The organism is Achromobacter arsenitoxydans SY8 (assembly GCF_000236785.1).
Classification (GTDB): domain Bacteria; phylum Pseudomonadota; class Gammaproteobacteria; order Burkholderiales; family Burkholderiaceae_B; genus Achromobacter; species Achromobacter arsenitoxydans.
This window is the reverse complement of sequence record NZ_AGUF01000039.1, coordinates 55,816-101,112: the sequence shown is the minus strand read 5'-3', so window position 1 is coordinate 101,112 and position 45,297 is coordinate 55,816. Positions and strand designations below refer to the sequence as shown.

Below are 45,297 nucleotides of genomic sequence, written 5' to 3'. Positions count from 1 at the left end.
GCCCACCGGTATGCCGAACAGGTGGTTCAGGCCGCTGTTGATCTGCGCGACGCCCAGTCCGAGCGACGTGGCCACGCCCAGCACCGTGCCGATGATGGCGAAGATATCGACGGCATGCCCGATCGGTCCGTGGATGCGGTTGCCGATCAAGGGGTACAGGGCTGACCGCAGCGTCAGGGGCAGCCCGTGCCGATAGCTGAAAAACGCCAGGATGAGCGCGACCACGGCGTAGATGGCCCACGCATGCAGTCCCCAGTGGAAAAACGTGATTTTCATGGCCTCGCGGGCGGCTATCGCGGTCCCGCCCTCGCCGACAGGCGGCGACATGAAGTGCATCACGGGTTCGGCTACGCCGAAGAACATCAGCCCGATGCCCATGCCCGCGGAAAACAGCATGGCGAACCAGGTGAAGTTGCGGTAGTCGGGCTCGCTGTGGTCAGGCCCCAGCTTGATGTCGCCATAACGGCTGACGGCCAGGAACACCACGGCCAGCAGAATGATGGCCACGACCAGGATGTAGAACCAGCTGGCGTTGCCGAGTATCCAGTCCTGCACGGATTGGAAAGCGCCCTGCGCGGCCTTGGGCGCGAGAATGGCGAAGCCCACGAGCAACAGCGTGAAAATGGCCGCCGGGAAGAACACGGGCCGGTTGATGCTGGGTGTCCGGGTTTCTGAAGTCATGCGGCTGCTCCTTACGCCCGAGGGATGGAAACTACGACGCGACGAGCCCCCTCAGTCCGGCTGCGCCCCGGGTATTACTATCACGGCAAAAGCCTGCCTGACAACCGGGGCCCGCATCGGGCGCCCTCTGGAGACGCCCATGATTGATCATCTGGACCATCTGGTCCTGACCTGCACCGACCCCGACGCCACCGTGGATTTCTACACCCGCATCCTGGGCATGCGCCTGGAAACGTTCGGCGAGGGCCGGCAGGCGCTGCGCTTTGGCAACCAGAAGATCAACCTGCACGTGCGCGGCCACGAGTTCGAACCCAAGGCCCATCTGCCCGTGCCGGGCGCGCTTGACCTGTGCTTCATCGCAGACCGGCCACTGGACGAGGTGATCGCCCGCCTGGAGCAGGCGGGCGCGGACATCATCGAAGGCCCGGTTGCGCGCACGGGCGCCACGGGCAGGATCCGCTCGGTCTATCTGCGCGACCCGGACCTGAACCTGATCGAGATATCGGAACTGCTGGCGTAACGGCCCCGGCGCCCTATTCCGGCCTGGGCTCGCCGAAAACCACGCGGCGGAAAAATCCCGCCAGCACGGCTTCGGTCATCTCGGGGGTCACGGCCTGGGGGTCGAAGGCATAGCTGAACTGCATGCCGTCCGACAGGGCCAGCAGGCCCAGCGCCAACTGTTCGGCCGGCAGCGGCAGCGGCGTGCCGACGTGGGCCGAGAACTGGCGGATGTATTCCGTGGTGGCTTCGCGCAGTTCGCGCAGGCAGGCCGTGAAGCCCACCCGGAAATCCGGATCGCGGGCGGCCTGCAGCTTGGCTTCCATCCAGAGCAGGAAGCAGTCGTTTTCGCGGTAATGGGTGCTGTAGTACTGAAGCACGCGGGCTTCCATCTGCGAACGGCTCTCGCCGTCTTCGAAGATGGCGCGCATGTCGGCCATGACGCTTTCGTGGTCGCGCTTGAGCAGTTGCAGGAACAGTTCGGACTTGCTGCCGAAATTCGAATAGAAAGCCCCGCGCGTATAGCCCGCCTGTTCGGCGATGTCTTCGACGCTGGCGGCCACAAAGCCCTTGGAAAGAAAAATTGATTGCGCGGCGTCGAGCAGGCGCTGGCGCGTCTGGTCGCGGCTCTGCTCTCGGGTTAGGCGGACTTTTGACATGGCGCGAGTTTAGCACTGGACGGTATTTGGGATTCAATATTGAATCCAGATACATCACTGTATTAGAATCCAGTTCGTACCAGTCCGACCCGAATTTTTTGCGCCCATTCCGCGCCCCGAGGTGCTTCGTGAACTTTCCTGGCCCCTGCGTGCGCCTGTTCGCCCGCAATGCCGCTGCCGATGCAGCGCCGCCCGTCCCTGGCTCCCCGGCCCGACGCTGGACGCGCCGGCTGGCCCTACCCGCCGCCGTGGCGCTGGCCGCCTCCCTGGCCGCTTGCGGCCGCAAAGAAGCCCCGCCGCCGGCGCCCCGGCCGGTGGTTGCGATGCCGGCGCAGGCCGACGCAAGCCTGCCCGCCTGGACGCTGCCGGGCGAAGTGCAGGCGCGCTACAGCACGCCGCTGTCGTTCCGGGTGGGCGGCAAAATCATCGAACGCCAGGTCCGCCTGGGCGATACCGTGGCGCCCGGCCAGATCGTGGCCCGGCTGGATCCGGCGGACGCCGCGAAGAACGCGGCAGCTGCCCGCGCGGCCCTGTCTGCCGCGCAGCATCAGTTTGATTACGCCCGCCAGCAGCTGGACCGGGACCGCGCCCAGGCGCGCGAAAACCTCATCGCCGCGACGCAACTGGAACAGACCCGCAACGCCTACGCCTCGGCGCTGGCGCAGCGCGACCAGGCCGCCCAGCAGGCCGCGCTGGCCGCGGACCAGCTCAAATACACCACACTGCAGGCCGACCACGCCGGGGTCATCACCGCGGAAGAGGCGGACACCGGCCAGAACGTGTCGGCGGGCACGCCCGTCTATCAGCTGGCGTGGTCGGGCGACGTCGACGCGCTGTGCGACGTGCCGGAGAGCGTCCTGGCGGGCCTTGCCATCGGCCAGCGCGCCAGCGTCACGCTGGGCCCCCTGCCCGGCCAGACCTTCGGCGCGGTGCTGCGCGAGATTGCGCCCGCCGCGGATCCGCAAAGCCGCACCTACCGCGCCAAGCTCACGCTGGAATCGCCCTCGCCCGAGGTCCGCCTGGGCATGACCGCCAACATCAGTTTCGACAACCGATCGGCCAACGGCCGCGCCACCTATACCGTGCCAGCCACCGCGCTATTCCATGAGGGACGCGAGCCGGCGGTCTGGATCGTCAAGCCCGAGGAAGACACGCTGGAGCTGCGCCGCGTGCAGGTGCTGCGCTACGACGCGCGCACCGTGACCCTGTCGCAGGGCGTCGCGGCGGGCGAACGCGTGGTGTGGCAAGGCGTGCATACCGTGTCCGCCGGCGAAAAGGTCCGCCCGGTGCCCCCGCTGCACCCCGAGGATTTCGCGTCATGAGCACGCCCGGCATGCAAGCCGGCCCCGACGCGCACCGCCACGAGGAAGGCCGGTTCAACCTGTCCGCCTGGGCCCTGCGGCACCAGCCGCTGGTGATTTTCATCATCACGCTGGTCACGCTGTTCGGCGTGCTGTCGTATTCGCGGCTGGCGCAGTCCGAGGACCCCCCGTTCACCTTCCGAGTCATGGTCATCCAGACCCTCTGGCCCGGCGCCACCGCGCAGCAGGTGCAGGAACAGGTCACCGACCGCATCGCCAGGAAGCTCCAGGAAACCGCCAACACCGATTTCCTGCGCAGCTATTCGCGGCCTGGCGAATCGCTGATCTTCTACACGATGAAGGATTCCGCGCCCGCCAGCACGGTGGCCGAGCAGTGGTACCAGGTCCGCAAGAAGGTCGGCGACATCCGGGCGACCTTGCCGCAGGGCGTGCAGGGCCCCTTCTTCAACGACGAATTCGGCGACGTCTACACCAATATCTACACCCTGCAGGGCGACGGCTTTTCACCGGCGCAGCTGCACGACTATGCGGACAAGCTGCGCACGGTGCTGCTGCGCGTGCCCGGCGTGGCCAAGGTGGACTACTTCGGGGACCAGATCGAGCACATCTACATCGAGATCACGAATACCCAGCTGACCCGCCTGGGCGTATCGCCGCAGCAGATCGCCCAGGCGATCAACACCCAGAACGCGGTGCAGGGCTCGGGCACGCTCACCACCGCCGACGACCGCATCTTCGTGCGGCCCACCGGCCAGTTCCCCAATAGCCGCGCGCTGGCCGACACACTGATCCGCGTCAACGGCAAATCCGTCCGGCTGGGCGACATTGCCACGATCCACCGCGGCTACGAGGATCCGCCTTCGCAGCAGATGCGCCAGGGCGGCGCAGGAGTGCTGGGCATCGGCATCACCATGCAGCCGGGTCAGGACGTCGTGCGCCTGGGCAAGTCGCTGGGCGTCAAGTTCGAGGAACTGCAGGCCCAGTTGCCGGCCGGCCTGACGCTGACCGAAGTCTCCAGCATGCCGAAGGCCGTCTCGCATTCGGTCGACGATTTCCTGCGCTCGGTGGGCGAGGCGGTGGCCATCGTGCTGGCCGTGAGCCTGGTGTCGCTGGGGCTGCGCACCGGCATGGTGGTGGTGATCTCGATCCCGGTGGTGCTGGCCGTCACGGCGCTGTTCATGGACATGTTCGGCATCGGCCTGCACAAGGTGTCGCTGGGCACGCTGGTGCTGGCGCTGGGCCTGCTGGTGGACGACGCGATCATCGCCGTCGAAATGATGTCCGTGAAACTGGAACAGGGCTGGAGCCGCGCGCGCGCCGCCGCCTTCGCCTACACCAGCACCGCCTTTCCCATGCTGACCGGCACGCTGGTCACGGTGGCGGGTTTCCTGCCCATCGCGCTGGCCAAGTCCAGCACGGGCGAATACACGCGGTCGATCTTCCAGGTGTCCGCCATCGCGCTGATCGTCTCGTGGTTCGCGGCCGTGGTGCTGATTCCGCTGCTGGGCTACCGGCTTCTGCCGGAGCGCAAGCGCGAGGCCCATCTGCCCGACGACCACGAGCACGACATCTACAACTCGCGCTTCTACCAAAAGCTGCGCGGCTGGGTGGCGTGGTGCGTGGACCGCCGCTACCTGGTCCTGGCCGGCACCGTGGCAGTGTTCGTCGTGTCGATGGCCGGGTTCAAGTTCGTGCCGCAGCAGTTCTTTCCCAGCTCCGACCGCAGCGAACTGCTGGTGGACGTGCGCCTGCAGGAAGGCGCGTCGTTCGCGGCGACGCTGCGCCAGGTCGAGCGCCTGGAAAAAGCACTGGAAGGCCGGCCCGAAATCGACCATTCCGTCAGTTTCGTCGGCACCGGAGCGCCGCGCTTCTACCTGCCGCTGGACCAGCAACTGGCCACGCCCAACTTCGCCCAGCTGGTGATCACCACCAAATCGGTGGAAGACCGCGAGAAGCTGGCGCAGTGGCTGGAGCCGATGCTGCGCAGCGACTTCCCTGCCATCCGCAGCCGCCTGTCGCGGCTGGAGAACGGGCCGCCCGTCGGCTACCAGGTGCAGTTCCGCGTCAGCGGCGACAAGATCCCCGACGTGCGCGCGGTGGCCGAGAAAGTGGCGGCCGAGGTCCGGGCCGACAAGCGCTCGGCCAACGTGCAGTTCGACTGGGACGAACCGTCCGAACGCTCCGTGCGCTTCGAAATCGACCAGCAGAAGGCGCGCGAACTGGGCATCAGCTCCAGCGACATCTCGGAATTCCTGGCGATGACGCTGTCGGGCTACACGGTGACGCAGTACCGCGAACGCGACAAGCTGATCAACGTAAGCCTGCGCGCCCCGCGCGAAGAGCGGGTCGATCCCGCCCGGCTGGCCACCCTGGCCATGCCCACGCCCAACGGCCCGGTGCCGCTGGGCAGCCTGGGCCAGGTGCGCTACGACCTGGAATACGGCGTGATCTGGGAGCGCGACCGCCAGCCCACGATCACCGTCCAGGCCGACGTGACGGGCGGCGCGGAAGGCATCGACGTCACGCGCGCCATCGACAAGAAGCTCGACGCGCTGCGCGCCGGCCTGCCGGTGGGCTTCCGGATCGAAGTGGGCGGACCCGTCGAGGAAAGCGCCAAGGGGCAATCGTCCATCAACGCCCAGATGCCCCTGATGGCGGTGGCCGTGCTGACGTTGTTGATGGTGCAGCTGCAAAGCTTCGCCCGCGTGCTCATGGTGGTGCTGACGGCGCCGCTGGGGCTGATCGGGGTGGTGGCCGCCCTGCTGCTGTTCGGCAAGCCCTTCGGCTTCGTCGCCATGCTGGGGGTGATCGCGATGTTCGGCATCATCATGCGCAACTCGGTCATCCTGGTGGACCAGATCGAGCAGGACATCAACGCCGGCCACAAGCGGGTGGACGCGATTGTCGGCGCCACGGTGCGGCGCTTCCGCCCCATTACATTGACGGCCGCCGCGGCGGTGCTGGCGCTGATTCCGCTGTTGCGCAGCAACTTCTTCGGCCCGATGGCGACGGCCCTGATGGGCGGCATCACCAGCGCCACGGTGCTGACGCTGTTTTTCCTGCCCGCCCTGTACGCCGCCTGGTTCCGGGTGCGCCATGAAGAGCGCGACGAACCCGAAGGCGTGCCGCCCGGCGCCAACGCGGGCGACACGGTGGAACGAGGAACCTGACATGAGCATCCATTTTCCCCGCCGCGCCGGCCCCCTGGCCGCCCTGCCGCTGCTGCTGGCGCTGGGCGCCTGCGCCTTTGCGCCGGACAGCCGGCCGCCTGCCGTGACGCAACCCGCGCAGTACGGCGTCGAACCCGCGCCGCCTGCCGGCGCTGCCGCCCAAGGCGTGGCGCAGCGCTTCGAGCCGGGCGCGCAGCCCGTTCCGCAGTGGTGGAAGCGCTACCGTTCCGCGGCCCTGGACGCGATGGTCGAAGAAGGCCTGGCAAACAGCCCGGACCTGGCCGCCGCCGAGCGCAACCTGGCCGGCGCGCGCGAACAATTGCGCGGGCAGGTGAATTCCTCGCTGCTGCCGTCGGTGGATGCCGGCGCCAGCGCCACGCGCAATCGCGCGCTGACCATGCCCAACCTGGCGCAGCCCACGGCGCTCTACAACGTGTTCACGGGCCAGATCCAGGCCACGTACGACCTGGACCTGTTCGGCGCGGCGCGCTACGCCAATGCGTCGCTGGCGGCGCAGGTCGATCAGCAGGCGTTCCAGCTGGAATCCGCGCGGCGTTCGCTGGCGGGCAACATCGTCACCGGCGCCATCACCTCCGCCTGGCTGGCCGAACGCGTGGCCCTGACGGAAAAGCAGGTGGTGCTGCTGCGCCAGGTGGCGCGCGACACGCAGCGCCGCTATGAATTGGGATCCGCGTCGCAGAACGACGCGCTGGATGCGGACCAGGACGCCGCCACGCTGGAGGCGTCGCTGCCTGGACTGCGCGCGCAATGGCACGCCACGCGCCATGCGCTGGCGGTGCTGATGGGACGCAACCCCGACCAGGCGCCGCCCGACCTCGCCTTCGGCGCGCTGGCCGTGCCCGAGCAGGTGCCTGTGGTCGTGCCGTCGACGCTGCTGGCTTCGCGTCCCGACATCCAGGTGGCCGAAGCCGTGGTCCAGGCGGCCGCCGCCGACGTGGGCCTGGCCACCGCGCAGCTTTTCCCCAGCCTGTCGCTGTCGGCGTCCATGGGCAAAGGCGGCTTTGCATGGGGTGACGCACTATCGGGAGCCGGATCCATCTGGGCCATCGGCGCGTCGCTGACGCAGCCCATCTTCCACGGCGGCGCGCTGCGGGCCGAACGCAACGCGGCAAAGGAACGGTACGAGGCCTCGATCCTGCAATACAAGCAGACCGTGCTGACCGCGTTCAAGGATGTGGCCGACACCCTGTCGCGCCTGGAGGCTGACGGACAGGCGCTGGCGTCGGCGGAAGCTTCGCGCCAGGCGGCGGAGCAGTCCTACCGCAATACCGCCAGCCGTGTGCGGCTGGGCGCGTTGGCGCCCTATACGGAATTCGCTTCCGAGCAGCATTATGTGGCGGCGCGCCTGCGCGAGCTGGAATACGCGAATGCGCGGCTGACCGAAACGGCCGCGCTGTTCCAGGCCATGGGATCGCCCGCAAGCGCTCCCGAAGTGGCGGCGCGGCAACCTTGACCGCGCTGGGGTTCACGCTTTCTTGAACAGCCGCTTGGCCACGCCGACCAGGCCCAGCACCACGGCGCCAGCCACGATGCCGAACAAGGCGTTGAGCAGCGTCGAGACGACAGCCTGCACGACGCCGCCCCCGCCCACTGCGGCGGCGGCGTGTTCAATGGCGGTATGCACGGGCGGAATCCCGTGGGTCAGGATGGCGCCGCCGACCATGAACATGGCCGCGGTGCCCACGACCGACAGAGTCTTCATCAGATAGGGAGCCGCCCCCACGATGCGCTTGCCCAGCCACGCCAGCGCCTGCGAGGACTTCTGGCTGAGGTAAAGGCCCAGGTCGTCCAGCTTGACGATGCCCGCCACCAGTCCGTAGACGCCGACCGTCATGCCGATGGCGATGATGGAAAGCACCGCGACCTGGCGGGTGAAGTCCGCGCCCGCCACCGCGCCCAGGCTGATAACGATGATTTCAGCCGACAGGATGAAGTCGGTGCGCACCGCGCCCTTGATCTTGGTCTTTTCGAACGCCACCATGTCGACGGTCTGGTCCTGCAGGGCCTCGGCGCGCGCCGCGTGGTGGCCTTCGGGGGATGCGCCGTGCGACAGGTACTTGTGCGCCAGCTTTTCGACACCCTCGTAGCAGAGGAACGCGCCGCCCAGCATCAGCAAGGGCGTGATCGCCCAGGGCGCGAAGGCGCTGATCAACAGCGCCGCCGGCACCAGGATCAGCTTATTGACGAAGGATCCCTTGGCCACCGCCCACACCACGGGCAGTTCGCGGTTGACCGGCACCCCGGTGACCTGCTGGGCGTTCAGCGCCAGGTCGTCGCCCAGCACGCCGGCCGTCTTCTTGGCCGCCACCTTGGTCATGACGGAGACGTCATCCAGGATGGTGGCGATATCGTCGAACAACGCAAAGAAACTGCTTCCGGCCATCAGGTATCCCCACTCGCCTAATCAGGTGCTCCGAGTGTACAGGCGGCCGGGCCGAACGGCGTTACATCGCTTCGATGCGGGGGTAGAGATCGCGGTTTTCGCGCTGCATCCGTTCGTGGACCCGGCGCAGCACCGTATTGGCGTCGTCCCGGAAGCCGCGTTCGTCCAGCTCCAGGCTGCGGGCATTGTTCCAGCGCCTGGCAAAGGCCTCGTAGGCGGCGGCGATCGCGTCCATCTCTGCCTGGAACTCCCTGCCCTGGCGCGCCAGGTCGGCGTCGGCGCTACGGGCGACGGCCGGATACAGCGCCCGGTCCTCGACCGCCAGGTGCAGCTTGATGGTTGCGCTCATGGCGACGATGCCCCGCGCGATCTCGGCCGCGTTGCGCGCCACGCCGGCCAGGGCCAGCTTGCGCAGCGACGCGATGCCTTCCAGGATATCCACGTGCTGCTGCTTGAATTTGTCGATGTTCATACTGACTTTCCTGCTGATGCGGCGGGGCCGGCCGGCCCCGCCTTGCTGCCTGCCGTGCGCCCTTCAGGCTTCGACGCGCGCTCCCGCGTTCTCGAACAGAATGTTGTTTTCCAGGTGAATGTGCGCCATCAGGTCTTCCTTGAACTGGCGGATGCCCAGGTACAGCGCCCGCCACGTATTGCAGGCGGCGCGCGGCAGCGTCACGTTGTTGGTCAGCGCCATCAGGCGTTCCAGCGCCACGCCGTGGTCATCGTGTTCCATGCGCATCACCATGATCGGCATCGCGGCCATGCCGCCGTGGCCGCGCGCCAGCATCGGGAACAGCACCTGTTCCTCCTTCTGCATGTGGCTTTCCAGTTCCTGCTGCATGGTGCGCAGGTGGTCGGCCAGGCCGGCCGGGCAATCCGGGCTGTCCGCATGCACCTGTTCAACCTTCAGCGCCAGGCGGATAAGCTCGGGCAGTTGCTGGCGGTGCACCTCGTGGTAGCGCTCCAGAATGTGGTCCACCAGTTCTGCGGGGGAGGCCTGGCCCCAGTCCCTTTCCTGCGACGGATTCTGCGCCAGCGCAATCAGCCGCGCCTCGATCTGGGCCGGATCCAGGGAACGCTGTGCCGCGGCCTCGGCCAGGCTCTTCTTGCCTCCACAGCAAAAATCCAGCTCGAACTCGTGAAAAACCTGCGTGGCGCCGGGAATGCTGCGGGCCAGCTGGCCCAGGGATTGTTCAACCATGCTCATCGCGTCTCTCCATTGATCATGACGGTGCCTGCATAGACGCGAAAACCGTGCCAGGAAAAACTTGCGATTTATCAAGCACCTGCAAATTAAAGGGTAGATATCACCATTTGGCGTCAGGGTTTAATTCACCCCGCAACGGTAGAATCCACCCATGCGAAATCTCCTGCTTGCCGACCTGGTCGCCGACCTCCCCCCCGCCATCCGCCTGCAGCGGCTGGTGTCCAGCCTGCGCACCCACTTCCGCTGCGGCGCCGTGGCGCTGCTGCAGCTCGAAGAAGAGCACCTGCGCCCCATCGCGGTCGACGGACTGACGCAGGACGCGCTGGGCCGGCGATTCGCCGTGCAGCAGCACCCGCGGCTGGCCGCCATCCTGGGCCGGCGCGGCGTCACCTGTTTCCATCACGACAGCACGCTTCCCGATCCCTACGACGGCCTGATCAACGGCATGGCCGGCGAACCGCTGCCGGTCCACGACTGCATGGGGACCAGCCTGCACATCGAAGGCAAGACGTGGGGCGTGCTGACCCTGGATGCGCTGGAGGTCGGCACGTTCGACATGGAAGCGCAAGCCGACCTGCGCGACTACATCGTGCTGCTGGAGGCCGCGCTGCGGACCACGCGCCTGGAGGCCGAGATCCGCGCGCTGCGGGTGGCGCGCGGCCAGGCGCCCGCGGACAACGCCGCGCCCGCCGGCAGCGACATCCTGGGACAAAGCGAATCCATCGGCCGCCTGCTGCACGAAATCGACGTCGTCGCCGATTCCGAACTGCCCATCCTGCTGCTGGGCGAAACCGGCGTGGGCAAAGAACTGTTCGCGCACCGCGTACACGGCCTGTCGCGCCGCCGCGACAAGCCGCTGGTGCATGTCAACTGCGCGGCGCTGCCGGAATCGCTGGCCGAAAGCGAGCTGTTCGGCCACGCCAAGGGCGCGTTTTCCGGCGCCGTGGCCGACCGTCCGGGCCGCTTCGAAGCCGCCAACGGCGGCACGCTGTTCCTGGATGAAGTCGGCGAACTGCCGCTGCTGGTGCAGGCCAAGCTGCTGCGCACCCTGCAGAACGGCGAGATCCAGCGGTTGGGCGACGACCGCCCGCGCACCGTGGACGTGCGCATCGTAGCGGCCACCAACCGCAGCCTGCGCGACCTGGTGCGAGCAGGCGACTTCCGCGCCGACCTGTATCACCGCCTGTCGGTCTACCCGATCCCCATCCCTCCCCTGCGCGAACGCGGCAACGACGTGCTGCTGCTGGCGGGCCGCTACCTGGAGCTGAACCGGGCCCGGCTGGGACTGCGCAGCCTGAGGCTGTCGCCCGACGCCGAGGAAATGCTGCGCCGTTACCGCTGGCCCGGCAACGTGCGCGAACTGGAACATGTCATCAGCCGCGCCGCCATCAAGGCCGTCAGCCACGGCGCCAGCCGCAACGAGATCGTGACGCTGGGCGTCAAGCTGCTGGACCTGTCCGACGGCGACATGCCCGAGTCGCTGCAGGACGATGCGGCCGATGCGCCCGCATCCGGCGCGCCCGCCCAATCGCTGCGCGACACCGTGGACGCCTGCCAGCGCCAGGCGATCCGCCGCGCGCTGGACGCGAACCAGGGCAATTGGGCCGTGGCCGCGCGCGCCCTGGACGTGGATCCCAGCAACCTGCACAAACTGGCGCGGCGGCTGGGTTTGAAGGCTTGAGCGGCGGAGCAAGGCCGTCAACGGGAAGTTGTGAACGCGGCCCTCCCCGCATTAGTGCTTCGTAGCGACTTCCTCTCGTGTGGGCAACGAGGAACGATGCGCACAAATATTTCGACTGAATCAGACGGTACTGATAGCAAGTCGGTTTGGCATTCGTGATGATGTCCGTTTGCCGAACCAAAAGGTGGTGGACATGGGTGACTGGTCGATGAGGATCGGCATCGCTGCTGCGTTTGCGACACTCGTGGCATTGGCTGGCTGTGTAAAAGGCGAAGAGGAACAGGCACTGGATTCCAGCCCGAGACACAGTGTGTTTCTGTCCATCGACACAGGAAAGGAAGAGGATGCGTCACGGCTGTTTTCCGCCATACAAAATCTGCGCCATGAGAGACTCGATTTTTCGAAAACGGCTTTCGGGTATGACCCGCCTACTGGATTCTTCTTCAAAGCGCAGGGGCGATGCGCAGCACTGCCGCAGATAGCCGTTCGAGTTCAAGCCTTGATTACCGAAATCCTCGGTAAGCCTCCCGATTGCGAGGACGTCCCGTCCCCGTCCCTCTCGCCCCACGGTACTGAAACATCACAGAACAAGGCCCTATCGCTTCACATTGAAAGTGCTAAATCATCATTCGATGATCACAGCGGGCTTCCTTCGATGAGGATTGTCTTGACGGCAGACAGTGCAAAAGACTTGGCATCATTCACGGCGGATCATGTTGGCAAGGCTGCACGACTTTCCGTTGACAACAAAACGCTAATAGACCCTGTAATTTTGAGTCCTGTTTCAGGGCCGTATTTCGATCTTTCCGGGGGGATGACTCATAAGGAAGCCGACAATCTGTCGGAATACCTCACCAAAGATCGAAGCGTATTGAAAATAGAGATTCTGGTTTCTCGTGAAAAGTAGCCGGCCCTGCTTGACGCACAAGCAGTCGTGATCGCCCGATTGCGGCGACGCGGAAACGCGCTCGAGGCCGCCAAAGGCGGTAGCCGACGCGGGCCGACATGGTCATGTAGCCGCCCTGGCGCATCGACGAGGTGTACACGTCGCTTTGGGCCTGCACCCCAGCGCCCACCCGCCAGCCGAGCAGCGCGCCGCCGAAATCTTTGTGTGGGCAAACCACTGCCGCCGCGCAAGACGTTTCACGCCTTGATGTACACCCAGGCGTGAGCGCCGGACTTCAGCAGCACGGACACGCGCTTGTAGTCGGCGACCTCATAGTCGTCCGCCGCCTGCAGTTCCTTCTGCGTGATCTCGAAGACGGTTCCCGGCACTTCGTCTTTGGGGTCGTAGCTGGCGTGGACGATCGGATGCTGCGCCTTGCCGCTGGTCTTGAGCACCGCAGGGTCTGTGATGTCCACCCAGTTCAGGACATAGCCCGTCATGGCATCCGGCCGGCCGTTAAGCTCGCGGCCGAAATTGGCCATTTGCACGGCCTTGTCCTGCAGGGTGCCGTAGGAGAAAAGCAGGATCGCGGGCTCGAGACGTTCAGGCACCAGAGTGTCCTTCAGGAAAATTTGGGTACTTCTCCGGAAATTTACACCATGCCGGAATCGCCGCCCCCCTCGCCAGGACGCCCGCGGACGCGGGCGCCCCGGGTCACGAGGTTCAGCGGCCGAACACCGATTCCAGCACCACCCCGGTGGCCACGCCGATCAGGAAGTAGTCCGCGCCCACGCCGATCCACTGATAGCCGCGCGGCGGCTGCTTCAGGTGATAGCCGCGCCAATCGTCGATCACGTATTGCGGGCCGCGGTAGGGCTGGGGCACGCGGTCGCCCTTGCCCCAACGCGCCGGCGCGGGATCGGGCCTGCCCGAGGGCATGCCGCGGCCATGATCGGGACCGCGCTGCTGGCTGTGACCGGGACCGGCATGCGGCGATTTGTCGGGCGAGCCGTTGTGTCCATTGCCCGGTCCCTTCCCCGGTCCCTTCCCCGGGCTATTGCCCGGTCCGCCCGCCTGGCCGGACGGGCCGGGGCCGCCGGGACCGCCGGGGCCCCTGTCGGGCTGAGCCTGAGCCAGGGAGCTGCTCGCCGCAAGCACGGCAACCAAGAGCGTAGAGATGAACTGTTTTTTCACAACGTACCTTTTCTATCTGCGGCATATGCCGACGCCTTGAATTCTAGGCAGCGGGTTTATCCTGGCGACGACGATCCGTTACAGCATGTCAGCCCGAGCCGTTTTCGAAATCCGCTGTGACAGCTATCGGCGCCCGCGGCTGCCGCGCGCGCCCATCGGATATGCTTGCGGCTGAAAAAATCCTGGTCCCCCGATGACGAACGCCGCCGATATCCTGGACGCCTACGCGCGCCTGGGCTGGAAGAACAACGACCCCATGGCCCAGACGCTGCAGTTGCGGCGGGAAGCGCCCGAAGCGCTGGCGGACCTGGTGCTACAGGCCCTGGACAGGCCGCTGAAGAACGCCACTTTCATCGACGCCGCGCTGGACCTGATGGACGACCACGCCTACGGCACGACGGTGGCCGCGGTCTGGCGGGGAGGCTCGGATTCCGAACTTGCGAGCGCCATCCTGGATTCGGCCGCCCTGCAGCATCCCGAGGCGTTCGCCCCCGAATGGGAGCGCCTGCTGTCGGCCGTGCACGAGGGCCGCGGCGGCCCCGAGTATCTTGCCGACCACGCGTGGCGCGCTGTCGACGACGCCACGCTGAACGACTGGCTGAACCGGCTTGAGCCGGACCTTTCCGCAGGCAGCCTGGGACGCGCGCGCGCAATCGCGCTGCTGCGGTCGCGCCGGCCCGGGATGGTGCACGAGGCCTGGCGCCGCATGTTCCCCGATGCCGCCGACCCCGAGGCCGCGTCGTGGCTGATGCTTGCCGGCTATGCGCCGCATGGCGTCGGCCTGCGCGCGCTGCATGGCGAGCGGCCACTACATATCGGTTTCAGCGCGGCGCAACGCCGGCATATGCTGGCGCAACAGCCGGCATGGCGGCGCGAACTGCAGAAGGCGCATCCGACCTGGGACGCGGGCGCGGCCCCCGTTGCGCATGCGCGCATGGGCGGCGCGCTTGCGAGCGTCTGCGGCCTGTGCCACGCGCCCCTGCACCGGCTGCTGACGCTGCCCGATCCCTTTGCTGCCGGCATCGCCAGCGACACCGGCATTGAATTTGCCACCTGCCTGTCCTGCCAGGGATGGGAGGCCGACAGCGCCCTGTTCTATCGGCACGGCCCGGACGGATCGCCCCAAGCGCATCCCGGCCAGCGGCGCGACGCGCCATTGACGCCGGAGCAGATCGCGAGCCCTTTGCTGGAAGCCGACGTAGCACTGTTCGAGGCGCCAGCGCGCTGGCGCTGGCAGGATTGGGGCGAATCCAATGGCCGCCAGAATCTCAGCCGCGTGGGAGGCGCCCCAAGCTGGGTGCAATCGGCGGACTACCCGGCGTGCCCCGATTGCGGCCAGGACATGGGCCTGGCGATGCAGCTCGATTCCGGCCTGCCGCAAGAGGACGGCGGCGAATGGCTATGGGGCAGCGGCGGATGCAATTACACCTTCTGGTGCGCAACGTGCCGGGTGAGCGGGCAGCGCTGGCAGTGCACTTGAATCGTTTGAGCGGCCCGTCAGCCCTTGGGCAACTCGCGTTTCAGGCACGCATTGACCACGTCCATGACGCCCTTACTCAGCCTGTCCCGGTCGGGGGTTGAGGTCTGGGTCGCCAGCTGCTGATCTAGTTCCTTGAAGTCCTTGTACGGCACCGACTCCTGCAGTCCGTCCACCACGCAATTGCAGTACTTGGCGGCTTTCGCCTCGGCCTCCGGCATAGCCTTGACCTTGGACTTGAAGCCCGCGACGCAAGAGCTGTAGGTCTCGCGCTGGACTTCGGGCGGATACGGATCTTTCTTGCCGCAGGCCGCCAGCACCGCCAGCGAGATCACGCCCGCGACCGCCGCAACATGCAATGACGTCCTTGCCATGGACCACGCTCCTGATGAAATGAAACCGGCACATTGTGGCACAGCCCGGATGGCGCGCGCCGGACAGGCTGACTCAGGCCATGGCGGCCGCGCAGTCCAGGATGGCGCGCCGGAATTCGTTCATGAGCGGCGACCAGGTGGTGCCCTGGCGCGAGATCAGCGCAATGGAGCGCGGCAGGGGCCGGCCCAGCGCCACGGGCAGCGCGACGACATCCCCGCTGCTCCCCAGCGCGCTTTGCGGCAGCAGTGCAAGCAAATCGGAATGCGCCAGCAATTCCAGCGTGCCCTTGGAAAAGTGCTCTACTTCCAGCGCGGCGGCCGGCAGCGGGAGCTTACTGTCCGCATACCGCGAATCCAGGGCGTTGCGCGCGATCGACGAAGGCTTGGGCAGGATCCAGCGCAGGCCCGTCAGATCGCGCAGGGCAAGCTTGCGGCGTGCGGCCAGGGGATGGCGGCGACTGGCCGCGACGCACAGCTTGTCGTCCACGATCAGTTCCTGGTGCAGCGTCAGGGGCACGTCGGCATAGATGGGCGTCACCGCCAGGTCCAGCTTGCCGCTGGCGACCTGCTCATTCAGGTCATCCGACAAACCCTGCGTCAATTGCACCCGCAATGCCGGGCGCCGCGGCAACAGGCGGCGCATCGCCGGCATCGCCACGCTGTCGACCGTCGCGCCCGTCACGCCCACGCGCAGCAGTCCCGCCTGGCCCACGCGCAATTCCGTCGCATGCCGCACTGCGTCCAGGTATTCCGCCCAGAGCTTTCTTGCATGTTCCAGGAACACCAGTCCGGCAGAAGTCAGACGCAGCCCGCGGCCGCTGCGGTCCAGCAGGCCCAAGCCCGTGTCGCCCTCCAGCCGCCGCAGCGACTTGGACAGCGCCGGCTGGCTGACGCCGCACGACGCCGCGGCGCGGTCCAGGTTGCCGTGCTCGACAGCGGCGAGGAAGTATTCGATATCGCGCAGCGACAGATTCATAACTGAAATTCATCCAATTGCTCACTTTCAGGAATATTACGATCGCCCCGCCCTCCTAGAATCCTGGGATCAACCCGAGCATTCGTAGAGGCGCAGCACAATGGGAAAGAAGCCAAACATCGTCCTGATCGTGGCCGACAATCTGGGATGGGGAGAACTGGGCTGCTACGGCGGCGGCGCCCTTCGCGGCGCGCCCACCCCGCATATCGACCGGCTTGCCGGAGAAGGCCTGCTGCTGCAGAACTTCAACGTGGAAAGCGACTGCGTGCCCACGCGCTCGGCGCTGATGAGCGGCCGCCATCCGATCCGGACCGGCTGCCTGCAATCCGTGCCGCCGGGACTGCCGCAGGGCCTTACGCGCGACGAAATCACGCTGGCGCAACAGCTTTCCGGCCAGGGCTACGCCACCGCGCACTACGGCAAATGGCACTTGGGCGACGTCCCGGGCCGCTACCCTTCCGACCGCGGCTTCGACGAGTGGTACGGCATTCCGCGCACCACCGATGAAAGCCAGTTCACGTCGTCGATCGGCTTCGACCCCTCGGTGGCGGACATCCCCCACATCATGCAGGGCCAGGCGGGCTCGCCTTCGGAAAACGTCAAGGTCTATGACCTGGACACCCGGCGCGGCATCGACGCCGAACTGGTGGACAGGTCCATCGGCTTCATGCGCACGCACGCCCAGGCCGACCGCCCCTTCTTCCTGTACCTGCCCCTGGTGCATCTGCACTTCCCGACCCTGCCCCACCCCGATTTCGCCGGCCGCACCGGCGCGGGCGATTTCGCCGATTCCATGGTTGAAATGGACCACCGGGTCGGCCAGATCGTGCAGGCCGTGGACGACCTGAACCTGCGCGATGACACCGTGTTCATCTTCTGCAGCGACAACGGCCCCGAATACCGCAAGCCCTACCGGGGCACCGCCGGGCCCTGGAGCGGCACGTACCACACCGCCATGGAGGGCAGCCTGCGCGTGCCCTTCATCATCCGCTGGCCTGGCCGCGTGCAGCCGGGCCAGGTGTCCAACGAGATGGTCCACGTCACCGACCTGTACACCACGCTGTCGCGCATCGGCGGCGCGGACATTCCGCAGGACCGCCCCATCGACGGCATCGACCAGACTGATTTCTTCACGGGCGTCAGCGGCAAGTCCCTGCGCGAGGGCTTCCTGTTCTACATCAAGAACGATCTGCGGGCGGTCAAATGGCGCGACTGGAAGCTGCATTTCTACTGGGAGCCCGAGGTCAACGAAGGCAAGGGCAAGCTGGAATCGCCCTACCTGTTCAACCTGAAGCAGGATCCCAAGGAAGAAAGCGACATCCTCATCTTCAACACCTGGGTGCTGGGGCCCATTCTGAAAATGGTGCAGGCGTTCAACCAGTCGTGCGCCGCACATCCGAACACCCCGCCCGGCAAGCTGGATCCCAGTTGACGCCGACGCGGTTCATCCGATAGCAGAAATCAAGGGGAAAACATGAAATTCGCTATCCAATGCAGCGCGATGCTGTTGAGCGTCGCGCTGCCCGCCGCGGCAGCCAGCGCGGCCGACAACAAAACGGACTGGCCTGCCCGGCAGATCACCTGGGTGGTCGGCTTCGTGCCGGGCGGCACCGCCGACGTGCTGACGCGCATCGCCGCCCAGGATCTGGCGCGCAGGACCGGGCTGAACGTCATCGTGGAAAACCGTCCCGGCGCCTCCGGCGCGATCGCCCTGCAGATGGTGGCGCGCAGCAAGGCCGCCGACGGCTATCTGCTTACCGTGCCGGGCCCGCTGATCTATCCAACGCCGCAGCCGGAAATCGGCCGCGAACTGGCGCCCGTGATGCTGATGGCGCAGGGACCCATGGTGATCGTCGGCCCGACCCGCGATGCCAAAGACAGCCTGCAGGACGTGCTGGCCGACGCCAAGCGCCGCCCCGAAGCCTGGAGCTACGGCAGCTCCGGCAACGGCACGTCGCAGAATCTGGCGGGCGAACTGCTTAACCAGTACGCCGGCACCCGCATCGTGCATGTGCCGTACAAGGGCGGCGGGCAAGCGGTGGCGGACGTGGCCGGCGGGCAGATCCCGCTGGCCATCCTGGGGTCCGCACCAGTCATGCCGCAGATCAAGGCCGGCGCCCTGAAGGCCTACGCGGTGACGACGCCCTATCGCCTGGACAGCCTGCCCGGCGTGCCCACCGTGGAAGAGTCGGGCTTCAAGGGCTACTCCGCGACCCAGTGGTTTTCCGTCGCGGCCAGCAACGCGATATCGGGCGAACAGCTGGAACCCATCAATGCCGCGCTGCGCGCCGCCGTCGCGACGCCGGAGTTCAAGGCGGCGGTCGACAACGCCGGCATGTTGGCCGGCGGCGGATCGCGGGAAGACCTGCTGAAGTTCATTCAGGCCGACAACGCCAAATGGAAGGAGCTGATCGACAGTGGCGCGGTAAAGCTGGCGAACTAGCGGCCTGGCGCGATGGGCGGCGCAAATGGGCTAAGGTGTCGCCCTGCCCAATTTCGCCGCGGCCCGCTCCCGCCAACACGTCAACTCATGTACACGCCGCCGTTGATGGCGTAATTGGCGCCCGTCACAAACGCCGCCTCGTCAGACGCCAGCCAGGCGCACAGGCCGGCCAGGTCCCGGGCCGTTCCCAGCCTGCCCACCGGCACGCTTTCGATGATGCGGTCCAGCAATGCGGGGGGAAACGCCTTGACGGTGTCGTCGGCGATAAAGCCCGGCGAAACCAGGTTCACCGTCACGCCGCGCGCGGCCACTTCCTGCGCCAGCGACCGGGTGAAGCCGATGACCGCGCCCTTGGCGGTCGCGTAGTTGATCTGGCCGATCTGGCCTTTTTCGGCGGCGACCGATCCGATGTTGATGATGCGCCCCCAGCCCCGGTCCGCCATGCTGTCGACTACCTGCTTGGTGCTGTTGAACAGCGTGTCCAGATTGCTGCGCAGCACCGCAGACCAGTCCGCGTGGCTCATCTGGCGAAAGCGCATGTCCAGCATGGAACCGGCGTTATTAACCAGCACGTCGATCTCGCCGACCTCGCGCCGCACCTTGGCGAAAGCGGCCTCGGTGGACGCCCAGTCGGTGGCGTCGCCTTCCGAGGCGATGAAATCGTACCCCAGGGATTTCTGTTCCTTCAGCCAGTGGTCCTTGCGGGACGAGCGCGGGCCGCAGCCCGCGACGACGCGGTGCCCGGCATGATGCAGCGCCTGGCAGATCGCGGTGCCCGTGTGGCCCATTCCGCTGGTGACGTAGGCAATGCGCAAAGCCATGGATGATCCTTTGTGAGTGGTGCGGCGGGCGCCGCGGTTCAGGCGGCGGAGCCGACCAGCGGGAACAGGCCGAAAACCAGGGCGGCGGCCAGCATCACCATGCAGACCATCGTGGCCCACTTCAACGAATAGCGCTGGTGGTCGCCGAACTCCACGCCGGCCAGGCCGACCAGCAGATAGGTGGAAGGCACCAGCGGACTCAGCAGATGCACCGGCTGACCGATCAGCGAGGCGCGCGCCATTTCGACCGGCGAAATCCCGTAGCCCTGCGCCGCTTCGCTCAGGATGGGCAGCACGCCGAAATAGAAGGCGTCGTTGGACATGAAGAAGGTGAACGGCAGGCTGACCAGCGCCGTGATGCCCGCCAGATAAGGCCCCAGCGCGTCGGGAATCACGGCGAGCAGGCTGCGCGACATGGCTTCGACCATGCCGGTGCCCGACAGGATGCCGGTGAAGATGCCCGCGGCGAAGATCAGCGACACCACCGACAGCACATTGCCCGCATGCTGCGCCACGCGGCGGCGCTGCTCGGCCAGGTTCGGATAGTTGATGATCAGCGCGACCGCGAACGCGATCATGAACAGCACCGGCAGGGGCAGCACGCCCATCACCAGACTCACCATCAGCGCCAGCGTCAGGCCGGCGTTTACCCACAGCAGTTTGGGCCGGCGCAGGTCGTGGTCCACCTCGATCTCGGGCAGGTTCTTGGGGCCGTCCTCGTCGTAGCCGGCATGCAGCGACGCGCCTTCGGGCAGGGACAGGACGCCAAGGCGACGGCGCTCGCGCAGGCCCAGGAAGACCGCCAGCACCAGGATCGCCACGATGGACACGCCCATCACCGGCACCAGCGGCACGAAGATGTCGCCGGCGTCCACGTGCAAGGCGCTGGCGGCGCGCGCCGTGGGCCCTCCCCAAGGCGTCAGGTTCATGACGCCGCTGGCCAGCATCGCCAGGCAGGTCATCGACAGCGCGTTCATCTTCAGGCGCCGGTACAGGGGCAGCATCGACGCGACCACGATCATGTAGGTGGTCGAACCGTCCCCGTCCAGGGAGATGACCAGCGCCAGCACCGTGGTGCCGACGACGATCTTGAGCGGATCGCCCTTCACCGCGCGCAGGATGCGTCCCACGATGGGATCGAACAGGCCGGCGTCGATCATCACCCCGAAGTACAGAATGGCGAACATCAGCATCACGCCCGTCGGCGCAATCTTGCGGATGCCGTCCAGCATCATCTTGTCGATGCCGGCGCCAAAGCCGCCCAGGACGGCAAAAATAATGGGGACAAGGATGAGCGCAACCAAGGGCGACAGGCGCTTGGTCATGATCAGCGTCATGAACGTGATCACCATGCCGAAGCCAAGCAGGGTCAGAAGCATGAGGGTTATCTCCGGCTAGTCGTTGTTATGTGTGGCTGCCTCCGGCGGGGGAAGCAGGACCGCAAGACTAGAAATAAAAGCTGTCTGGAACCTGTCGTTTTTTCGGCTCGCGCGCGGCCTGGGGGGCAAGCGCACCATGCGCCGCATGAGTGCCATCCAGCCATGCGACAATCGCCGCATGCGCATCCTGGTGATCGAAGACGACGAGGACCTGTCCGACGCACTCGTGCGCCGGCTGCGCCGTCTCGGCCATGCGGTGGACAGCCAAAGCGACGGCCTCAGCGCCGACGGCGTGCTGCAGTACGAGACCTTCGATCTCGTCATCCTGGACATCGGCCTGCCCCGCATGTCGGGCTTCGACATCCTGCACCGGTTGCGCGACCGCGGCAGCAAGACGCCCGTGCTTGCACTGACCGCGCGCATCGACATCGAAGACCGCGTGCACGCCCTGGACACCGGCGCCGACGACTACCTGGCCAAGCCTTTCGATTTCCGCGAACTGGAAGCCCGCTGCCGCGCCCTGCTGCGCCGTCCCAGCGCCCAGGCGGCCGGCGTCCTGCGTTTCGGCGAGCTGGTCATCGACAGCGCCGCCCGCCAGGTCACCCTGGCGGGCCAGCGCATCGAACTGCCCAAACGCGAATACAGCCTGCTGGAAATCCTGCTGGCCGGCATGAACCGCGCCGTCAGCAAGACCGAAATCGCCAACAAGCTTTTTGCCTTCGACGACGAGGCCGCGCCCAACGCCATCGAGGTCTACATCGCCCGCCTGCGCCGCAAGCTGGAGGGATCGCCGCTGCGCATCGAGACGCAGCGCGGCACCGGCTATCTGCTGACTGCGACGGGCGATGCGGACCACGCGCCGCCCGCAGAGCCGCGCGGCTAGGAGTTGCGCCGCGTGAACCGACCGCTTCCGGCGCAGCCGCGCCGAATCTCCGTCCGCCGCCGGCTGCTCGCCATGCTGCTGGCGCTGTTCGTGGCCGGCCTGGGCGCGATCTACCTGCTGGTGCGCGGCTACGCCCACCAGACCGCCGACACCACGTACGACCAGCTGCTGCGCGCATCGGTCCTGTCCATGGCCGACAGCCTGCAGCTGGTGCAGGGCGAATGGCAGATGGACATGCCCTACGCGTCGCTGGCGCTGCTGGAGCAGGCCCCGCGCGACCGCGTCTTCTACCGCGTGGCCGCCGCCCCGGGCGCGCTCATTTCCGGCTATGGCGACCTGCCTGCCCCGCCCGCGCGCGGCAACGCCGACGCGGCCGACTCGCCGTGGCTCTACGAAGCCGTCTACCAGGGCCAGCCCGTGCGCATCGCCTGGATGGAACGCAAGGTTGCCGGCCCTCGCGAAACCCAGACCGCGATCATCCAGGTCGCGCAGACGCGCGAAGCGCGCAACGCGCTGGCCGAGGGCATTCTGTGGCAAGGCACGCTGGCGCTGATCGGCTTCACCGCCGCCGCGCTGGCGCTGGCCTACTGGGGGCTGCACCGCTCGCTGTCCCCCATCCAGCGCGTCGAACGCGAACTGGCCGGACGCAGCGCGTCGGACCTGCATCCCATCGCCGCTCCGGTGCCCGAAGAGCTGGACATGCTGGTGCACTCGCTGGACGGATTCATGGCTCGCCTGTCGGAAAACCTGGACACGCTGCGCCTCTTCATCGCCGAAGCGGCGCACCAGCTGCGCACACCCCTGGCCGCGCTGCACGCGCAGATGGAGGTGGCGCTGGACGAGGACGATCCCGCCGAGCAGCGCCGCAGCCTGCTGGCCGTGCTGCGCAATGCCGAAAAGCTGTCGCGGCTGGTCAACCAGCTGCTCAGCGACGCCAGCGTCATCCATCGCAGCAACGTCAGGCAGTTCCAGCCCGTAGACCTGGCCGAGCTGCTGAGCCAGGCCGTTTACGACACGGTCCCGCAGGCCGATCCGCAGCCCGACGTCCGCCTGCGCCTGCCGGATTCCGCCGATCATCCGCCGCGCGTCCTGGGAGACAGCCTGATGCTGCGCGAGGCCTTCAAGAACCTGATCGACAACGCGCTTCGCCACGGCGCCTCGGAAGACGGCCACATCGACGTCCGGCTGGAACGGAAAGACGCCGACTGGCTCGTCACGGTGTCGGACCAGGGTCCGGGCATTCCGCCCGCGCTGGCCAACACCGCCTTCGAGCGCTTCGCGCGCGGCCCCAATCCCCGCGCGCCCGGCGCCGGCCTGGGTCTGTCCATCATCAAGCGGGTCGCCGACATCCACCAGGGCAGGCTCAGCCTGAGCAACCGGGTGGGCGGCGGCCTGGATGCCGTTATCGCGCTGCCGGCGCTTCCCGATCATGCCTAGCTTCCTGTCCATCTTGCGCCGACTGGCCTGCGCGGCCGTGCTGACGCTGGGCGCGGCGGGTCATGCCGCCGAGGTCAGCGGCAGCGGCCTGGCGCTGGGTCCAGCCGATAGCAACAACGTCCTGGTCGTACACGCGTCCAACAGCGTGCAGGTGTTTCGCGGCGTGCTGGAAGACTTCAGCCAGCTCAATCCCGGCGTGCGCCTGGAATACACGGAACTGTCCACGCAGGATCTCTATGCCGAAACCGTGGCCCGCGCCGCCAGGGAACCGGCCTCCCGGTCGGGCCCGGATCTGGTCATCAGCAGCGCCATGGACCTGCAAACCAAGCTGGTCAACGACGGCTATGCCCAGGTGCACGTGTCGCCGGAAACGCGCGCCCTGCCCGGCTGGGCCAATTGGCGCGACGAGGTCTTCAGCATCGGCACCGATCCCATCGTGATGGTCTACAACACGCGCAAGCTGGACCCCGCACGCGTGCCCCACACGCGCCGCGAACTGCTGTCGCTGCTGCAGGCGCCGGACCAGCCGCTGGCCGGCCAGATCTCGACCTACGACGTGCAGGGCAGCGGCATCGGCTACCTGGCCGCCACGCAGGACACCCGCCTGGACAGCATGGCGGGCGCGCTCCTGGCCGCCTTGGGCCGCAACGACGTCGCCATCCACGAATCCACGGAACATGCGCTGGACAGGCTGGAGCGCGGCGAAATCACGCTGGCCTACAACCTGCTGGAGTCCTACACCCGGCACCGCATCGCGCAGGGCGCGCCGCTGGCGATCATCTACCCGCAGGACTACACGCTGATGCTGTCGCGCTCCGCCATCATTCCCCGGCAAGCGCCGCGCGGCGACCTGGGCGGGATGTTCCTGGACTACCTGCTGTCGCCCCGCGGCCAGGAGATGCTGGCGCAGCAGTCCGGCATGCGGCCCGTCAGTGCGTCGGTCATCCCTGCCGCGGGCGTGCGGCCCATGGCGCTGGGCGTCGGGCTGCTGGTATACCTGGACCCGCTGAAGAAGCGCCACTTCCTGGACCTGTGGCGGGCGGCGATCTTTCCACCGGGTTAGGACCTGTGCGCTTCGTGTAGCATGCGGCCCAGTTTCCGCAACGAGCCCGCATCATGACCTCTGAAGTTTCCGGCGCCATCGGTCTGCACCACAAAACAGCGCAGCAGATCCAGGACGAGACGCTCGCCGCCATCCATGGCTGGTTCGACCAGCTGGAAGGCCGCCAGGACATCGACGCCATCGTGGCTCGAACGCCGCTGCAGGCCGGCATCCACGACGAGATCCTGCTGGAGTACGAGCCGTCGCGCATCGTGCTCGATGTCATGCCCGGCTGGGAACCCGACGATGAAGACGGCCTTCGTTCGCAGGGCCGCAATGGTCCGCTCAGCCCCGCGCAGGTTCGGGACGAGCTTGCTCCCGCGCTGGGCGAGGCGGTGCGCGCGCGCATCGCGCGCCTGGCCGGCAAGCCCCATCTCAATCACCACTTCCGGTTCCGTGCGCAGTTTCCCACCACAGAAGGCCGGCTGCGCGTGACGCTGGCCGACCATACCGACACCGCCAAACAGCAATGGCTGCGCGAACGGGTCACGCAGTTCGTGGACGAAACCCTGCTGAACGGCAACCACCCCACCAAGCGCCTGCACATCAGCCTGCTGTGCAGCCATCTGCTGGACACGCGCCTGTTCCCCAAGCCGGACGCCGCCTGGCTGATCCAGATTTTCACGCGCGTGCTGCAGCTGAACGCGGGCCAGCAATCCCTGGCCGAGCAGCGCGGCTCCATCATCCACGCAGTGCGCCGCTGGTCCGAGGAGCAGTACCTGCCCCGCTACTTCGATATCGCGCAGAACGCCTTCCGGCAAAACATCTACACGCCTAAGCCGGGCGCGGCGCTGGATCCGTCGGATACGGACGTCGACCTGCTGCTCTTTGCCGCCACGCTCATCCTGCGGCACGAACCCGGCTTTTCGCGCCCCACGGGCCTGGGCTTTCTTGAACTGGCGCGCGACCTGGGCAGCGCGCGTGCGGCCGGCATGCTGACCGAGGGCAGCGGCGCGCACCCGCCCGAGCACGCGCGCCTGGCGAACGCAGATGTGGACGGCATGGCCAACGACGTGCTGGCCACCGTCGCCATCCGCATCCGCAATGAAACGCCCGCGGCATATATCCAGGCGCTGGATTTCATCGCCCGCCTGCTGCGGGAAGGCTTTCCGGCCGGCTACCGCATCACGCTCAAGAGCTCGGCGCGCCACTACCTGCCGATCAAGGGCCTGGCCAGGTCCGATACCCACCGCTTCTTTGCGAACGCCGCGCAGCACCCGGAGACGCACGAGGCGCTGACCGCATACGCCCTCGCGGCAATCCAGCCCTACGAGTGGTACGCCGACGCCGAAGCCGAGAAAGCCTGCCTGTCGGGCACTTACGCGGCCTTCGCGCTGGGCCTGGCCGATGCTCGCCACTTTCCGCTGCTGCGGCACTACATGGAACGGGTGGACGACGAACACCAGTCCGCGCAGGACCGCTATACGGCAGTGTTCATCGAACATTACGGCCTGACGCCTGGCACCGTGTCCACCATCGTCGCCTGCCTGCGCTGCTGCACCGACAATTTCAAGCTGACCGCCAAGCCCCCGCTGGAAGACGCGCGGACGCTGGAACTGCTGGCCGAGGCGCTGGCCGACCTGCCCGATTATCTGAGGGCTCCTGTACGCGAACGGCTCTGCGGCCCGGACAAGAAACTGGCGGCGCTTGCGCGCAAGGCGGAAGAGCCGCGCAAAGCGCTGCTGCTGCGGCTGCTGGAACCTGAGAAAGTCTGATCCGCTACGCGCCGCTGGCACCCTTCTGGTGCGCTGATTGAATTATCCCGGTATCGCCGTATTAGGGCGCTACTGAAGGCGATTGCCGCATCCGGAAAGCGCAGGGATTTTCTCCTTTGCGCGCGGATTTCCGACGATAATTTCCGCTTGGACTTGCCGCCGGCGCCACCCCCAGCGCGGCGCGTCCTACCGCTTTGATCCGCAGCAGCGGTGCGCCGCCAGGCCTTGCTATCCGGCGCCACCTACAACCATCTGTGACACGTAGCAGCGTTTACGTTTGACCCAGAGTTGGAGGCTCGCCATGCCCGATCATCGAATCGCCTTGCGTCGCGCCATCGAGGCCGTCGATCACATTACGGACCCCGAGCCGCCGTGGCAGGACATCCTCTGCACGGCTCGCGACCTGGTCGGCGCCGAAAGCGGCACACTGATCGTCTTCGACGCCAGGAACAAGCTGCTGACGCTGTCGGCGATCGGTTTTTCAGACGCGTGCTTTTCGGAATACCAGGAGCACTACTACAGCTGCGACATCCTGGAACAGGACGGCCGCAATGCGCCTGCGGGCACCTGGCTGGACACCGCGCGAATGTACGACGCCGCGCACCTGCAGCGCACCGAGTTCTATGCGGACTACATGGCCAAGCACCGCATGGCGCAGCTGCTGTCGCTGATCATCGAATCCAACACCGTGCTGCACGCGGCCATCGGCTTTCAGCGCGCCTCCATCGACCCCAAGGCCAGCGACCGGCTTCAGTCCGGCGACTTCGCCCGCTACTTCCTGGCGCTGCGCAGCCAGCTGTCGCAGCGCGAGCGCAACCAGGCCATCGGGTGGCGGTCGCTGGAAAGCGCCTTCTCCGAGGTCCAGGAAGCCTTGCTGCTCATCAGCAGGGACTCCATGGTCGACAAGCTGTCTTCGCTGGCGGTCGGCTATCTGGACGACGCCGGCGGCTGGACCCTGCACGGCCGCAGGCTCCGCCACGCAGACCCCAAGGTGCAGCGGCTGTTCGATGCCCATTGCGCCGCCGTCGCGCGCGATGGCCAGATGCGGTCCATGGCCACGGCATCGGGCTGGGGCGAACTGTTCTGGGTCGATATCAGCATCGCGCCGCAAGCGCTGAGCCTCATCGGCGGGCGCATGCTGCTGGTGCGCATGCGCAAGAAAAGCGCGTTCGCCATGCCGGACATCGCCAAGCTGCAGACCGTGTTCTCCATCACCCACGCCGAGGCCGCCGTGCTGGCCGGGCTGGCCGCCGGCCACAGCGTCGAGGAAGTGGCTACCCTGCGGCACGCGTCGGTGCTCACCGTGCGCAAGCAGGTGGCCTCATTGCTCAACAAGATGGAATGCAGCCGCCAATCCGAGCTGGTCAGGCTGGCCTCGCTGCTCTAGGCGTCAACAGGGAAGAGGCATCTGCTTACAACTCGGGCGTACCTAATTTTGAGTATGTGGCCTGCACCCATCCGGCCCTTACGATGACCTCGAAGGCATGAGACCGCAGCGACGGCTCGACCGTCCGGACGACACCCCGGCCCGCGCCTGCCGCGCCACGAGGCTGCTTCCCGAGCTTGGTTTGCTCAACCAGCACATGAACACGCCATTCCGGTCACGCAGCTGCCCTCGGCCCAGGCCGCGCCGCGGCGCGCTCCGAGGACACCGGCCCCAACGCTGCGCCCTTATCCGTCCTCAAGGAGCCATTCATGAATCCTGTCCTACCCTTCCGCGCCCTCATCCCGGTCGCGCTGGCGGCTTTCGCCCTGCTGTCCGGCCCTGCCGTCGCGCAAACCGCCGCCACCGTGCCCGCCACCGCCGCCCCGCCAACCAATGTCACGCTGACCCGCGCAGACGTCGAACGTGATCTGGCCGCCTGGAAGGAGGCCGGGGTCGAAAACCAGTGGAGCGGCGATGACGTGCCGGATCCCGGCAATTCGCAGTATGCCGCCAACTACAACAAGTACGTGAGCACCCGGCCGGCCAGCATGGCGCAGCCATGGAATCAGATGCCCGCGGGGTATCAATCGCAGCCCGCCTCAGGGTCGCAAGGCAAGTGGTGACGCTGCCCCTCAGCCCACGGGGCGCATACGCGAGGTCCGCCTCGCGCATGCGCCCCGATTTCTTTCTGTAAATATTGATCCACAATATTCTTGTTTTGAAACAAGAGGGAAGCGTTCCCCATTTATGCTCCAGCCCTTATTCACCTGGAGCACGCCATGACGAACACCCCGCAGGACGTGGAGCGATACCTGGCCAAGTCCCATCCGAGCGAACTCTACGTTCACGCGCTGACCTTGTTCGAGCAAGGGCACAAGGATGAAGCGGTCAAATGGTTCTACGCCGGCCAGCTGCGGTTTCGCTATCTGCTGGCCGCCAACCCGGGCCTGCCCCAGGATGACGAGCCGGCCGCCATGGACGCGTTGAACGCCACCGTGGGGTCCAGCATCAACGAATGGGCCGGCGGATCTCCGCAGGACTGGGCCGACGCGATGCAGTCCGCCCTGGACTGGGATGCGGCGACGCCCAATCCCACCACCCCGAAGGACCAGCACGCCGACGCGCTGCGCGAAACGCGCGCCGGCCTGGAATCGCTGATTGGCCAGATCCGCGACAACGTAGACCTGATCCGAGAACAGCGCACGCAGGCCGGCCTGGAAAATCGCTAATTCCGGCATGACGGATGCGCGCTGCATCGCAGACCCGCGCGTTCAATCCCATCGAGTATCCCTATGACCACCCCTACCCACGCCCAGGCGCTGAAGAAGCTAGCCGCGGATATCCTGGTCCAGACGCTGGACGAAGACCTGTCCCGGCTGCTGACCGTGACCATGGCGCGAGCCAGGCACGACCCCGCGATTTCCGCCGACCTTGCGGCCCACGTCCTGCCTTGCCTGCTGCGCCGCTGGAATTGCGTGCTGCAGGCCGGAGATGACGCGGCGTCCCCGCTATACCGCCACAAGGCCGCCGTGGCGCTGGCCATCCTGCTGCACAGGTACGGCATCGCCGACGCCGCCATCGCAGCGCGCGCCGACGCCGGCATCGACGCCCTGAACGACGCGGTGGCCCTGAGCGACGACTTCCACCGCAAGACGAACGACATCAAGACCGCCTTCCTGCGCACGCCGCCCGCCCCGCTCAAGCGCGCGCCGGGCCTGCCTGACAGCCTGACCTTCCACCGCGCCGGCGACGTCGTGTCCTACCAGCTGGACGGCCGCCATTACGCGGCCTATGTCCACCGCTGCGCCAGCACCAACCAGAGCCCCGTCATCGAGTTTTACGATGCCGTTTTCGACCACGTGCCCACCATCGAGGAACTGCGGGACAAGCCCGCCCGGGGACGCCGGTTCAATGACGGCAGCGTCCGGATCGAACACCTGTCCGTCGCCGGCATGAAGTTCATGCCCGATCCCGCCGGACAAGTCGTGCTGGTCAAGGCATGCGTGGAAACGCCGCCCGACAACAGCCGCCTGGGCAAGCGCGTCGGGCTGCACGTGGTGTCGGACATCTTCGATCTGCAGGAAAGCGTGGACGGGATGTTCGCAGCCGACTGACGCCCCGCCCCTGCGTCAAGCCAGATACGACGCCGCCTCTTCGGGCGTGAGATAGCGCTTGAACGTCATGGACGGCTGCTGGGCCTCGTGGATGACGCCGTTGAAGCCGGACCAGTTGCGCTTGGCGCCCTCGTCCGTTTCCAGCGCGATCAGCACCCGCTTGCCATGCCTGGACGGGTGGTCGCGCAGCGCCGCCTCGCCCCAGGCCCACTGCATGATGTTCCTGAGTTCGCCGTCCGCGTACGCGCCCGCCTGCAGCCACTGGAAATCGGCGGTGTCGCCGTCCATGTCCGGCTCTCGGGCGGCGATCTCCCGCTTCACCCCAAGCGTCTGCGCATGCTCGCCGATGATGATCTGCAGCAGCGAGAAGGCGTGGAAGGTGTTGTTGATGGCATGCGCCTCGGCGATGAATCCCGTGCCTGAAGCGGGCAGCACCACGACCAGCTCGTCCTCGTAGCTGAGCTGCGAGGCCAGCCACAGATAATGCAGCTGCTCGAACGGCAGGCTGTCGTTCAGGGTGGCCATCGGATGCAGCATGGCCATCAGCTCGCTATCGGCGATAAAGGCCTGATGATTGGCCCGGTCGCGCATCAGCATGGTCATCATCGGCAGGACCAGCAGGTCCACCGCCTGGTGCAGGGATTCGACCTGCCAGCGCTCGTCCGTCGGGACGGCCGCCATCCTGGACTGGGCGTCCAGCCAGGCTTGGCGGTCCGCCTCTTCGACCTCATCGTCGTCGTCCTCCACTTCCTGCGCGCAGAAGGGGCGCAGGGACCGCAGCCATTTGGCCAGCAAGGCCTGGAGCACGGGGAAGAGAATGGCAGGGTCCGCGCCGTCTTCCACCAACGAGCCGCTCATCAGGGCCAGGGCCGCGGCCCGGGACGGGTGGACCCTGGGCAGCAGATCGGCGCAGGCCCGGAGGTTCCCGCCGGTGTGGGCCGGGTCGCGCGTTTGGGCAAGAAAGGCGGCGACCTCGGGACGCTTGAAGAACTGGTCCAGCGTATCCAGGCCGCTCGCGGCGAGAATCGGAGGCGTAAGGGTGCGGGTGAGGGCTTTGATCGGCATGGCGCGCAGTGTAACCAAGGGAAGTGACCCTTATTTGTCGTGACCAAAAATATCAAGCCGTGGCGAGACTTGGATGCCTGGTTACAAGTCCTGCCAGATTTAGCCAAATAAAACAGTTCTCCGGCGGCTTCCGGTTTAGTTCTACTGCTTGCCTGCTGTTGCGTCCGGCGCGGCTCTCGCGTCTGCCACCCGCTGGCATACACAAGATCAAAAATCGGAGGAGGAGTCTATGCGCACGTTCAAACGCAGGGCCGCCGCATTCCTGGCGAGCGGCCTGATTGTCTTGCTGGCCGGCTGCGCCGCGCCGGGCGGCAAGAAGGACACGATAGCCATGCCGGGGCTTTCCCAGCCCGTGGAAATCGTCAGGGACAAGTACGGCGTATCCCACATCTATGCGAAAAACCAGGCGGACCTGTTCTTCGCCCAGGGCTTCAGCGCCGCGCGCGACCGGCTGTGGCAGCTGGACCTGTGGCGCCGCCAGGGCGAAGGCAAGATGGCCGAGCAGTTCGGCCCGCGCTTCATCGAGCAGGACCGCGCCGCGCGCCTCTTCCTGTACCGCGGCGACATGCAGGCCGAATTCGCCAGCTATCACCCCGAAGGCAAGGCCATCCTGACCGCCTTCGCCAACGGCATCAACGCCTACGTGAACTGGGTCAAGGCCAATCCCGACCAAATGCCGCCGGAGTTCAAGCTGACCGGCACGGAACCCGGCTACTGGAGTCCCGAAACATCCCTGATCCGCATCTACGGCCTGACGCGCAACCTCAACCAGGAAGTCAGGATGTCGCAGCAGATCGCGGCGCTGGGACTGAACGCCGTGCAGGGGCTGAGCACCTTCGAGCCTCCCCTGGCGCTGCAGGTGCCTGCCGGCCTGGACGTGCGCCAGATCGACAATACGGTGCTGGGCGTCTACAAGCTTGCGCGCGACGGCCAGAAGTTCGAGGCCGGCGACTTCCCGCGCAGTCCGCTGGCGGCCGACGAGCGCGCCAAACTGGCGAGCGCCTTGTCCGAAGGCAGGCTTGCGTCGCTGGACCCGGCCTTCGACCCCATGGCGCCGCGCTATGAAAGCAACAACTGGACGCTGGGCGGCCAGCACACCGCCACCGGCAAGCCCATCCTGGCGGGCGATCCGCACCGCTCCATCACCATGCCGTCGCTGCGCTACATGGTCCACCTGAACGCGCCGGGCTGGAACGTGATCGGCGCGGGAGAACCCGCGCTGCCCGGCGTATCCATGGGCCATAACGACCGCATCGCGTTCGGGCTGACCATCTTCGCGTTCGGCGACGAAGAGGATCTATACGTGTACGACACCAACCCGGCCAATCCCAACGAATATCGCTACCAGGGCGGATGGGAAAAAATGCGCCAGGTGGACGAGTCCATACCCGTGCGCGGCGCCGCCCCAGCCGCGCGCAGCCTGAAATTCACGCGCCACGGCCCGGTCATCCATGAAGACCCGGTGCGGCGCAAGGCCTACGCCGTGCGCGCCGCCTACCTGGAATTCCCCGGCACCGCCGCCTACCTGGCCAGCCTGCGCCTGAACCAGGCGCAGAACTGGAACGAGTTCGTGGCCGGCATGGAAAAGCACTACACGCCCAGCGAAAACATGGTGTACGCCGACGTGGACGGCAACATCGGCTGGTTCGGCGGCAGCATCGCGCCGATCCGCCCGCGCGCGGACTGGTCGGGCATGCTGCCGGTGCCGGGCAACGGTGATTTCGAGTGGCGCGGCGTGCTGCCGGGCAGCTCGCTGCCCAAGGTGTACAACCCGCCCGAAGGCTATGTCGCCACGGCCAACGAGTACAACCTGCCGGCCGACTTCCCGTACAAGGACATGTCGGCGCGCTCCTGGGCGGAACCGTTCCGCGTGCAGCGCATCCGCGAGGTGGTGGCCGACGCCAAGGGCCTGACCGTGCAGCAGTCGCAAGACCTGCAGTTCGACAACCTGTCGATTCCCGCGCGCACCCTGGCGGGCTATGCCAAGTCGTTGAATTCCGCGGACCCGGCGGTCGGCCCGGCCCTGAGCCTGCTCAAGGACTGGGACTACCGCATGGCTACCGATTCGCGGGCCGCCACGGTTTATTCGTTCTGGCTGCCCGAGGTCGTCAAGCGGGTCACCGACCTCTACGTGCCCGCCAGCGGACGCGCGGCGTTCGGCGAACTGTCCACCCGCAAGACGCTCGAGAAGCTGGCCACGCCCGACGCCGCCTTCGGCACCCGGCCAGAACAGGGGCGCGACGCCCTGCTGCTCCAGGCGCTGGCCGACGGTCTGCAGAAGCTCAGCGCCAAGCTGGGACCGGATTCGAACCAGTGGCAATGGGGCAAGCTGCATCACATCCAGTTCGAGCACAGCCTGGCCAGCCTGCTGCCGCCCGACACCGCCAAGAACTGGAGCACTCAGCGCTATCCGGTCGGCGGCGACAACGACACCGTGCATCGCGCCACGTTCCGCAAGAGCGACTTCCGCGTGACCAGCGGCGCGTCGTACCGCCAGGTGATCGACGTGGCGGACTGGGACAGGTCGGTGGTGCAGAACGTGCCGGGGCAATCGGCCGATCCGCGCAGCCCGCACTACCAGGACTTGATCAAGGGCTGGGCCACCGGGGAATACTTCCCCATGGCGTTCAGCCGGGCCAAGGTGGACAGCCAGCGCGCCGACACGCTGACGCTGCAGCCGTCGGGCAACTGACGCCCCGGCGACTCGCCGGGCCGCGGCTCATGGGACGGGGCCGCGGCTGGGCTGACATGCACGCCAGCCCGCGCGCCCGGCATTGACGTTTGTCATTCCGCCCGGCTCCGGCCGGGTGGGAGAATTCCAGACAAACATTCCGGGACCGGCTATGACTCTCTACCCCGTGCTGCTCATCGTGCACCTTTTGGCCGCCTTTCTGTTCGTTGGCACGGTCGCCTTCGAGGTGCTGTTTCTGGAACCCGTGCACAGGCGGCTTCCCGCCGATGTCCGCAAGGCGCTGGGCAGCCAGCTCGGCCCGCGCGTCCGGTCTGTCGTGCCGTGGGCCGTGGTCGTGCTGTACCTGGCCGGATTGGGACTGGCCTGGCAGCATCGCGGCGCGCTCGCCGCCCCCGCGGCCTCGTCGTTTGGCATCCTGCTGAGCATCAAGATCGCGCTGGCTGCCAGCGTGCTGATTCATGTGGTCTGCGCACTCGCGCTGGCGCGCCGCCGCCGGCTCACCGGGGCGGCGCAAGGCCGCCTGCACCTCAGCGTGTTCTGCCACATGATCGCCATCGTGGTGCTGGCCAAGGCCATGTTCTACGTCACGTGGTGACGCCGAGCATTTACTTGCCCGAGGCGTCCTGCTCCACGACCAGGTCCAGCACATAGACCTTCGACGGCGCGTCGGCGGGCGGATTCTTCCTGTCGTAGCGCTTCACGCGCAGCACGGTGCGCACGCCGTCCTGGTGTTCGAATCCCTCGATCGACTGATAGAGCGGATGCCACTTGTCCTGCGCCGGCTGGGCGATGCCCGCTTCGTTGAACTTGCGCTCGCGCACCATCAGGCACTGGTAGTGCGGAATCATGGGATGGCCGCATTCAGCGCGCTTGGCCGCGACCTCCAGGAACATGATCTTCCCCGTGCTGCCGTACAGCGTTTCCGGCGTGGGCTCGCCCACGAACTTCAGCACCGTGCCGTCCTGCGCCGTCAGTTCCAACGCAGGCTCGGCCTTATCGCCGGTCTGCGTCGCGCGCAGCTCGCCCTTCATGCGCTGGCCGATTTCGGCATCGAGCTGCATCAGACTCTGTTCGCACGCCTTCATCGTGGAGGCCAGATTGGCGATGGTCAGCACGCCGTTCTTGTACGTGTATCCGCCGAACTGGGCGTTGCAGCCGCCGCGGATGTTCAGGGCGTCGTTCGTAAAGCTCAGGCGCAGCTGGTGCTCGATGCCCTTCTGCAGCGCGGCAATCGACTTGCCCGAGGCGTCGGTGGCGGAAGCCAGGCGCCAGTAATAGGCGGTCAGGCTGGACGGGTCGGCGGCTGCGGCAGCGGCGGGAGCGGGCATGGTGGACGATCCTTCGCGAGGGGTGGAGGTCGACGCGCAAGCGGAGAGCAGCGCGGCGCACACGGATGCAAGAAGGATGGTTTTTTTCATGATTGGTTCCTGTCAGCCGGCTGGCCCTGATGAAAAGCGGCATTCTACGTCCGTAGTGTGGACGCATTTGGCGGAAGCGCCGCCAGACAGTTTCCAAATCTTGCCACACGGCGGCGCCTCGGATCCGTTCTCGGACAGGCCTCCGCGGCCGCGTCTCATGCGGCATCCGGCGCGACAAGCGGCGCAGGAACCGGTCGCCGGAGACCGGGCCTGCGATTACAGTCTGAAACCTTCCGCGCAGCGGTCTTCACGCTGCCCGCAGCACACCGTCTTCTTCCCGCAGCACGCCGCGCTCCGTCAGCCCGGCCACCGCCCGTCCGATCCGCGCTTCCGCGTCGGCCAGCGTGCGAGACATCCCGAGCAGCCGCGATACCGACCTGACCACGTCGGCCTTGGGCGCGTTCCCGGCCTGCGCCAGCACGTGCAGCACGCCATTTGCCAGTTCCTCCAGGCAGACGTCGTCGACCCGGCGGCGCGCGGCCTCATCCGCGCCCGCAGCGCGAAAGCCTTTCCAATCCTGGGGCAGGACGCCCGCCGGCCAGTAGAACCTGGCATGGCCTTCATCGGTCTGCCCCGCGTCCGCCGGCGTCAATGCGCGCAGGCGCTCCACGATCCTGGCGCCAGTCCGCTCCAGCCCCCAGGCGCGGGCGATCCGCCGATGCAGGGTCGCCTCTGAAATCGGCCCTTCGGCGTCGATGGCCGCGCGCAACTGCTGGACGAGCGTGTCGTCGCTGGCGCGGCTATGGAACGTCTCCGGCGCGCCGCCATCCAGTTCGGCCAGGCGATACGGCGTCGCGCCGCCGGCGGCAGCGTGCTCCGCCGGCGTGTCCTCGTGCGTCGTGATCACGAATTCCACGGCGCCAGGCCCGGCGTCTTCCGCCAGCGGTGTTTCTTGCTCGTCAGCCTGCGGCGCGATCTCGGGCTCCGCCTCCGGCTCGTCCTCGGGCTGTCGCTCCAGCTCCGCGTTCAGCCGCGCCAGCAGCTTGTCCACTTCGCGCTCCGGGTTGATCCACCAATCGGTGGACCAGACGCGGTGCAGCCGCCAGCCCAGCCCTTCCAGCACCACCTGCCGCAGCCTGTCCCGGTCGCGCGCGGTGGCGCCGGAGTGATAGGCCCGGCCATCGCACTCGATGCCCAGCAGATACCTGCCCGGCGCGCGCGGATCCACGACGCCCATGTCGATCCGGTAGCCCGAGCACCCCACTTGCGGATGCACAACCCACCCGTGCTGGCGCAGCACCTGGATAACCTGCGTCTCGAACGGGCTGTCCGGTTCGCGCCCCGTGGGCAGCGACTGTTCGGCCAGCGCGCGTGGACCCTTCAGGGCGAATTCCAGGTAGTGCTTCAGGTCCCGCACGCCGGTCGCGCGCACGCGCGACAGGTCGATCTGCTCCGGCATCAGCGTGCTGTAGATCACCACGCCTTCGCGTGCCCGCGAGATCGCAACGTTGAGCCGGCGGTGTCCACCCTCGCCGTTCAGCGGGCCGAAGTTCATCGTCATCTTGCCGGCCGCGTCCGGGCCGAAGGTAATCGAAAAATAGATGACGTCGCGCTCATCGCCCTGCACGTTTTCAAGGTTCTTGATGAAGAGCGGCTCGCGCGACTGCGCGGATATGGCCTTGTCCAGCTCCGCGTTGGCGCGGCGGCGCGCGTCCAGCAGCGTCTCGATCAGCGATTGCTGCGGCTGGTTGAAGGTGACGACGCCCAGGGTCTGGCGCCGGCGCGCCTTGTCCAGGTAGTGCTGTTCAATGCCCTGCACGATGGCTTCGGCTTCGCGGCGGTTAGTGCGGCTGCCGCCACGGTCGTAGACGCCGGCGACTTGCTCCAGGCGCACCGCGACGTCGTCGGTGACGGGCGACGGGAAGGTGATGAGCTGCGAGTCGTAGTAGGTGACGTTGCTGAAGGTGATCAGGCTTTCGTGCCGGCTGCGGTAGTGCCACTGCAGGCGCAGGCGGTTCATGTCCGCGCCCAGGCACTCGTCCAGGATGCTCTCCAGGTCTTCGACCTGCCCGTCGTCGCCCGCGCCATCCTCGTCGGGCGCGGACTTGCTGAAAAAGCTGGTGGGCGGAAGCTGCTTGGTGTCGCCCACCACAACCAGTTGCTGGCCGCGCGCGATCGCGCCCACGGAATCCCACACGGGAATCTGCGAGGCCTCGTCGAAGACCACGACGTCGAACTGCGAGTGGCCGGCGTCCAGGTACTGGGCAACCGACAGCGGCGACATCAGCAGGCAGGGCTTGAGCTTGGGCAGCAGCGTCGGCAGCCGCTGCATCAGCTGGCGCACCGGCACATGGCGGGCCTTCTTCTGCAGTTCGCGGCGCAGCAGGCCCAGCTCGCTGTCCGGGCTGACCAGCACGCCGTTGCCGGCCGGCACCTTGCCCGCCAGCACGGCGTCGATGTAGGCGCTGGTCAGTTGCTGGAAGCGGTCGTCGGCCTGGCGGAACTCCCGGATCTTGCGTTCGTGGTCGGCGCTGGAGAATGACCGCAGCACGGGCGTATGGTCGATGACCTTCTTCACCCACCAGTTGCGGTAGCTGAATTCGAAATGGGCCTCGACCTGCTCCAGCGGAACGCGGCCCTGCTCCAGGGAATCGACGAGTCCGTGCAGGTTGAGCTGCGCGGCCTCGCCACGGGCCTGCCGCCACACGCACCACGGCATCAGGAACTGCCTGTTGCCGCGCCATCCTCCGATGACGGCCTGGAGGCGGGCCAGCGCGCCATGCGCATCGGACTCGCCCGCCAGAGGCTGCGTGGGCCGGGCCAGCGCGTCGACCTCGGCCAGCCTGTCCTGCAGCGCGCGCCACGCGTCCCGATAGGCCAGCAGGGCCTTGCCCAGCGCGGCGCCGGGTTGCAGGAACGCCCGGTTCTCGCCCACCAGGGGCGCCAGCCGCGTACGCAGTTCCGTCGCGCCTGCGGGGTCGCCCCCCACGAGCGCCACGGCATCCGCAAAATGCTGGGCCCACTGTTCATGGCGCCGGACCTGCTCCCAGTCGGTAGCCAGGCCCGCGTAGGCATCCAGCAAGAGGCGCTGCGCATCGGCCTTCAGCGCGGCCAGCTCGCGGTCTTCGGCATTGACCTGGGCCAGCGGCGCCAGCGCCGCGTCTATCGCCGCGTCGTCGGGTCGCTGGCCGTCGCGGCGCAAGACTGCCAGCCGCTTGCGGATGCCGCGCGTGGCGAAGGCGGACTTGGGCCACCACGAAGCGCGCGCGGCCAGCCATTCCGCCTTGAGCGCTGCCGCGTCCACATCGGCCAGCTGCGCGTTCCACTGCGCATCCAGCGGTTCCCAATGCGCGTTGCGCGCCAGGCCGTGGCGAGCCATGGCCTGGACCTGGAAACGCGCGGCGGCGTCATGCGCCTGCGCAGCCAGGCCGGCGGGCACCTGCGGCGCGGCCAGCAGCACGTCGGCAAGCTGATCCAGCCGGGCGTACGCGTCCAGGCTCAAACCCGCCGCCTCTACGCCCAGCCCTTCGCTCACGGCGGCAGCGCGGTCGCTGAAGGTCTGCGCCGCCAGATCCAGCGCCTGGGCGGCCGCCAGCAGCGCGTCCTGCCAGCTGGGACTCCATTCGTCCATGCCGATGTGCGCCAGCGGATGGCCTTGCAGCGTGCCCAGTTCTCCCGACAACGTGGCCATGCGCCGCGCCGTCTCCCGCAGGCGGGCAAGTTCCTTGCGGTCGTGCGCCTGCGCATCGGGCCAAGGCAGGAACGACGGCTCGCGGCCAGCGTTCTGGATGCAGGATCCGATGGCGTCGAACACCGTCAGGCCGTTGCGGTGCTCGTGGTGCAACGCATCCACCAGCCCGTTCAACTCCTGGCGCAGCGCGGCCAGGCGCTCGGCCTCGCGGGCCCAGTCCTCGGACGTGCGCTGCCCGCCGTGGTCCAGCGCCTTGCCCAACTGCTGCAGGACTTCCGCCTTGCGCGCCTTGGACGAATGCAGTTCCAGGCAGAACGGCCCCAGCCCGATACTGGCCAGGCGGCGGTGCACGACTTCCAGCGCGGCCATCTTCTCCGACACGAACAGGACGGTCTTGCCGCGCGCCAGCAGGTGCGCGATCAGGTTGGTGATGGTCTGGCTCTTGCCGGTGCCCGGCGGGCCCTCCAGCACCAGGTCGCGGCCGGCGTCGACCGCGCAGATGGCCTTGAGCTGCGACGAATCGGACAGGAGCGGCGTCAGCAGGTCCTGGGGCTGGTAGCTGTCGTCCAGTCGGTCGAATCGCGCTTCGTAGGGCTCCCTGGCGAAGGCCTGGCCCGGTCGGTCGATCAGGTGCTGGACGACGCGATTCGCCTTCAGCTGGGCGCTGCGGTCCTGCAGGTCCTTCCACATCAGGTACTTGGTGAACGAGAAGATGCCCAGGTGCGCCTGCTCCAGCACTTCCCAGCCCGCGATCTCGCGCACCGCCAGCCGGAAGGCCTGCAGCACCCGCGCCACGTCCACGCCCTTGTCGTCGGCCGGGGCCGCGGCGTCCAGACCGGGCACGCGCAGTTCGTAGTTGTTGCGCAGCATCTGCAGCAGCGTGGGGTTGATGATGGTCTCATCATCGTGCCGCACCAGCCGGAAGCCGCTGCGCACCGACTGGCGCTGCAGCGACACGGGCACCAGGATCAACGGCGCCAGATGGGCGTTTTCGGCGCCGGGCGTTTCCGTCCAGCGCAGCATGCCCATGGCCAGGTACAGCGTGTTGGCGCCGCCTTCTTCCAGGCCGGTCCGGGCCGCGCTGAAGATGGCCAGCAGATTGGCGTCCAGCGCCTCCTGCTGCACGCGGGCGATCAATTCGTGGCTCCCCAGGGCCTGCAGCGCCATGTCGTCCAACGGCGCGCGCCCGCCGCGGCCGACGTGGACCTCGGCCATGCGCGGGTCGCCGCCTTCCATCAGCGCCGCGGGCAAGGGGCGGATGCGGAATTCGCCGCCGTCCGCGATGGCGTCTTCCAGGCGGCTCAGATCGGGCACAACCAGCGGCAGCGTGGACTTGGTGGGCTTGAAGTTGAGCAGCCGGTTGCGCAGCGTCAGGTCCAGCAGGCGCGACTTCCACTTGGCCAGGCGGCCTTCGGGCGTGTCGTCGGCCGGCTCCAGGCTGATGACGAATTCTGGGTCCAGCGGCGGCAGGTCGGGCGTGGGCTCGATGGCGGCCGGCGGTTCCGAAGGCGCCGCATCGCCGGGCGCGGCGGGCGCCGCGCGCGACGGCAGCGGCTTGATCTGAAGTTCGCGCGCGCGGTGGATGTCGATGGCGTAGCGGAAGGTGCCTTCTTCCCGCAGGTGCGCGGCGCCCTGCTCCAGCGCCAGCCGCAGCGAGGGGCGATGGTTCGGGTGCAGGGCGATGCCCGTGGTTTCGAACGCCAGGAATTCGCCGCTGTCCACGCGCTTGCGCACGGCCTGCACGTCGTCGGTCAGCGGATCCGCGAAGCTGGCCTGGTGCAGCCACACGCCGACCCACGCGTGGCCGTCCTTCATCAGCACGACCGGGCGCAGCCCCGCCTGTTCCAGGCAGGACGAGAACAACATGGCCAAATCCAGGCACGTGGCGACGCGGGCCTCGATGATACGGTCCGGCGTACGGATCTTCTGGCCGCCCACGCCGAACGACGCGGGCGGTTCGGCGTAATGCAGGGTCTGCGCGGCCAGCGTGCTGTAGATGGCGGACACCTGCTTCCAGACGACGTCGCGGCTTTTGGACTGGTAGCCGTTTATCGTCAGCTCGCTGTGCTGGCTGCGCAGCAGCGCCGACGCCTGGCCGATCAGCCCGTCCACGGCCGCGTTGTTCGGCATGGAAAAGGCCGCCAGCAGTTCAGGCAAGGCGCGCGTGCCCGCCCACTGGTCGTAGGCCAGGACTTCGACCGGCCGCGACGCCCGGCCGACCTCGCGCCCCGCTGACCGCGCCACCACGGTGATGCTGGCGCGCACGGCCTCCTGCAAGTTCGCGACGTAGGCGTGGTCGGGGTTCAGATCCAGCGGGGAGATGCGGCGGATTTCGCCGGACTCCAGGCTGTCGAAGCGCAGCGTGACAGCCTGTGCGAAGGCCGGATTGCAGGCGACGTGGACCTCAATGTCGTTGCAGGCGTGCGGCGCATGATTGGTCAGGCGCAGCGACCGCAAGATCGGGACCGCGTTCTGAAGCGAGGCATAGCCCTGCGTGGGATCGGCCTCGATGTCGATGACGATGCACGGAGCCTCGGCGCCTTGGGGATCGCCAGGCGTGGGATCAGTCGAGGGCTGCGCGGCGACGTGCGCCGCCCCTTCCAGGATCGCCGGCAGTTCCAGGTCTAGTCGCTTGTCCATCCATCTCTCTCGGTTCGATGCGTCGTCAGGCATGAATTCTAAGGCGGCGGGGCACGGCGCCGCCCCTCATCTGCGATTGATTGGAATATTCGCGCCTTGCGCGGCGTCCATACCCCTGAAGCCCCGCGCATCCGCACAATGCCGGGCCGCTTTCGGACCCACCCGCCGATCCTGCATGCGCAAGCCGCCGCCGCGCGGGCACAGGCCGGCAACGAACGAGGATGCTGTCATGAAGCTGAAGAAACACCACGCCCTGCGCGCCATCGCCACGCTGGCCTGCATTGCCGCCAGCACGGCCTGGGCCGCGCAAGACCTGAACGTGTACGGTCCCGGCGGCCCCGCGCCAGCCGTGAAGGAAGCGGCTGAAGCTTTCGGCAAGGCGCACAACATCAAGGTCGCCGTCACCGCCGGCCCCACGCCCGCGTGGGCCGACAAGGCCAGGCAGGATGCCGATGTGCTGTTCAGCGGCGCCGAGAACATGATGAGCGGGTTCGCCGCGGCACTGCCCGGGGTGTTCGACCTGCGGGACGCGCGCACGCTGTACCTGCGGCCGTCGGCAATACTGGTCCGCCCGGGCAACCCGAAGGGCATCAGCGGCTTCAAGGATCTGCTCAAGCCCGGCATCAAGGTGATGGCCGTGTCCGGCGCGGGCCAGACCGGGCTGTGGGAGGACGTGGCGGGCCGTCTGGGCGATATCGAGACGGTGCGCGCATTCCGCGCCAACCTGGTCCTGCCCGAGGCAGGCAACAGCGCGCAGGCGCGCACGCAATGGACCGAGGACCAGAGCATCGACGCCTGGCTGATCTGGAATATCTGGCAGGTGTCGAATCCCACGCTGGCCAGCGTGGTCGACATCGAAGAGCCCTATCGCATCTACCGCGACGCGGGCGCCGTCGTGACCAAACAAGGCAAGGGCAATCCGCAGGCGCAGGCCTTCGTCGACTACCTGGCCTCGGCGCAAGGCAAGGCCATCTTCAAGAAGTGGGGCTGGAAAACGGATTGAGGCTCAGCGGGGAAAAGCCGGATCCGCCAGGCACGCCCCCACCCAATCGAAGTCGTCCGCGTCCGCGATCTCGCTGTCGATCTTCGGCAGCTGTCCGGCGGCGTAGAGCTTCTCGGGCTGCGCGGGCTTGCGGTTCCATTCGGTCTTGCCCCCCGCATCGAAGCATTCCGCGTCATCGCCGTTGAACGAGCAGGTGGCGACGACCTTGGGCTGGCCGTCCACCACATCGGCGACGTAGCGCCGGGTGTAGACGCTGCCGGATGCCCAGTATTCGTCGACCGAGCAGACCCGGTCCTTGTTCTGATAGTGCCGGGTCGCAAAGCAGGCGTAGAACGCGTAGTCGCGCGGCAGCACGTCGCACGACGTGGAATAGCCGGCGAACTCGCCGCCAGAGAATTGCCCCTGGAACCGCTGTTGCGCGACTGCGCGGCTGATCATGCCGGGCACGGTCTGGCCCTTGGGCGTTTCCTTGAATTCCGCGCTGCGGCTGCGGATCAGGTCGCGCGCGATTCCGGCCGCCGACTTGCCGTCCGGCAGCGCGTCGGGCGTGTTGATCAGCGTCTCCAGCGCCTGGTCGCGCGCGGCCAGCCAGCGCTTCTGGCTTTGCACCAGCATGGCGCGGATATCGCTGTCGGGCGCCTGCTTCAGCAGCGCGGCGTAGCTGCGGTTCAGTTCGGCATCGGCGGACACGGCGCCGCGGTCCGAGCAAATCAGCTTCTCGACGGCCGTGGCGGCCTTCTTGCAGTCGATCGCCAGCGCGGGCGCGGACAGCGCAAACGTGGCGCCCAGGAAGAGCAGGCGTAGCGCGGGGTATGCAGGTTTCATCTGGTCTTTTCGTGGATGCGGTGGCGGACCCGCCAGGCCTGGCGGCTGATGAGCCGGGCAATTTTTACATAAAACGGGGCCGCTTCCCGCGCGCGGGGTGTCAGGATGCGAGCGGCTCGGCGCCCGCCAGGCTGTTTTCGCGCACCTGCAGCATGACGAAATCGGACAGCAGCGTGCGCACCGCAACGGCGGGCGGCGCCAGCGGCATCTCGTCCGAGGCAATCAGCGTCGCCGTCAGGTAGACGGGCGGTTCGAGCAGCACGGCCCAGACCATGGCGTGCCCGGGCACGCCCGAGAAATCTCCCAGCGGCAGGATCGTGTTGCCGATGCCCGCCTGCACCGCCGACAGCATCCCCGAAAAGACCTCGGTTTCCGCCACGATCTGCGGCAGGATGCCCGCCTGCGTGAACAGCCGGTCCAGCTTGCCGCGCATGATGTTGGGATGCGCGGGCAGGACCAGCGGCATGTCGGCAAGTTGCTCGAAGCGCATCCCGGACGGCGGCCGCCCAGGCCTGCGCGGACTGACCACGAACAGCCGCTGCCGGAACAGCGGCCGGCGCTCAAAGCCGGTGCAGGGATCATCCTCGAACACCAGGGCCAGATCCAGCGAACTGTCGCGGATGCGCGAGCCCAGCTGGCCGCTGGCGTCGCTGCAGAAGCACAGACTGATCCCCGGCTGCGACGCCCTGCACTTTTCCATCAGTTCCCCCGCCAGGAACGACGCCAGCGCGGAAGACATGCCCACACGCACCACGCCCTGGACCTCGTCGCCCGCTGATCGCACGATCCCCGGCAGGCGTTCCACCCGGCTGAGGATGGAGGCGGCCTCCGTGTAGAGCGCGGCCCCCGCCGCCGTGGGACGCGCGCCGCGGGCGCTGCGGTGCAGCAGCGTCACGCCCAGCTCCTCTTCCAGTGCGGCGATCTGCTGGCTGAGCGCCGGCTGCGCCACGGAAATGAGCGCGGCCGCGCGGGAAAAGCTGCCCGCCTCGACGATTTTCACGAAGTAGCGTAGGTGGCGCAGCTGCACGGGCCAGCCCCGGTCAGAACGTCACTTTGACCGACGGCGCGCTGCGCTGGGCCGCACCATGGAAGACGGCTTCAATATTGTTGCCGTCCGGATCCAGTACGAAGGCGCCGTAATAGCCGGGGTGGTAATCCCGGAACCCCGGGGCGCCATTGTCCTTGCCGCCGTTGGCCAGCGCCGCCTTGTGGAACGCGTCGACCATGGCCTGGTCCCGCGCCTGGAACGCCAGGTGGTGGCGTCCGGTCAGCTGGCCCAGCGCGGCGACGCTGTCGGCCGTGGAGACGAACAGTTCGTCCGCCCAGAAGTAATCGTCCGCCGTGCCGCCCATCGGCACCTCCAGCGCGTCGAACACCGCCTGGTAAAACCGCTGGCTGGCGGGCAGATCGCGCACAACCAGCTGGATGTGATCAATCAGGCGGCCGCGATGGATCTCGTTGGTCTGCATGCTGGCTCCTCTTTCCGGTGGGGGGCTCGCTTGACTATAGCGCCATCCTCCCCGCTGAAAGACAGCGCCGCAAGCATGGCGCACACATGGTTGCAGACGGAAAATACGGCCCCGAAAAAACGGCAGGCCCGCATTCCCCAAATGGGGAAATGCGGGCCTGCGAGCCTGCGTCGTTCGGGACGTCCGCGGACGTCCCGGCGGCCGGTCAGCCGAACACGCGGAAGCGTTCGGCGTCGTCCATGAAGGGCTTGTCGCCGAAGCCGGCTTCGTTCGAGCCGAACGGCATCTGCGCGCGCAGCTTCCACCAGGCCGGAACGTTCCATTCACGCGCCACGGCGGCGTCGATCAGCGGGTTGTAGTGCTGCAGGCTGGCGCCGACGCCGGCGTTGGCCAGGGCGGTCCAGACCGACAACTGGGCCATGCCGCCCGCCTGCTCCGACCACACCGGGAAATTGTCGGCGTACAGGGCAAACTTTTCCTGCAGGCCGCGCACCACGTCCTGATCTTCGAAGAACAGGATCGTGCCCACGCCAGCGGCAAAGCTCTTGAGCTTGGCTTCGGTCTTCTCGAAACCTTCGGCGGGCGCAACCTTGCGCACTTCTTCGATCGCCAGGTTCCACAGCTTTTCGCTTTCGGCGCCGAACAGGATCACGGCGCGCGAACTTTGCGAATTGAAGGACGACGGGCTGTGCTTGACCGCGTCCT

General features: G+C 67.2%; 38 protein-coding genes (1 of these 38 only partly in view). 20 read left to right on the top strand and 18 right to left on the bottom strand.

All coding sequences use genetic code 11. From position 1 onward, the window contains the following. Positions 1 to 681 (bottom strand): BCCT family transporter (locus KYC_RS09510; protein ID WP_008161390.1); only part of this gene is annotated, 681 nt, incomplete at its 3' end. A 139-nt stretch (positions 682 to 820) separates the two neighbouring features. On the opposite strand from KYC_RS09510, the gene KYC_RS09505 reads away from it, so the two are divergent. Next, positions 821 to 1,201, top strand: coding sequence for a VOC family protein (locus tag KYC_RS09505; RefSeq protein ID WP_008161387.1), 381 nt, complete (start codon positions 821 to 823; stop codon positions 1,199 to 1,201). A gap of 13 nt (positions 1,202 to 1,214) precedes the next feature. Here the strand turns inward: KYC_RS09505 and KYC_RS09500 are convergent, their stop codons facing one another. Beyond that, positions 1,215 to 1,838, bottom strand: a complete 624-nt coding sequence (locus KYC_RS09500) for a TetR/AcrR family transcriptional regulator (protein ID WP_008161386.1) — start codon at positions 1,836 to 1,838, stop codon at positions 1,215 to 1,217. Between the two features lie 149 nt (positions 1,839 to 1,987). Here KYC_RS09500 and KYC_RS09495 point away from each other — a divergent pair, with 149 nt between their 5' ends. From KYC_RS09495 to KYC_RS09485, 3 genes are read left to right on the top strand one after another with little or no spacing between them, the layout of a single operon-like run. Next, complete coding sequence (locus KYC_RS09495; protein ID WP_008161384.1) at positions 1,988 to 3,160, top strand: efflux RND transporter periplasmic adaptor subunit; 1,173 nt, start codon at positions 1,988 to 1,990, stop codon at positions 3,158 to 3,160. Beyond that, positions 3,157 to 6,330, top strand: coding sequence for an efflux RND transporter permease subunit (locus KYC_RS09490; protein WP_008161383.1), 3,174 nt, complete (start codon positions 3,157 to 3,159; stop codon positions 6,328 to 6,330). Before KYC_RS09495 ends, KYC_RS09490 begins: the two co-directional genes overlap by 4 nt. A 1-nt stretch (position 6,331) precedes the next feature. Further along, the gene (locus KYC_RS09485; RefSeq protein ID WP_008161380.1) at positions 6,332 to 7,804 is read left to right on the top strand and encodes an efflux transporter outer membrane subunit; all 1,473 of its coding nucleotides are present in this window, start codon (positions 6,332 to 6,334) and stop codon (positions 7,802 to 7,804) included. 12 nt (positions 7,805 to 7,816) lie between these two features. Here KYC_RS09485 and KYC_RS09480 read toward each other — a convergent pair whose 3' ends face one another. The 3 genes from KYC_RS09480 to ytfE form a co-directional block, all read right to left on the bottom strand. Further along, positions 7,817 to 8,734 carry a DUF808 domain-containing protein gene (locus tag KYC_RS09480; RefSeq protein WP_008161378.1) on the bottom strand — a complete coding sequence of 306 codons (918 nt, stop codon included), beginning with the start codon at positions 8,732 to 8,734 and terminating at the stop codon, positions 7,817 to 7,819. A 61-nt stretch (positions 8,735 to 8,795) separates the two neighbouring features. Then, complete coding sequence (locus tag KYC_RS09475; RefSeq protein WP_008161376.1) at positions 8,796 to 9,206, bottom strand: hemerythrin domain-containing protein; 411 nt, start codon at positions 9,204 to 9,206, stop codon at positions 8,796 to 8,798. Between the two features lie 63 nt (positions 9,207 to 9,269). Then, a complete protein-coding gene (gene ytfE, locus KYC_RS09470; RefSeq protein ID WP_008161375.1) occupies positions 9,270 to 9,941 on the bottom strand; it encodes an iron-sulfur cluster repair protein YtfE in 672 nt (223 codons plus the stop codon). Positions 9,942 to 10,092: 151 nt separating this feature from the next. On the opposite strand from ytfE, the gene norR reads away from it, so the two are divergent. After that, positions 10,093 to 11,622 (top strand): nitric oxide reductase transcriptional regulator NorR, encoded by a 1,530-nt coding sequence (gene norR / locus KYC_RS09465; RefSeq protein WP_008161373.1) that lies wholly within the window; start codon positions 10,093 to 10,095, stop codon positions 11,620 to 11,622. 193 nt (positions 11,623 to 11,815) lie between these two features. Next, complete coding sequence (locus tag KYC_RS29440; protein WP_139026504.1) at positions 11,816 to 12,529, top strand: SecDF P1 head subdomain-containing protein; 714 nt, start codon at positions 11,816 to 11,818, stop codon at positions 12,527 to 12,529. Positions 12,530 to 12,765: 236 nt separating this feature from the next. Here the strand turns inward: KYC_RS29440 and KYC_RS09460 are convergent, their stop codons facing one another. Together KYC_RS09460 and KYC_RS28615 are read right to left on the bottom strand one after the other, a co-directional pair. After that, on the bottom strand, positions 12,766 to 13,119 hold the full coding sequence (locus tag KYC_RS09460) for a gamma-glutamylcyclotransferase family protein (RefSeq protein WP_008161370.1): 354 nt from the start codon (positions 13,117 to 13,119) through the stop codon (positions 12,766 to 12,768). Between the two features lie 112 nt (positions 13,120 to 13,231). Next, the gene (locus KYC_RS28615; RefSeq protein ID WP_238531905.1) at positions 13,232 to 13,702 is read right to left on the bottom strand and encodes an RcnB family protein; all 471 of its coding nucleotides are present in this window, start codon (positions 13,700 to 13,702) and stop codon (positions 13,232 to 13,234) included. 193 nt (positions 13,703 to 13,895) lie between these two features. Here KYC_RS28615 and KYC_RS09450 point away from each other — a divergent pair, with 193 nt between their 5' ends. Next, positions 13,896 to 15,182 (top strand): hypothetical protein, encoded by a 1,287-nt coding sequence (locus tag KYC_RS09450; protein ID WP_008161366.1) that lies wholly within the window; start codon positions 13,896 to 13,898, stop codon positions 15,180 to 15,182. Positions 15,183 to 15,199: 17 nt separating this feature from the next. Here KYC_RS09450 and KYC_RS09445 read toward each other — a convergent pair whose 3' ends face one another. Together KYC_RS09445 and KYC_RS09440 are read right to left on the bottom strand one after the other, a co-directional pair. Continuing rightward, the gene (locus KYC_RS09445) at positions 15,200 to 15,553 is read right to left on the bottom strand and encodes a hypothetical protein (protein WP_043517994.1); all 354 of its coding nucleotides are present in this window, start codon (positions 15,551 to 15,553) and stop codon (positions 15,200 to 15,202) included. A 73-nt stretch (positions 15,554 to 15,626) separates the two neighbouring features. Continuing rightward, positions 15,627 to 16,529 (bottom strand): LysR family transcriptional regulator, encoded by a 903-nt coding sequence (locus KYC_RS09440; RefSeq protein ID WP_008161362.1) that lies wholly within the window; start codon positions 16,527 to 16,529, stop codon positions 15,627 to 15,629. Between the two features lie 100 nt (positions 16,530 to 16,629). Here KYC_RS09440 and KYC_RS09435 point away from each other — a divergent pair, with 100 nt between their 5' ends. Both KYC_RS09435 and KYC_RS09430 read left to right on the top strand, forming a co-directional pair. Further along, complete coding sequence (locus tag KYC_RS09435; protein ID WP_008161359.1) at positions 16,630 to 17,961, top strand: arylsulfatase; 1,332 nt, start codon at positions 16,630 to 16,632, stop codon at positions 17,959 to 17,961. 42 nt (positions 17,962 to 18,003) lie between these two features. Further along, on the top strand, positions 18,004 to 18,972 hold the full coding sequence (locus tag KYC_RS09430) for a tripartite tricarboxylate transporter substrate binding protein (protein WP_043517993.1): 969 nt from the start codon (positions 18,004 to 18,006) through the stop codon (positions 18,970 to 18,972). Positions 18,973 to 19,052: 80 nt separating this feature from the next. Here the strand turns inward: KYC_RS09430 and KYC_RS09425 are convergent, their stop codons facing one another. Both KYC_RS09425 and KYC_RS09420 read right to left on the bottom strand, forming a co-directional pair. Further along, the gene (locus KYC_RS09425) at positions 19,053 to 19,793 is read right to left on the bottom strand and encodes an SDR family oxidoreductase (RefSeq protein ID WP_008161356.1); all 741 of its coding nucleotides are present in this window, start codon (positions 19,791 to 19,793) and stop codon (positions 19,053 to 19,055) included. 38 nt (positions 19,794 to 19,831) lie between these two features. Continuing rightward, on the bottom strand, positions 19,832 to 21,172 hold the full coding sequence (locus KYC_RS09420) for a CitMHS family transporter (RefSeq protein WP_008161353.1): 1,341 nt from the start codon (positions 21,170 to 21,172) through the stop codon (positions 19,832 to 19,834). Positions 21,173 to 21,350: 178 nt separating this feature from the next. On the opposite strand from KYC_RS09420, the gene KYC_RS09415 reads away from it, so the two are divergent. The 8 genes from KYC_RS09415 to KYC_RS09380 all read left to right on the top strand — a co-directional run bounded on the left by KYC_RS09415 (position 21,351) and on the right by KYC_RS09380 (position 29,849). After that, positions 21,351 to 22,055 (top strand): response regulator transcription factor, encoded by a 705-nt coding sequence (locus KYC_RS09415; RefSeq protein WP_043518013.1) that lies wholly within the window; start codon positions 21,351 to 21,353, stop codon positions 22,053 to 22,055. A 72-nt stretch (positions 22,056 to 22,127) separates the two neighbouring features. Then, positions 22,128 to 23,492, top strand: a complete 1,365-nt coding sequence (locus KYC_RS09410) for a sensor histidine kinase N-terminal domain-containing protein (protein ID WP_050814854.1) — start codon at positions 22,128 to 22,130, stop codon at positions 23,490 to 23,492. After that, positions 23,485 to 24,555: an ABC transporter substrate-binding protein gene (locus tag KYC_RS09405; protein WP_081478008.1), complete on the top strand. Its 1,071-nt coding sequence runs from the start codon at positions 23,485 to 23,487 to the stop codon at positions 24,553 to 24,555. Before KYC_RS09410 ends, KYC_RS09405 begins: the two co-directional genes overlap by 8 nt. Before the next feature lie 53 nt (positions 24,556 to 24,608). Then, on the top strand, positions 24,609 to 26,309 hold the full coding sequence (locus KYC_RS09400) for a DUF6138 family protein (protein WP_008161346.1): 1,701 nt from the start codon (positions 24,609 to 24,611) through the stop codon (positions 26,307 to 26,309). Positions 26,310 to 26,610: 301 nt separating this feature from the next. Next, entirely contained in the window at positions 26,611 to 27,696 is a 1,086-nt protein-coding gene (locus tag KYC_RS09395) for a LuxR C-terminal-related transcriptional regulator (RefSeq protein WP_008161344.1), read from the top strand. Between the two features lie 308 nt (positions 27,697 to 28,004). Next, positions 28,005 to 28,358 (top strand): DUF4148 domain-containing protein, encoded by a 354-nt coding sequence (locus tag KYC_RS09390; protein ID WP_008161342.1) that lies wholly within the window; start codon positions 28,005 to 28,007, stop codon positions 28,356 to 28,358. A gap of 156 nt (positions 28,359 to 28,514) precedes the next feature. After that, positions 28,515 to 28,964: a hypothetical protein gene (locus KYC_RS09385; RefSeq protein ID WP_008161341.1), complete on the top strand. Its 450-nt coding sequence runs from the start codon at positions 28,515 to 28,517 to the stop codon at positions 28,962 to 28,964. A gap of 63 nt (positions 28,965 to 29,027) precedes the next feature. Further along, the gene (locus tag KYC_RS09380; RefSeq protein WP_008161339.1) at positions 29,028 to 29,849 is read left to right on the top strand and encodes a hypothetical protein; all 822 of its coding nucleotides are present in this window, start codon (positions 29,028 to 29,030) and stop codon (positions 29,847 to 29,849) included. Between the two features lie 15 nt (positions 29,850 to 29,864). On the opposite strand, the gene KYC_RS09375 is transcribed toward KYC_RS09380, so the two are convergent. Continuing rightward, a complete protein-coding gene (locus tag KYC_RS09375; RefSeq protein ID WP_008161337.1) occupies positions 29,865 to 30,914 on the bottom strand; it encodes a hypothetical protein in 1,050 nt (349 codons plus the stop codon). 229 nt (positions 30,915 to 31,143) lie between these two features. Here KYC_RS09375 and KYC_RS09370 point away from each other — a divergent pair, with 229 nt between their 5' ends. After that, positions 31,144 to 33,606: a penicillin acylase family protein gene (locus KYC_RS09370; protein WP_008161334.1), complete on the top strand. Its 2,463-nt coding sequence runs from the start codon at positions 31,144 to 31,146 to the stop codon at positions 33,604 to 33,606. A gap of 151 nt (positions 33,607 to 33,757) precedes the next feature. Continuing rightward, positions 33,758 to 34,201, top strand: a complete 444-nt coding sequence (locus KYC_RS09365; RefSeq protein ID WP_008161332.1) for a CopD family copper resistance protein — start codon at positions 33,758 to 33,760, stop codon at positions 34,199 to 34,201. A gap of 10 nt (positions 34,202 to 34,211) precedes the next feature. Here the strand turns inward: KYC_RS09365 and KYC_RS09360 are convergent, their stop codons facing one another. Further along, entirely contained in the window at positions 34,212 to 34,934 is a 723-nt protein-coding gene (locus tag KYC_RS09360) for an META and DUF4377 domain-containing protein (RefSeq protein WP_008161330.1), read from the bottom strand. 337 nt (positions 34,935 to 35,271) lie between these two features. Beyond that, entirely contained in the window at positions 35,272 to 41,295 is a 6,024-nt protein-coding gene (locus KYC_RS09355; protein ID WP_008161329.1) for a DUF3320 domain-containing protein, read from the bottom strand. A gap of 229 nt (positions 41,296 to 41,524) precedes the next feature. On the opposite strand from KYC_RS09355, the gene KYC_RS09350 reads away from it, so the two are divergent. Then, positions 41,525 to 42,298 (top strand): substrate-binding domain-containing protein, encoded by a 774-nt coding sequence (locus KYC_RS09350; RefSeq protein ID WP_008161327.1) that lies wholly within the window; start codon positions 41,525 to 41,527, stop codon positions 42,296 to 42,298. A gap of 3 nt (positions 42,299 to 42,301) precedes the next feature. On the opposite strand, the gene KYC_RS09345 is transcribed toward KYC_RS09350, so the two are convergent. The 4 genes from KYC_RS09345 to KYC_RS09330 form a co-directional block, all read right to left on the bottom strand. Beyond that, positions 42,302 to 43,123, bottom strand: coding sequence for a lysozyme inhibitor LprI family protein (locus KYC_RS09345; RefSeq protein ID WP_008161325.1), 822 nt, complete (start codon positions 43,121 to 43,123; stop codon positions 42,302 to 42,304). A gap of 100 nt (positions 43,124 to 43,223) precedes the next feature. Continuing rightward, complete coding sequence (locus KYC_RS09340) at positions 43,224 to 44,150, bottom strand: LysR substrate-binding domain-containing protein (protein WP_008161324.1); 927 nt, start codon at positions 44,148 to 44,150, stop codon at positions 43,224 to 43,226. 13 nt (positions 44,151 to 44,163) lie between these two features. Beyond that, positions 44,164 to 44,592 (bottom strand): VOC family protein, encoded by a 429-nt coding sequence (locus KYC_RS09335; RefSeq protein WP_008161322.1) that lies wholly within the window; start codon positions 44,590 to 44,592, stop codon positions 44,164 to 44,166. Positions 44,593 to 44,797: 205 nt separating this feature from the next. Then, positions 44,798 to 45,297, bottom strand: partial view of a nitroreductase family protein gene (locus KYC_RS09330; RefSeq protein WP_008161320.1) — the 3' portion only. 100 nt of this gene lie beyond the right edge of the window; 500 of the gene's 600 nt are visible here — the last part of the coding sequence; its start codon lies beyond the right edge, outside the window; the stop codon is at positions 44,798 to 44,800.

Bases quoted from the DNA above. Each gene is read 5' to 3' on its own strand.
- KYC_RS09505 (WP_008161387.1), top strand. From the start codon at position 821: ATGATTGATCATCTGGACCATCTGGTCCTGACCTGCACCGACCCCGAC.
- KYC_RS09500 (WP_008161386.1), bottom strand. From the start codon at position 1,838: ATGTCAAAAGTCCGCCTAACCCGAGAGCAGAGCCGCGACCAGACGCGC.
- KYC_RS09490 (WP_008161383.1), top strand. From the start codon at position 3,157: ATGAGCACGCCCGGCATGCAAGCCGGCCCCGACGCGCACCGCCACGAG.
- KYC_RS09485 (WP_008161380.1), top strand. From the start codon at position 6,332: ATGAGCATCCATTTTCCCCGCCGCGCCGGCCCCCTGGCCGCCCTGCCG.
- KYC_RS09480 (WP_008161378.1), bottom strand. From the start codon at position 8,734: ATGGCCGGAAGCAGTTTCTTTGCGTTGTTCGACGATATCGCCACCATC.
- KYC_RS09475 (WP_008161376.1), bottom strand. From the start codon at position 9,206: ATGAACATCGACAAATTCAAGCAGCAGCACGTGGATATCCTGGAAGGC.
- ytfE (WP_008161375.1), bottom strand. From the start codon at position 9,941: ATGAGCATGGTTGAACAATCCCTGGGCCAGCTGGCCCGCAGCATTCCC.
- norR (WP_008161373.1), top strand. From the start codon at position 10,093: ATGCGAAATCTCCTGCTTGCCGACCTGGTCGCCGACCTCCCCCCCGCC.
- KYC_RS29440 (WP_139026504.1), top strand. From the start codon at position 11,816: ATGGGTGACTGGTCGATGAGGATCGGCATCGCTGCTGCGTTTGCGACA.
- KYC_RS09450 (WP_008161366.1), top strand. From the start codon at position 13,896: ATGACGAACGCCGCCGATATCCTGGACGCCTACGCGCGCCTGGGCTGG.
- KYC_RS09445 (WP_043517994.1), bottom strand. From the start codon at position 15,553: ATGGCAAGGACGTCATTGCATGTTGCGGCGGTCGCGGGCGTGATCTCG.
- KYC_RS09440 (WP_008161362.1), bottom strand. From the start codon at position 16,529: ATGAATCTGTCGCTGCGCGATATCGAATACTTCCTCGCCGCTGTCGAG.
- KYC_RS09435 (WP_008161359.1), top strand. From the start codon at position 16,630: ATGGGAAAGAAGCCAAACATCGTCCTGATCGTGGCCGACAATCTGGGA.
- KYC_RS09430 (WP_043517993.1), top strand. From the start codon at position 18,004: ATGAAATTCGCTATCCAATGCAGCGCGATGCTGTTGAGCGTCGCGCTG.
- KYC_RS09425 (WP_008161356.1), bottom strand. From the start codon at position 19,793: ATGGCTTTGCGCATTGCCTACGTCACCAGCGGAATGGGCCACACGGGC.
- KYC_RS09420 (WP_008161353.1), bottom strand. From the start codon at position 21,172: ATGCTTCTGACCCTGCTTGGCTTCGGCATGGTGATCACGTTCATGACG.
- KYC_RS09415 (WP_043518013.1), top strand. From the start codon at position 21,351: ATGCGCATCCTGGTGATCGAAGACGACGAGGACCTGTCCGACGCACTC.
- KYC_RS09410 (WP_050814854.1), top strand. From the start codon at position 22,128: ATGCTGCTGGCGCTGTTCGTGGCCGGCCTGGGCGCGATCTACCTGCTG.
- KYC_RS09405 (WP_081478008.1), top strand. From the start codon at position 23,485: ATGCCTAGCTTCCTGTCCATCTTGCGCCGACTGGCCTGCGCGGCCGTG.
- KYC_RS09400 (WP_008161346.1), top strand. From the start codon at position 24,609: ATGACCTCTGAAGTTTCCGGCGCCATCGGTCTGCACCACAAAACAGCG.
- KYC_RS09395 (WP_008161344.1), top strand. From the start codon at position 26,611: ATGCCCGATCATCGAATCGCCTTGCGTCGCGCCATCGAGGCCGTCGAT.
- KYC_RS09390 (WP_008161342.1), top strand. From the start codon at position 28,005: ATGAATCCTGTCCTACCCTTCCGCGCCCTCATCCCGGTCGCGCTGGCG.
- KYC_RS09385 (WP_008161341.1), top strand. From the start codon at position 28,515: ATGACGAACACCCCGCAGGACGTGGAGCGATACCTGGCCAAGTCCCAT.
- KYC_RS09380 (WP_008161339.1), top strand. From the start codon at position 29,028: ATGACCACCCCTACCCACGCCCAGGCGCTGAAGAAGCTAGCCGCGGAT.
- KYC_RS09375 (WP_008161337.1), bottom strand. From the start codon at position 30,914: ATGCCGATCAAAGCCCTCACCCGCACCCTTACGCCTCCGATTCTCGCC.
- KYC_RS09370 (WP_008161334.1), top strand. From the start codon at position 31,144: ATGCGCACGTTCAAACGCAGGGCCGCCGCATTCCTGGCGAGCGGCCTG.
- KYC_RS09365 (WP_008161332.1), top strand. From the start codon at position 33,758: ATGACTCTCTACCCCGTGCTGCTCATCGTGCACCTTTTGGCCGCCTTT.
- KYC_RS09360 (WP_008161330.1), bottom strand. From the start codon at position 34,934: ATGCCCGCTCCCGCCGCTGCCGCAGCCGCCGACCCGTCCAGCCTGACC.
- KYC_RS09355 (WP_008161329.1), bottom strand. From the start codon at position 41,295: ATGGACAAGCGACTAGACCTGGAACTGCCGGCGATCCTGGAAGGGGCG.
- KYC_RS09350 (WP_008161327.1), top strand. From the start codon at position 41,525: ATGAAGCTGAAGAAACACCACGCCCTGCGCGCCATCGCCACGCTGGCC.
- KYC_RS09345 (WP_008161325.1), bottom strand. From the start codon at position 43,123: ATGAAACCTGCATACCCCGCGCTACGCCTGCTCTTCCTGGGCGCCACG.
- KYC_RS09335 (WP_008161322.1), bottom strand. From the start codon at position 44,592: ATGCAGACCAACGAGATCCATCGCGGCCGCCTGATTGATCACATCCAG.